This is a genomic window from Streptomyces cinnamoneus (genome assembly GCF_014650495.1).
Classification (GTDB): domain Bacteria; phylum Actinomycetota; class Actinomycetes; order Streptomycetales; family Streptomycetaceae; genus Streptomyces; species Streptomyces cinnamoneus.
Genome location: NZ_BMVB01000024.1, coordinates 55,939 through 106,813 on the forward strand (window position 1 = coordinate 55,939; position 50,875 = coordinate 106,813).

Genomic DNA, 50,875 nt, shown 5'->3' on the forward strand with positions numbered 1-50,875 from the left:
TCCCGAAGAGCTCGACCTGGCAACGGACTGGCTCACCTGGGGCACCTACGGCGACGACGTCTACCCCGCGGTCTTCGGCCGCTCCGCCGACGTCACCGCGCCCAGGACGTGCACCGCACGGCTGAAGGAGTTCATGCCGCTCGACATGGGGCTCACCGAGGCCCCCCGCAATCCCCTGGAGCGCGGCCTGGCCGACCTGTGGGCCCGCACCGCGGCGCCCATGCCCGACGACCACCGCGCAGAGTTCCGCGTTGCCGTCGAGGTCATGCTGGACAGCTGGCTGTGGGAGCTCGCCAACCAGCGGCAGAACCGCATCCCCGAGCCCGTCGACTACATCGAGATGCGCCGCAAGACCTTCGGATCCGACCTCACCATGAGCCTGTCCCGCTTCGGCCACGGCAAGACCCTGCCGCCGGAGATCTACCGCTCGCGCCCGGTCCAGGCCATGGAGAACGCGGCCGCCGACTACGCCTGCCTGATGAACGACGTCTTCTCCTACCAGAAGGAGATCCAGTTCGAGGGCGAGGTGCACAACGCCGTCCTCGTCGTCCAGAACTTCTTCAACTGCGGCCGCCACGAGGCCCTCGCCATCGTCAGCGACCTCATGACGTCCCGGATGCGGGAGTTCCAGCACGTGGCCGACACCCAGCTGCCCGTCCTGTGCAAGGAGTTCGAGCTGGACGCCGCGGGCTGCGCGACGCTCGAAGGCTACGCGCAGGAGCTCAAGGACTGGCTCTCCGCGATCCTCACCTGGCACCGGGAGTGCCACCGGTACGGTGAGGCCGACCTGCTGCGCCACAACGCACCGCCGGCCGCCCCCACGGCAGCGCTGCCATGGGGCACCCCCACGGGCCTGGGCACCTCGGGCACCCGGCTCGCCACGCTGCTCGGCTCGCGCTGACGCCGCGCACCCCGCCACACCCCGCCCGCCGTCCGTGCAACCGGACGGCGGGCTGCGGCGTCCCCGGCAGGACGGACACGATCAAGCACGCCGACAGGAGCCGCACATGACGGGAACAGCCCCCCGCTACCTCTACCTCGCCCGGCACGGCGAGGCGCTGCCGGACCACAGCGGGCTGGCGGAGAACGGCCACCGCCAGGCCGCCCTGCTCGGTGAGCGGCTCCGGGGCGTTCCGCTGGCGGCCGTCCACCACAGCCCGCTGGCCCGCGCGGAGCAGACCGCCCGGATCGTCGCCGACCGGCTCGACGGCGTTCCCCTGCACCTGACGGAGTGCGCCGGGGACTACGTCCCGTACGTGCCCACGGCGGAGGAGCTGCCGCCGGATTCGGCCGACTTCCTGCTCCGCTACGTCGCCCAGTTCTCGGAGGAGGATCCCGCCCGGGGCACGGCGCTGGCCGCGGAGGCGCTGGAGCGCTTCACGGGCCCGGTGCCGGGCGACGAGGCGCGCCACGAGCTGATCGTCACCCACAACTTCCTCATCGGCTGGTTCGTCCGCGCCGCGCTGGACGCCCCTCGGTGGCGGTGGCTGGGCCTGAACCAGTGCAACGCGGCCCTGACCGTCATTCGCTACGCACCGAACCGGCCGTCCTCCGTGCTCGTCTCCAACGACATGCGCCACCTGCCCGAGGAGCTGCGCTGGACGGGCTTCCCGCCCGAGCTGCACGTGTGACGGCGGCCACCTTGGCCTGAATTCGGGTGGCACCTTTCCGGATGCCGCACAAGACTCCGAATGTCCGCCCGGAGAGACGGCGGGCCGAAGCTCAGTGACGTTCACCCTCGCCCGCTCCTCAGCGACGTGCGAGCGGGCACCACTTCGATCCAGAAGGAGTGCGGAAATGTCCAAGAGGCTGGAATCGATGGGCAGCAGGCTCCTGGGCCTGTTCGTGCCCAAGGTCGAAGCGGCGGCGTCCGTGCAGGCGTGCCAGTGCTTCAACTCCTGCTGGCAGTGCGCCCGGAGCGCATGCTGCGTGAACACGTACTGCGGCTCGATCAACTGTTGGAAGAGCTGTCCGAAGTGCTGACGCCGTAGGGAGCCGCCGCGAGGCGGCTTCTGTGCGAAGGCATGCACGAGGGAACACCGGTTTCCGCGGCGCCGGCACCCGAACGCCGCCGCGTACCGGTGTTCCCGGTCGTTCGCCCGCGAACCGCCGTGGAGGAGAACCGGTGACCTACCCAGAGGTCGGGATCCGCTGCCTGATCGGAGGAATGTTCCTGATCTCCGCCGCCACGAAGCTGGCGGGGCCGCGTGCCTTCCGTGCCTTCGCCGACTCCCTCGCGCAGATGCGGCTGTTCCCCGCGCCGCTGGTGCGTCCGCTGGCCGCGCTGGTGGTGACCGGCGAGTGCCTCGTCTGCCTGCTCCTCGCCGTGCCGGCCCCGGCGGCGGCCGCGGGCGGCTTCGTCCTTGCAGCGGTGCTGCTCCTCGCGTTCGCGGGGGCGGTGGCCGTCGTGGCCGGGCGGGGCACCCGGACGCCCTGCCGGTGCTTCGGCACGTCGTCGACGCCGCTCGGGCTGCGGCACGTCGTGCGCAACGTGCTGCTCGCGGCCGTCGCCGGGGCGGGTGCGGCGGTCACGGGGGCGGCGGGCCGGACGCAGCCGGCGGGCCTGGTCCTGGCGGCCCTCGCCGGGCTGCTGCTGGGCGGGCTCGTCGCCGTGCTCGACGACATCCTCGGGCTGTTCCAGTCCCTCGACACCAAAGCCGCGGCCGCAGGTCCGCGCGGCCCGCGCTGAGAAGAGAACGGAGACTGCCGTGACCCTCGTGCTCGTCGCTGCCCTCGTCCTCGTCGGACTCCTGTGCTCACTGGACCTCCTGCTCACCGTCGGCGTCATCAAGCGCCTCCGCGAGCACACCGAGCTGCTGTCCCGCAAGGGTGAGGCGACGCCCTCGCTCGCCACCGGTGAGGAGGTCGGTGCGTTCTCGGCGACGTCGGTGGACGGCGAGGCGGTGACCGACACGATGATCGACACCGAGACGGTGGTCGCGTTCTTCTCCACCACGTGCGGGCCCTGCAAGGAGAAGCTGCCGAAGTTCGTGGAGTACGCGCGCTCCGTCCCGGGCGGCCGCGGCCGCGTGCTGGCCACGGTGATCGGTGAGCCCGGCGAGACGGCCCCCATGGTCGAAGCCCTGCGCCCGGTGGCCCGGGTGACGACCGAGGACGCCTCCGGGGCGATGGGAGAAGCCTTCAAGGTGATGGCCTATCCGGTGGTGCTCAAGGTCAACCGGACCACCGACGGCCGCCTGCTGGTCATGGCCGACCGGGTCGACGTCGATCGGCCCGCCGTCGCCCCCGTATGAGCGGGGGCGTGAACACGGGCGCGGACGACGGCACCGCCACGGCCTCCGCGCCGCGCCGGGCCCTGATCGCCGGACGGCTGGTCGCCCGGGCCGCGCCCGGCACCCTGGCGCTGTACGCGCTGCCCGCCCTCGCCACCGGCGCCCTGCCCGTCGCCACGGCGTGGTCCACGAAGCTGGTCATCGACAGGATCGTCGCCGGTGGCGGCCGGGCGGAGCTGCTGCTGCCCGCCCTGGCGCTGGTGACGGCCGGCCTCGTCGCGGGCGTCACCCCGCACCTGGTGCGGTACCTGCGCACCGAACTGGACCGCAGGGTCGGACTGTACGCACAGGACCGGCTGTTCCGTGCCGTGGACCGATTCGTGGGGCTGGGGCGGTTCGAGAACCCCCGTTTCCTGGACCGGCTGCGGCTGGCCCAGCAGACGGACGTCGCCTCACCGGCCGCCGCCCAGGCCGTCGACGGCCTGCTGGGCATCGCGCGCTCGGCCTTCACGATCGCCGGGTTCGTCGGCTCCCTGTCCCTGATCAGCCCGCTGATGACCGCGCTGGTGCTGGTGGCCGGCGCCCCCGCGCTCGCCGCCGAGATCACGCTCTCGCGGCGGCGGGCGCGCACCGTCTGGGACATCGGGCCGGCCGAGCGGCGGGAGTTCTTCTACCAGGGCCTGCTCACGAGCGTGGAGGCGGCCAAGGAGATCCGGCTGTTCGGCACCGGCGCCTTCCTGCGGGGGCGGATGCTGGCCGACCGGCGCACCGCCATCAGCGCGCGCCGGGCGCTGGACCTGCGCGAGGTCCGGGTGCAGGCGGGGCTGGGGCTGCTGGCGGCGCTCGTCTCCGGCGCAGGCCTGCTCTGGGCGGTCGGCGCCGCCGGCGCCGGCGAGCTCACGCCCGGCGACGTCGCGGTGTTCATCGCCGCCGTGGTCGGGGTGCAGGGGGCCGTCACCACCCTGGCGAACGACGTCGCCGGCGTGCACCAGTCCCTCCTGCTCTTCGACCACTACGTGGCCGTGACCGGCGCGGGGCCCGAACTGCCCACGGCGGACACACCCCTTCCGCTGCCGCGCCTGCGCCGCGGCATCGAGCTGCGCGACGTGTGGTTCCGCTACTCCCCCGACCATCCCTGGGTGTTGCGGGGAGTGGACCTGTTCGTCCCGCACGGCACGTCCGTCGGGCTCGTCGGCCTGAACGGCTCGGGAAAGTCCACGCTCGTCAAACTGCTGTGCCGCTTCTACGACCCCACGCGCGGGGCAATCCTGTGGGACGGCGTGGACATCCGTCACGTCGACGTCGCGGAGCTGCGGCGCAACATCAGTGCGGTGTTCCAGGACTACATGGACTACGACATGACCGTGTCGGAGAACATCGCCCAGGGCGACCTCGACGCCCTCGGCGACCCCGGGCGGATCCGCACCGCGGCACGGCGTGCCGGCGTCGACGACACGCTCGCCGCGCTGCCCCACGGCTACGACACCCTGCTGTCGCGGATCTTCTTCATGGAGTCCGACAAGGACGACCCCGCGACGGGGGTCCTGCTGTCCGGCGGGCAGTGCCAGCGGCTGGCGCTGGCCCGGGCGTTCCTCCGCGACCGGCGGGACCTGATGATCCTCGACGAGCCGTCGGCCGGGCTCGACGCCGCCGCCGAGTACGAGGTCCACAGCTCGCTGCGGCGCTACCGGGCCGGCCGGACGAGCCTGCTCGTCTCCCACCGGCTGGGGGCGCTGCGCGACGTCGACACCCTCGTCGTGCTGTCCGGGGGCCGCGTCGCCGAACAAGGGGACCACGCCGCCCTGATGGCGGCCGAGGGGGTGTACGCCCGGCTGTTCACGTTGCAGGCTTCCGGATACCGGGCCGGGGACGGGCCCGGGGCACCCTCGGCGCTGAAGGATGTGCGATGACCCACGGTCTCTCCCCCGACGCCTCGGCCGCGCGGGCCGAATCGGCCCTCGACCGGGCCCGGCGACGCGCCCACCGCTCCCTGCTGTCGCGGCTGGCGCTGCTGGCCGCGGCGGCGCTGCTGGGCGCAGGCTCGGTCCTCCTCCTGCGCGCGGGCGCCACGGCCGGCGGGACGCTCTGCGCCGCCGCTGCCCTCATCATCGTCTTCGGGGTCCTGCTGGCGGCGGCCGTCGGGCGGCGCCTGGTCGCCGTGACCGTCGACGGCAGGAGCATGGAGCCCGCTTACCGCGACGGCGACCGCGTACTGGTGCGCCGCGGCGCGCTGCCGGGTCCGGGCGAGGTGGTCGTGGTGGAGCGGCCGCCGTACCGGGCGCCGTGGGAGGAGCCGGCGCTGTCCCGGCGTGCGGGGGCCCGGGCGATCTACGAGCGGCAGTGGGTCATCAAGCGGGTGGCCGCGGTGCCGGGCGATCCCGTTCCGCCCGGTGCCGTGGCCGGGGCGGGCGGCGCCGACGGGGAGTGCGTACCGGTGGGCATGGTCGTCCTGCTGGGGGACAATAGGGAGCAGAGCTACGACTCCCGGCACGTGGGGTATTTCCCGGCCGAGCGGGTCCTGGGGTCGGTCCTGCGCACGTTCTGACCGGCCCCTTCCGGCCGGCGGACCCCTTCTCCGGCAGCCGGAGAATGGTGCGCGGCCGGCCGGGTCCTGCGTCACTTCTTGCGTCAAGCGCCTTTCCAGACAGTAAATATGGCGCTTGATCGCATTCTGTGACCGGAGCGTGACCGGTTAGATCATGATCGTCCACGACACCTCGTGTCCGTTCCCCACAAGGGAGAGATCATGAAGCGGATCGGTTCGGCCGTCACCGCGGCAGCCGCTGCCTTCGTCCTTGCCCAGCCGTCCACCGCCACGGCGGCCGAGGCCGCCTCCTGGACGGCCCCCTCCTGCACCCGGGTGACGGGTGACGGAGGAGTCACGTTCACCACCGACGACGGTGCGAGCCTGAGGCCCACCACCGGAACCCTCAAGCCGGTCAGCTACACCCACGGCCTGGTCGCCCTGGACACTCCCAACACGCTGCTCGCGACCCGCAACAGCGAACTGCAGCGCTCGACGGACGCCGGCTGCACGTGGACGCGCGTCGCAACGCTCGACAGCGGCTCCACCCGGCTGACGGCGGCCCCCGGCGGCCGCGCCTTCGCCTGGGAGGTGAACGGCGGCTACCTCGCACGGACCGACGGCAAGAGCGTCACCCCGCTGAAGTCGCCGACCACGAGCATCGTGGGGCTGGGTACGGACCGCACGCGGCCGGGCCACGTGCGGCTGGCCGGCGGCGACGGCCGGCTGTACGACTCCACCGACGCGGGCGCCAGCTGGCGGCAGGTGGGCACCGCGGCGTTCGGCGGCGGCGCCGGCGTCTACGCGGTGGCCTTCGACCCGAAGGACCTCGGCCACGCCGTCGCGGGCGGCATGACGAAGGGCGGGGCGGTGACCACCGACGGCGGCACCACCTGGACGGCGTCCACCGGCCTGTCGGGCACGCCGGGCGGTGCCGCCAACCTCTTCGACGCGGTCTTCTCCCCCGCCTCCTCGTCGGTGGTCTACGCCCTCGGCATCGACCTGGTGCAGGCCGCGCCCGGCTCGTCCGACGAGGGCCGTCACCTGTACCGGTCGGCCGACGGCGGCCGCACCTTCACCAAGGTCGTCGACGACTCCGCGGAGACCAAGCTGACCAACAGCACGCGGCTGGCGCCGAGCCCCGTGGACGCCGACGTGCTGTACTTCGAGTACGGCACGTACTTCCAGAACTACGGCACCGACCTGTTCCGCCTCGACGCGCGGACGGGCAAGGTCTCCACGACGCACAACGCCTACGACGGCATCTCGGCCTTCGCCTTCAACCCCGCCCAGCCGAAGGTGATGTACCTGGGCGTGGAGGAGGTCCAGGTCGACTGACGGGCCGTCGTCAGCCGCGCGGCGAGAGCTCCGCCATCGCCGACCAGCCGGTGCCCGGCACCTCGACGTTGATGATCTGCGGCGTCTCGGCGATGACGTCGGGCATCCAGGCCATGGCGGTCTTGAAGTGCTCGGAGTTCACGTGCACCTCGCCGGCCTCGGCCGACGCGAACGCCTCGACCAGCACGAACTGGTGGGGGTTGTCGACGCTGCGGGACCACTCGTAGAAGACGTTGCCCGGCTCGTCGCGCGTGGCCTGCGTGAAGTCCTGGACGAGGTCGAGCCACTCCTCGCTCCGCTCGGGACGGACGGTGAACTTGACGACGATGAAGATCATGGATGCTCCAGGTGACCGGGGCCGGGGCCGCCGGGCAAAGGACGGTGGGCGGGCGGCGGGACCGCCGCGCCCGTGGACGGGTCCATCGTGCCCCGCACGGCACTCCCCCGCGAACGTGACCGCCGCCGATTCCGGCCCTGCCGGAAAACCGCCCCTTCTCAGGCGGAGAGCGCGGCGGCCCGCTCCCGGAGCTCGGCGAGGGTGAGCCGCAGCAGGGGATGGTCCTCGCTGCCGCGGCGGACCGCCGTGAACACCCGCCGCGTGGGGCCCGGCCCGCGCAGCGGGCGCACGGCCGGGGTGAGGGCCGGCCGGATCCCGTGCAGCGCCGAACGCGGCACGAGGGCGACGCCGGCGCCGACGGCGACCAGGGCGCACACGGCGGAGAAGTCGTCCGACAGGCATTCCACCCGGGGCCGGAAGCGGGCCTGCTCGCACGCGCGCACCACGGCCTCGTGGACGGGGTTGCCGGGCCAGGGGGTGATCCAGACGTCGTCGCGCAGCTCCGCGAGGTCCACCTCGGACGCGTCGGCGAGCCGGTGGCCCGGCGGCAGCACGGCGTCGAAGGGCTCTTCGTACAGCGGGGCGTGCAGCACCCGGCCGTCGCCGGGGGCGAGGGAGTCGCGGTGCTCGACGGCGACGGCGATGTCGACCTCGCCGTCGATGAGCAGGCGCGCGCTCGTGTGCCCCTCGGCGTCCTTGACGCGGACGCTCACCTGGGGGGCGCGCCGCCGCAGGGCGGCGACGGCCGGGGCGACGACCTCGGTGATGGAGGTCGCGAAGGCGGCCACGGCCACCTCGCCGACCAGGCCGGTCGAACAGGCGGCCAGATCCGCCTCGGCCCGCTCCAGCTGGGCGGAGATCTCGGTGGCGTGCCGGGCCAGGACGGTGCCGGCGGCGGTGAGCCGGACGGTGCGGCCGCGCCGTTCGAGCAGGGCGTGGCCGGTCTCGGCCTCCAGGGCGGCCAGCTGCTGGGAGGCGGCCGACGGCGACAGGTAGAGGGCGTGGGCGGCTGCCGTGACGGTGCCGTGGTCGGCGAGGGCGCGCAGCACCCGGAGGCGGCGGGGGTCGATCACCGCTCCAGTGTCCCAGATCGTTAAGCGGAGCTTCACAGGCCATCCCGAGAAATGTCGATGGACTTCACAGCTCCGGAAGCCGCACAGTGATCCCTCATGAGGGCATTGGTAAAGACCACCGCCGGACCCGGTCTCGAACTGACCGAGGTACCGACCCCCGAGGCCGGCGCGGGGCAGGTTCTGATCAAGGTGCTGCGCACCGGCATCTGCGGAACCGATCTGCACATCGACAGCTGGGACGACTGGGCGGCCAGGGTGGTCCGCGCCCCCCTCGTACTGGGCCACGAGTTCGCCGGCGAGGTCGTGGAGACCGGTCCCGGCGTGACCAAGGTCCAGGTCGGCGACGTCGTCAGCGGCGAGGGCCACCTCGTCTGCGGCACCTGCCGCAACTGCATGGCCGGCCGCCGCCACCTGTGCATCCGCACGATCGGCCTCGGCGTCCACACCGACGGCGCCTTCGCCGAGTACGTGGTCCTGCCCGAGTCGAACGTCTGGGTGCACCGCCACGAGATCGACATCGACGTGGCCGCCATATTCGATCCGTTCGGCAACGCCGTGCACACGGCCCTGTCCTTCCCCGTCCTCAACGAGGACGTGCTGATCACCGGCGCCGGCCCGATCGGCATGATGGCCGCAGCCGTCGCCGGGCACGCCGGTGCCCGCTCCACCGTCATCACGGACGTCAGCCCCTACCGGCTCGCGCTGGCCCAGAAGATGGGGGCCACCGTCGCCCTCGACGTCAGCAGCCGTCGCATCGCCGACGTCATGCCGGAGCTGGGCATGACCGAGGGGTTCGACGTGGGCATGGAGATGTCGGGCCGCGCCGACGCCCTCCAGGACATGATCGCCGTCATGTCGCCCGGCGGCCGCATCGCCGCCCTCGGCCTGCCCACCGGTGACGTCGCCATCGACATGGCCACCGTCGTGACCCGCATGCTGACCCTGCGCGGGATCTACGGCCGCGAGATGTACGAGACCTGGTACGCGATGTCCGTCCTGCTGCGCAGCGGCCTCGACATCTCCCCGGTGATAACGCACCGCTTCGGGTTCGAGCAGCACGCCGAGGCGTTCGCCACCGCCCGTTCCGGCCAGTGCGGGAAGGTCGTCATCGACTGGACCCGGCCCACCGCCCCCTGACGCAGACCCACACGACGAGGAGTCACCCGTGTTCGACGGCATGCGCGAGCACCTGCGCACCGAGCTGCAGGACATCCGCGACGCCGGGCTGTACAAGTCCGAGCGCGTGATCACCAGCCCCCAGTCCGCCGCCATCCGCGTGGGCGACGGCGCGTCGGGCGGCCAGGTGGTCAACTTCTGCTCCAACAACTACCTCGACCTCGCCGACCACCCCGAGGTGATCGCGGCCGCCAAGCAGGCGCTGGACGAGTGGGGCTTCGGCATGGCCTCCGTCCGCTTCATCTGCGGCACCCAGGCCCCGCACAAGCAGCTTGAGGACAAGATCTCCCGGTTCCTGGGCACCGAGGACACGATCCTGTACAGCTCGTGCTTCGACGCCAACGGCGGTGTCTTCGAGACGCTGCTCGGCGCCGAGGACGCGGTGATCTCCGACGAGCTCAACCACGCCAGCATCATCGACGGCATCCGTCTGTCGAAGGCGGCCCGCTTCCGCTACCGCAACCGCGACATGGCGGACCTGGAGCGCTGCCTGAAGGAGGCGGCGGGCGCACGCCACAAGCTGATCGTCACCGACGGCGTGTTCTCCATGGACGGCTACATCGCCCCGCTGGACGAGATCTGCGACCTGGCCGAGCGCTACGGCGCCCTCGTCATGGTCGACGACTCGCACGCCGTCGGCTTCGTCGGCCAGGAGGGCCGCGGCACGCCGGAGCTCTTCGGCGTGACCGAGCGCGTGGACATCATCACCGGCACCCTCGGCAAGGCGCTCGGCGGCGCCAGCGGCGGCTACGTCGCCGCCCGCGCCGAGATCGTGGAGATGCTGCGCCAGCGTTCGCGCCCGTACCTCTTCTCCAACTCCCTGGCCCCCTCGATCGTCGGCGCCTCGCTGCGCGTGCTCGACCTGCTGACGGAGTCCGGGGACCGGCGGACGCGGCTGCGCGAGAACACCAAGCTCTTCCGCGCGGAGATGACCGCGGCGGGCTTCGACGTCCTGCCCGGCGAGCACGCGATCAGCCCGGTGATGATCGGTGACGCGGCGCTGGCGGCCCGGATGGCGGCGGCGCTGCTGGAGAAGGGCATCTACGTGATCGCCTTCTCCTACCCCGTGGTGCCCAAGGGCAGGGCGCGCATCCGCGTGCAGCTGTCCGCCGCGCACTCCCGCGAGGACGTCCTGCGCACGGTCGCCGCGTTCCGCGAGGTCCGGGACGCGATGGCGGGCTGACCGGGGCCTGGAGCACGACAGGGCGGCCGGGGCCGCCGCCACCGGCGGGTGCCGGTGCGCGGCGGCCCCGGCCGCGCGTGCGTCAGTGGCCGAGCGCGGCCACGCCCGCCTGCGCGTACTTCTCGTCGAGGTCGCCGCTCGGGGCGCCCGCCACGCCGATGCCGGCGACGGGGGCCTGCCCGGCCTTGACGGGGGCGCCGCCGGGCAGGAAGAGGGTGCCGGGGATGTCCTTGAGGTTGGGGACCTGCTGCAGCCGCTTGACCAGCTCGGAGGTGGGGGCGTTCCAGGAGACGGCGGTGAACGCCTTGCGCTGGGCCGACTCGTAGGACTGGGGGCCGGCGCCGTCGCCGCGCAGCATCACCACGGTGTTGCCGTTGCGGTCGACGACGGAGACGGAGACCTTCTGGCCGTCCTTCTTCGCCGCGGCGAGCGCCGCCTGCGCGGCCTCGGTGGCCGACTCGACCGTCAGGTGGGTGGTCTCGGTGAAGCCCTTGGGGGCAGCGGACGCCGTCGCGGAGACGGCGCCGAAGGTGCCGGCACCGACGACGGCCGCCGCGACGCAGGTCAGGACGCGGGCGCGGACGGTGAACTTCTGCAGGCTCTTCATGGGGACCTCTTCCTCGGCGGGTGGACTGCAAGACGGCGGCGGGCGGGGCGGGCGGGCAGCCCGGCCCTGCGCCGTGCTCCCATCCTCGGAGCGGCACGGCCCCGCGCGGATCGTCGTTCCGGCTGCTCCCGCCGGGCGGTACGGCCGACGCCCGTGTCAACCGATCGGATGATGCGGAGGGGGCCGGGAGGGGTTAGGACGGGAGAGCAGCACCGTTTCGGCAAGGGAACGGCAAGGAAAGCAAGGAGAAGGCGCCCGTGCACACTCCCTCCGTCCCGCAGGACCGGGCCGGGGCCCGTTCCCGCGAGCATGCGGGCGATCCCGACGCGCGATGGTTCGCCGCCGTCCGGCACGCCGCGTTCTTCCTCCTGCTCTGGGCCTCCCTCGTCCGCTTCCTGCTCCGCCACCCCGGGGAGCCCCGCATCCCGTGGGTCGTCGCCCTGAGCGTGGTGCTGGCCGTGCTGTACGTGCTCGGACCGGGCCCGGACGAGCCGGCCGCGGTCCGTGGACGCCTGTGGCTCGGTGCGGTCGTCGCCGTGTGGGTCGTACTGGTGGTGCTGGCGCCGAGCTTCGCCTGGTGCGCGATCCCCCTCGTCTACACGAGCCTGCACGCGCTGCCCGTACGGGCGGCGCTCGTCCTGATCGGCGTGCTGACCGTGTTCGTCGTGGCCGCGCAGATCAGCCTCTTCGGCTTCGACCCGAACCTGGTCGTCGCCCCGCCCACGGTCGCCGCGATGGCGACGGCCGTCTTCGTGCACATGCAGCGGCAGGCGGCCCGGCAGCGGGCGCTGATCGACGATCTGCTGCGCACCCGCCGGGAGTTGGCCGCGACCGAGCGGCGCGAGGGGACGCTCGCCGAGCGGCAGCGGCTGGCGATGGAGATCCACGACACCATCGCCCAGGGGCTGTCCAGCCAGCGGATGCTGTTGCAGGCCGCGGACCGCGTCTGGGACACCGACCCGGCCACGGCACGCGCGCACGTCCGCAGCGCCGCCGACGTCGCCGCCCGCGATCTGGCCGAGGCCCGTCGCTTCGTCCACGACCTGGCGCCGCCGGACCTGGACCGGGGGGTCTCGCTGGCCGAGGCGCTGCGCGCCCTGGCCGAGCGGGAGTCGGGCGCGGAGCTCACCGTGCGCTTCCACCACGAGGGCGGGCCGCTGCCGCTGCCGGGACGGGTGGAGTCGGCGCTGCTGCGCATCGCCCAGGGAGCGCTCGCCAACGTGCGGGAGCACTCCGGGGCGGCCACCGCCGCCGTCACCCTCACCTGCCTCGACGACCACGTCGTCCTCGACATCGCCGACGACGGGCAGGGCTTCGACCCGGCCGCGGGCCGGCCGGACGCCGGGGAGCGCGGGCACGGGCTGCCCGCCATGCGCGCCCGGGTGCTGGGCATCGGCGGCCGTCTGAGCGTGGAGTCCGCGCCCGGCGAAGGCACGGTCGTCTCCGCGTCCGTCCCCCTGCCCGCTTCCCCTTCCCCTTCTTCTTCCTCTCCTTCCTCGGAGCTCCGGTGAATGCCATGGCCCCCGTCCGTCTGCTGCTGTGCGACGACCACACCGTGGTGCGGGCGGGGTTGCGGGCCCTGCTCGCCAGCGAGCCCGGCATCGAGGTCGTCGGGGAGGCCGGAAGCGGCGAGGAGGCGGTCGCGCTGGCCGCCAAGCTCGCCCCGGACGTCGTCCTGATGGACCTCCAGCTGGGGCCGGGCATGGACGGCGTGGAGGCCACGCGCCGCATCACCACCGGGGCCAAAGGGTCCACGCACGTGCTGGTCCTCACCACCTATGACACGGATGCGGACGTGACCCGGGCCATCGAGGCCGGGGCGACCGGCTACCTGCTGAAGGCCGAGCGTCCCGAGGAGCTGTTCTCCGCGGTGCACGCCGCGGCCCAGGGGCGGACGACCCTCTCGCCGCCGGTCGCCGGCCGGGTGATGGCCCGGATGCGCGGCGCCAGCCCGGCGACGGGCACGCTGACCGAACGCGAGCGCGACATCCTGGGCCAGTTGGCGCGGGGCCTGGGCAACCGCGACATCGCCCGGGCGCTGTTCATCAGCGAGGCCACGGTCAAGACGCACCTGGGCCGCATCTACGCCAAGCTCGGCGTGGACACCCGGGCCGGGGCGGTGGCGGTCGCCAAGGAACAGCGACTGCTGCCGTAGGCCACGGTGCCGTGCACCCGGTCGCCGTCGCGCGCCGTGGCCTGCCCTCCCGTCGTCGATCACGTGCTGGCCGAGCGCTCACAACAGCCGTATGCGGAAGGTCATTCCCGCGGAGGACGGGCGTTCGCCGACAGGGCCAGGAGGCGCTTCTGCACCGACTCCAGCGGCCCGTGCGGGAAGCGGCGCAGCCACAGGTGGGAGGCGGCCATGAGGACGAGGCACACCACCGCCCACAGGCCGATCACCCACCAGGGGCCCGCGTCACGGTAGCGGGCCGCCAGCCCCAGGCCGATGCCGTACGCGGCCAGCATGCACAGCACGTTCTGGGCGACGTAGCAGGAGAGTGCGGTGCGCCCGACCGAGGTCAGCCCCGCGGTGAGGGGGCCGGTGCGGCGTACCCGGTCGGTGATCACGCCGATCAGGCCGATGTAGCCGAGCGCCACGACCGGCGCGGCGACGTAGCGGCCGAGCAGGAAGCAGTCGGCGCCGCCCAGTCCCGTCGCGATGTTCAGCGGGAGCCCCACGCCCAGGCCCCAGCCGAGCAGGCGGGCGCGGATGCGGCGGCCGGCGGCGTCCGGCGCGAAGGCTCCCGCGCGGTGGAGCCGCACGCCGAGGAGGAAGAGGAAGACCAGCAGGGCGAAGGAGAGGACCGGTTCCATGCGCAGGGCCACGGCGTTGTGGAGGCGGAAGGCGATCTGGTCGAGGTAGCCGCCGTCGGCGTAGAGGTCGACGACGCGGCGGGCGGGCCCGTCGCCCCCGTCCGGGTCCGAGGCGACCGCCCCCAGCGTGAGCAGGGACATCACCGTCACGTGCAGGCCGGCCGCCGTCCACATCACCCGGTGCCGGACGCGTTCGGAGCGGGTGAGCAACCAGGCCACGAGCAGCGCGGTGACCGCGTAGCCCATGAGGACGTCCCAGGCGAAGACGAGGACGAAGTGCAGCGTGCCCTCCGCCAGGAGGAACAGCGCCCGCCACCGGTACCGGCCGGGCCAGGGCTGTCCCCGCTGGGCGGCGGAGCCGAACTGGATCGCCAGGCCCACGCCGAAGAGCATGGTCAGCATGGCCAGGAACTTCCCGTCGGCCAGCAGCCGGAAGACGCTTTCGACGACCTCCGGGAGGGAAGCGCCCGACAGCAGCCCGTGCAGCGAGGAGCCCGTCGTGCCGTCGAGCACGCCCCATTCCGCCCCGGGCCCGGTGAAGATCCATACGTTGGTCATGAGGGTGCCCAGGACGGCCGCGCCGCGCAGCACGTCGAGGAGCGCCAGCCGCGGCGTGCCGCCGCCGGCACCGCTGACCTGCTCGGACGGCGGGCGGGACGAGGGCGTCGGCGGGGCCCCGGGAAGGGGGGTGGCCGCCCCTGCGGTCTCCGGCACGGTAATCTCCCGGACTCGTGGTGGGCTTGGGTGCGTTCGTTCGTTCGTGTTCCTCCCTCCCATGGTCACCGTGCGCCACGGGGCGGTCCTCGTAGGCGGTGATGAATCCGGACTACATCTTTCGATGCAGGGGCAGCGCGCGGCCGTGAGCGGTAGCGGCGATCCGGCCAATAGCAGTTCCGCACATGTGCCGAGGGAAAATGCCAAAACCCTCACGTCGCACCACTGTTATCGATTAGCTTCCGTCGCACGGGGCATGCCACGGGTGATCATCACTCGTACGTAGTCGCGGCCGCACGCTGATGCCGCGCGGCTGGAGAGGATCGTGTGACCGGTATCGACGGGTGCCTGGCCGAGGCCATGGCCATACCCGGAGCACGGGGCGCCAGCCTGGTGGACTGGACCAGTGGGCTCGCCCTGGGCGTGGCGGGCGAGGGCCCCGGCGGCGACCACGAGACCTCGGCGGCCGACGCCGCCGAGCTCGCCCGCCTCGCCTTCGAGAACGCCGCGTTCACCCGCTCGGCAGCCGGCCCCGGCCCGGTGGAGGACGTCATCGTCACGGCGCGCGGCGGCTACCACCTCATACGTTTCGTGGAGACCGCCTTCGACAGCAGTGTCTTCCTCTACCTGTGGCTGGACCGTGCCGAGGCCAACCTCGCGGTGGCCCTGTTCCGGCTCAAGGCCCTCGCCGGCAGGCTGGTGGTGACGTGAGCGGCGACTCCACCCTGGCCCGGCTCGCCGCCGAACGCGCCACGGGCGCCCTCCACGGCTGCGTCGGCGCGCTCTACCTGGCCGACGGCGCCGTGGTGCACGCCGAGAGTCCCGCGGTGCCCGATGTGGGATGGCGGCTGACGGCCGGAGGACGACTGTCCCCGGAGAGCTGGGACGAGGCCGTGGAGGAGGGCGGTCCCGACTACCGCGCGGGCAGCTTCCTCGTCGAGCACGGCCGGTTGAGCCGGGGCGAGCTCGAACTGTGCCACCTCAGCGCCCTGTTCGACGCCGCCTACTTCGTCCTCTCCCCCCTCGACACCACCCAGCGCGTGCCGGATCGCTTCCTCAAGGAGGCGAAGCACTGGTTCGGCCCGGTCCGCCCGGTATCCGTCCCCCTTCTGCAACGGGAGGTGCGGCGCCGCCGTTGCCTGCTCGAACGGGCCTGGCCCAGGCCGGAGGTGGACGCGGCCCCCGTCGTACCCGTCGCCGGCGCGGGCGGGGCCGGGCGGGGCGGGCCCCTCCCGCCGACGTGCGGGCGGCAGGCCGTGCTGGCCGCGGCCGACGGCGTGCGCACGCCGCTGCAGATCGCCAGGGCGCTGGGCCGCTCGGCCTTCGCCACCCTCCTCGACGTCCGGCGGCTGGCGGCCGCCGGGCTGGTCCGGACCCCGGAGGCGGACCTCCCCGGCACCGCCGTCCGGCCCGCACGCCTGTCACCGCCCGCCCCCACCGCCGCCGCCCCGGAGATCTCCCTGCTCTACCGGATCCGCGACGCTTTGGAGGCCCTGTGACCCTGGAACGCCCCGCGACCGTGACGCACACCGGCCCGCCGCCCCGCCGCCTCCCACCGCTCTCATGATGAGGCGCGCACTGAGACAGCTCACCGGAAGGAGACAGTCGATGACCGCCGCACCCGAGGTGCTCGCGGAGCTCCAGGGGTTACGTGTCCGGGTGCCGCACCTGACCGGTGCGCTGCTGGCGAGCACGGACGGGCTGGTGATCGCGCACCTCGTCGACGACATGGAGCCGGACGGCGTGGCCGCGCTGACCGCCGCGGCGCTGGGCGTGGGCGCGCGACTGGCGAACGCCGTGGGCCACGGCGGCTTCCGCGAGCTGGTCGTCAGCGGTGACCGCGGCTACGTGGCCACGTACGCGGCCGGCTCCTCGTGCGTCCTGACGCTGTTGGCCTCGGCCGACGCCAACGTGGGCCGGCTGAACCTGGAGGCGCGCAGGGCGGGTTCGCGGATCGCCGCCCTGGCGGACGACGCGCTGGAGCGCCCGCGCCGGACCTGACGGCCCGGCCGGGAACCGCACACACCATCGACACCTGGACGTACCGATTTGCCGACATAACGACCACATTCATCACCCGTCACCACCGACTCCTTGTCGACTCATCGTCGACTCGACGAAAGCGAATTCCTCATGGCGAACACCGAACTGGCACTCAAAGACGCGATGAGCTCGATCGACGGGGCCATCGGCGTGGCCCTCGTCGACTACAGCAGCGGCATGGCCCTGGGCACCCTCGGCGGCTCCCAGACCCTGGACCTCAACGTCGCCGCGGCCGGCAACACGGATGTCGTGCGCGCCAAGCTGCGCGCCATGGAGATGCTCAACATCCAGGACAGCATCGAGGACATCCTCATCACCCTCGGCACCCAATACCACCTGATCAGGCTGCTGACGGGCCGTGGTGGCAACGGTCTCTTCCTCTACCTGGTCCTCGACGGCAAGCGGGCCAACCTGGCCATGGCCCGCCATCAGCTCCGGCGCATCGAGGCGGAGCTGGAGGTCTGACGCCGCCGGGGCGCCCGCCGGGGCCCGCGCCGAAGTGGCCCGCACCGCCGACGGCTTGGTTTCCGCTGCCCGAATGGCTGACGGCGTTTCGGGTGGAAAGCCGGTGGACGTCCGCGGTGTTGGCGCTGCACGCCTGGCGCCCTGTCAGGGCGCCGGGGACGCGGGCCGGCACGTCATGTGGCGGAGGGTCAGATGTCTCTCCGATTGCGGGGGCCGGGCACCCGCCGCAAGGTGAGCGGGAAGATCATTCCTCATCTCCGCTCGAAGGAGTAGGACCATGGGTGCCTCCCGAAGAACCAGCCTCCTCGTGTCCGGTGCGGTGTGCGGTGCGCTCGTCCTGGGCGCGGCCGGTTACACCGCCACGGCCGGCACGGCGTCCTCGGCGCCGGGCTCGTCCCGCACCAGCGCTCCGGCGCAGGTTCCACCGCCCTCCGCGCTGCGCAAGGCCGCGGGCCAGGGCATGCGGGCCATCGACGAGAACGTGATCGGCAAGGAGGCGGCCGAGGCCGCCGCCGCGGAGTGCGGGGCGGCGCGGGAAGCGGGCCGGGCACCGAGCGAACGGTGCACCGTGCTGCAGGAGAACCTGGGGACCCTGGGCAAGGCCCGGGCCGGTCTGGAACGGCAGGCGGGATCGGCCCAACCGGACCTCGCCGCGCTCACCGCCTCGACCACCGACGCGGTCGCGGCCACGGCCCGGCTCGCCAGGGAACAGGACCGGGAACACGGGGGCCACGATCGCCACAGGGACGGCGGTGGCCTCCTCGGGGTGGTGGGCGGCCTGGTGGGCGGCCTGGTGGACACCCTGGGCGGCGTGGTCCAGGGCCTGAACGGACTGGTCAACGGCCTGCTCCGGGCCCTGCTGAGCTGACGACGCCGCCGACGCCCGGGCCCCGGGCGCATGTCGGGGCCGGGGCGCACGGCGGGCCCGGCGGCGGACGGCCCGGACGACGGACGGTCCGGGCCGCCGACGCAGCGCGGCGGCCGCCCGGGAGCCGCCGCGCACCGCCCGCCCCATGGAACGGCGCACCGCTCGCCGTGGCGGCACCGCTGGGCCCGGTGCCGCGGCGGGGGCGGGGGCGGGGCGGGCACCACGTGCTGCGCACCGCTGCCGGGCCGGTGCCGGTCACGGAGCGCAGCAACGCACCGCTCGCCGCGCCGGTGCCGGCGGCAACGGCACTGGGCCGAGTGCGCGGTCCGCCGTGCGGGGGCGGTGCGGCTGCCGGAGCGTGGTGCCATGCGGTCGGTCCGTCTCGTCCCCGGCTCGCGCGGCCGGGAACGTCCCGCGCGGGCGCGCCCCGCGGCGGGCGTGCCGGCGTTGCCGTGGCTCGCCGGCGTCGCCGCCGCCTACGCCTTCGCTCAGCTGGTCCTCGTCGTACCGGGCACGGGGCTGGGCTGGGACGAGACGGTGTACGTCAGCCAGGTCGCCCCGCGGGCCCCCGCCGCGTTCTTCAGCGCGCCGCGGGCCCGGGGTGTGACCTTCCTGGCGGCGCCGGTGGTCGCGCTGACGTCCTCCACGGGGGTGCTGCGGGTGTGGCTGGCCGCGCTCTCCGGCTGCGGTCTGTTCGTCTCGCTGTGGGTGTGGCGGCGGCTGCTGCCGGTGCCCGTGCTGGTGGTGGCGGGGGCGCTGTTCTGCGGGCTGTGGGTGACGCTCTTCTACGGGCCGCAGGTCATGCCCAATCTGTGGGTCGCCTTCGGTGCGTTGTGTGCCACGGGCTGCTTCCTGCGGGCCGTGCGCGACGGCGGCGACCGTCGTGCGCGCACGGGGCTGCTCCTGGCCGTCGCCTTCACCGCGCTGATGCGGCCCGGTGACGCGCTCGCCCTGGTGCTGCCGCTCGCGGGGGCGGCGTTGGCGGTGCGGGCGTGGCGGCGGCCGGCCGTCCTGGTGGCCCTCGCGGCAGGGGTAGCCCTCGGCGGCGCGGAGTGGGTCGTCGAGGCGTACCTGCGGTACGGCGGCCTGGCTGCACGTCTGCACCGGGCCGGGGAGATCCAGGGCGGCTGGGGGCTCCGTCTGGCCCTGGGGCACCATGTGCGGGCCCTGCAGGGCCGGACGTTGTGCCGCCCCTGCGACGTCCCGTGGCGTCACCCCCTGACCGCCGCCTGGTGGTTCGCCCTGCCCGTGCTCACCGCGGGCGGACTCGTGGTGGCGGCCCGGCGCCGTCGCCTGCCGGAGATCGCGGTGCCGGTTTCGGTGGCGGTGTGCCTGGCGGTGCCGTACCAGCTGCTCGACTACGCCGCGCCGCGCTTCCTGCTGCCCGCGTACGCGCTGCTGGCGCTGCCCGTGGCCGTCTTCCTGACGGCGGCGGCAACCACCGTCCGGTCCCCGGCCCGCGGGGCGGTGCGGCTGCTGGGGGCGACGGTGCTCGCGCTGGCCCTGCTGGTACACGTGGGGGTGCAGTACAAGGTGCTGGAGAAGGTGGTGTCCCGCAGCGGGGACAGCCGGGACGCCTTCGCCCGCGTCGCCGGGGAGCTGCACCGGCTGGGCGTGCGGCCGCCCTGCATCGTGTCGGGGACGGAGGCCGTGCGGATCGCCTTCCGGGCCGGCTGCGCCTCGCGCCAGACGAGTGGTCATGACGGCAGCATCTCCGCGGCGGAGCTCGTCGCGGCGGCGGGCCGTCACCCGGTGGCGGTGGTGGTGAGCGCGGGCCGGGCCACTCCTGCGTACGCGCGCGGCTGGCACGCCGAGCCCCTGCCCCCGCTGCCGGGCGAACCGGCCGGCCTGCGCGTGCACCTTTCCGTGCCGCCGGCGTCCGGTGACGTGCGCCGTCCGTGAATTCGGGGTTCGGCCGAATGGCTCAGCGACGGGCTTTACGGCTTCTTGGGCTGGATACACTCCGGGAGTTGCCCGGCGTCTGCATATGAGGAGTGCCGTCATGGCCGAGGTGAAACTCAGCGCCGAAAAGCGTACCGACTTCGGCAAGGGGGCGGCCCGCCGCACCCGCCGCGAGAACAAGGTGCCCGCCGTCATCTACGGTCACGGCGCCGACCCGAAGCATGTGGCGCTCGAAGGCCATTCACTGATGATGGCCCTCAAGACGCCGAACGTGCTGATCCGGCTGGACATCGGCGGAAAGAACGAGCTCGTCATCCCCAAAGCGGTGCAGCGCGACCCCCTCAAGGGTTTTCTCGTGCACGTCGATTTCCTCGCCGTGAAGAAGGGCGAGAGGGTCACCGTCGACGTGCCGGTCCTCACCGAAGGGGAACTCGCGGCGGGAGGAAATCTGCTGGACCACATGCTCAATGCGGTTCCGGTCGAGGCCGAGGCCACGCACATCCCCGAGTCGTTCACCGTGTCCATCGAGGGACTGTCGGCCGGGCACACCGTCCGGGCGGGCGACATCGAGCTGCCGCGGGGCTGTTCCCTGGCCGTCGACGAGTCCACGGCCCTGCTGCAGGTCGTCGCGGCGCAGACGGAGCCCGAACCCGAGGCCGAGGAGGAGGCCGAGGCCGAGGCCGCGGCGGAAGAGGGCGCCGCACCGGCAGAGGGTGCCACGGAGGAGGAGAAGCCCGCGGAGGGCGGCGAGGGCTGAGGCCCGCAGCGCCTGCGGTCGTGACAACGCCCCGTCCCGGGTTCCCGGGGCGGGGCGTTCGTCTTCTCTGGTCCGGCGTCCGGCGTGGACCGCCCCCTAGCCCCGGCTGTTGAGGAACCCGATGACGACGGCGCCCCACCAGCAGATCTGGGAGATCAGGGCGGTGGCGCCGCCCCAGATCAGGTGGCGCGGGGCGGCGGGCTGCCCGGCCATCCGCTTGTTGAGCAGCCCCGCCTGCAGGCCGTTGAGGGTCAGCGCGAGGACCAGCACCAGCTTGATGCGGGTGAGGGTGGCGGAGGGGTCGGGGTGGAGCATCATGCCGCTGAGGACGAGGACCGCCAGACCGGCCCAGATGGGCAGGTGGAGGCGTCCGGCACTGCCGACGGCCTCCCGCAGGGTGCAGCGTCCGGTCATCCACAGCAGGCCGTGGTAGTCGGCCACGAGAACGGCGCCGAAGCCGAGCACGAGGCCGACGAGGTGGGCGAAGAGCGCCGCGGTGTGCAGGGAGGCATCCGCCTGGACGTGCACGGAGACCCATACCGACCCGGCCCAGGCCGCACTCGCCGCCACCGCGGCCCCGCCGACCGTCCACCAGGAGTCGAACAGGCCGACCGGCCGGGCGGCCCGTTCGGTGGGTGCCCCGGCGCCGCCCGCCCCCGACAGGAACAGCACGGACACGGTGGGGTCGGACGGCACAGCGGACACGGGGAACTCCAGCACGAACACTTACCCAGCTATGCAGGTAAGCCTTACCTAAATGACTGCGTCATAGTGGGGGACCCGGACGCCCGGACACAACTCCTGCACCCAAGCGTGACCTGCTTGTTGCCCGTCCGAGATCAGACTCTGCTGACGGTTTCGGCGCCGATGCGGCGCCGACGGTTCACCACAGGAGCCGGGCGGCCGTCACCCGGTGCAGGTGGACGAGGATGTCGGTGGAGTCCGCGAGAGCGGTGTCCCGCAACGGCTCGGGGTAGGCGGTGCCGTAGTCGCGGGTCGGCCGGGGCGTCTTCAGCCAGGCGCGGGCCGCGGCCGGTGCGGTGCGCATGTCGAGCACGTAGTCCCGGTGGGGCAGGCGGTCCAGGGTGTGCTCGTTGCTGCCGGGCTCGGCCGGGCCGACCGTGCAGACCTCCACCCGCGACTCGTCCGGGTCCGTCGTCGCGTTGAACGACCCGGCGCCGAAGGTCAGCCGCACGTTGACGTAGTGCTTGCCCAGGCGGTCCTTGAGGAAGGCGCCCTGCATCCGCGGGTAGCGGGCCGGGTCGGTGCTGACGTAGGAGACGTGCGCGTTGTGCGCGGACAACAGCACCTTGTCGCCCGTGTGCTCCTGCCACCAGGCGACGTTGGCGGCCATCTGCTCGTCGCGGTACCGCATGGCCCGCGCCGTGTCGGCGGGGTCACCGAGGTCGTAGGCGTACTGGCCGGCCACCTGCGCGATGTTCCGGGCGTGCTGCACGGCCCGGTCGAAGGCGCGGCGGTCGCCGGCCGGCCGCTGCGCGCGGAGCAGGTCCAGCGCCTGGCGGGCCCGTGCGGCCATGTCCCGGCGCTCGGCGAGCGGCCGCTTGAGGTAGCCGGTCATGTAGTCCCCCACGGCGGTGCCGGGCGCGGGGCGTTGCAGGCGGTAGAGCTCGGTCAGGCGCGGCAGCAGCGCGGGGTGGTGGGCGGTGACGTACCGCGTCACCTCGTCGAAGGGCTGCGGGCCGGCGTAGCCGATGTCGTCACCCACGAAATGGACCTTCTTGGCGTGGTCACGGTTGTAGGTGCGCATCCACTCGATGAGGTCCCGGTACTCACCGGTGTTCCAGAAGCTGTAGTCGCGCTGGAACTCCTCCTTCATGATCTGCTGCAGGTTTCCCGTGCCGTGCAGGACGTAGTCGTCGAGCCGCAGCCCGGTGCTCCACGGTGCCTCCAGGGCGAAGGCGGTGAACCCCTTCTCCTGGACGAGGTAGCGCAGGATGCGGTGCTTGTTCGTGAAGAACTCGTGCGAGCTGTGCGTGGCCTCCCCCAGTCCGACCACCGTGGCGTCGCCGACCATGCGGCCGAACGTTCGCAGGTCCCGCAGGTCGCCGGTGGGCTCGGTGGTGCGCAGCGGGCGGGCGTCGCGCGCGAGGGCCGCCACGGGGTCGCCGGTGCCCGAGTCGGCGGTGGCGGGCTGCGCGAGGCCCCCGGCCGCGGTGGCCGTCGCCGGCAGCAGCGCGAGCAGGAGCAGCAGCGCCGGCGTCCGGCGGCGGTGTCGAGGATGGTGCGCCGTGTGTGCCATGCCGTTCATGGTTGCGGCCGGGGGCCCGCGGCCACCATCCGACGGTCCTCACCGTGGGGGTGGGGGCAGCCCCACCCGCAGGGCACCGGCGTGTTTCACGTGCCCCACCGGGCGCCTGGGTCACAGTGGTACGGGGGACGGCGGCGGAGCACGGCGAGGACGGTGCTGGTGGAGACCCTGGTCACGGAGATCGCGCCGGACATCTACCGGCTGTCCACGTACGTTCCCGACGCCGACTTCATGTTCAATCAGTTCCTGGTCGACGCCGAGGAGCCGCTGCTGTTCCACTGCGGTCTCAGGGCGCTGTTCCCCCTGGTGTCCGAGGCGGCGAGCACGGTGATCCCGCTGGACCGGCTCGGCTGGATCACGTTCGGCCACGTCGAGGCCGACGAGTGCGGGTCCCTGAACTCCTGGGTCGCCGCGGCGCCGCGGGCGCAGGTCGCCCACGGCGCGATGGGGTGCCTGGTGTCGGTGAACGACCTCTGCGACCGGCCGCCGGTCCCGCTGGAGGACGGTCAGGTCATCGACCTGGGCGGCAGACGGGTCCGGCGCCTGGAGACCCCGCACATGCCGCACGGCTGGGACGCCGGCCTGCTCTTCGAGGAGACCACCGGCACCCTCTTCTGCGGCGACCTCTTCACCGCGATCGGCGACGCCCCCGCGCTGACCGAGCAGGAGATCGTGGGCCCCGCGCTCGCGGCGGAGGACGTCTTCGGGGCGACGTGCCTGACGGCGGCCACCGCACCCCTGATGCGGCGCCTGGCGGATCTCGCACCCACCACGATGGGACTCATGCACGGCCCCGCCTACGCGGGCGACTGCAGCACGGCACTGCGCGAGCTGGCCGACGGCTACGCGGAGCGCTTCGCCCGCTCCCAGGACGGCTGAGGGGAACGGGCACGCGATGGCACTGCACCAGGGCAAGGGCGGCCGGACCGACCGGCGCGGCTACGCGGTCAACCCCTTCTTCGGCGAGGCCGACCCCGTTGCCGGCATGGCCGTCGAACCACCGCGCCGACGGCTGCCCGACGGGCCCATGACGCCGCAGACCGCCTACCAGTTCGTCCATGACGAGCTGATGCTCGACGGCAACTCCCGGCTGAACCTCGCCACGTTCGTCACCACCTGGATGGAACCCCAGGCCGGCGTCCTGCTGTCCGAGTGCCGCGACAAGAACATGATCGACAAGGACGAGTACCCGCGCACGGCCGAGCTGGAGCAGCGCTGCGTGACCATGCTCGCCGACCTGTGGCACGCCCCCGACCCCACCGCCGCCGTGGGCTGTTCGACCACCGGATCGAGCGAGGCGTGCATGCTCGCCGGCCTGGCCCTCAAACGGCGCTGGGCGCTCGCGAACACCGACCGCTACCGGACGGGCGGCGCGCGGCCCAACCTGGTGATGGGCGCCAACGTGCAGGTGTGCTGGGAGAAGTTCTGCAACTTCTGGGAGGTGGAGGCACGCCAGGTGCCGCTGGAGGGCGAGCGCTTCCACCTCGACCCGCAGGCCGCCGCCGGCCTGTGCGACGAGAACACGATCGGCGTCGTCGCCGTCCTCGGCTCCACCTTCGACGGGTCCTACGAGCCGGTGGCCGACGTCTGTGCGGCGCTCGACGCCCTGCAAGGGCGTACGGGCCTGGACGTGCCGGTGCACGTGGACGGCGCGTCCGGCGCGATGGTCGCCCCGTTCCTGGACGAGGACCTGGTGTGGGACTTCCGGCTGCCGCGCGTGGCCTCCATCAACACCTCGGGCCACAAGTACGGGCTGGTCTACCCGGGAGTGGGCTGGGCCCTGTGGCGGGACCGGGCGGCGCTCCCCGAGGAGCTGGTCTTCCGCGTCAACTATCTGGGCGGGGACATGCCGACGTTTGCCCTGAACTTCTCCCGGCCGGGGGCGCAGGTGGCCGCGCAGTACTACACGTTCCTGCGGCTGGGCCGCGAGGGCTACCGTGCGGTGCAGCGCAACGCCCGCACCGTGGCGTCCACGCTGGCCGGGCGGATCGGGCAGCTGGGCGACTTCCGGCTGCTGACGCGGGGCGAGGAGTTGCCGGTGTTCGCCTTCACCACGGCCGAAGGCGTCACGAACTTCGACGTGTTCGACGTCTCGCGGCGCCTGCGCGAACGGGGCTGGCTCGTCCCCGCCTACACCTTCCCCCCGAACCGGCAGGACCTGTCGGTGCTGCGCGTGGTGTGCCGCAACGGCTTCACGCTCGACCTCGCGGAGCTCCTCCTCGCCGACCTCGGGGAGCTGCTGCCGGAGCTGCGGTGCCAGGAGCGGCCGTCGGGGCGGCCGGAGACGGTGGCCACGGCGTTCCACCACTGAGGGCGGGGCCAGTCGTGCGGGGCGTCGGTCGTGCGGCACGTCAGTCGTGCGGCACGTCAGTCGTGCGGGACGACCGCCACCGGGCACGGCGCGTGGTGGATCGCGGCCTGCACCACCGCGCCCAGGCGGGGCGTGAGGGCGGGGTGGTGACGGCGGCGGCCGCACACCAGCAGGCCGGCTCCGCGGGCGGCCCGGGCGACGGCGTGCGCCGGGCTCTCCATCCGGACGCTCTCGGCCACCGTGACCTCCGGATATGCCGCACACCACCGTCTGAGCGCCGCGCGCAGCTCCGTTTCCGCCGCCTGCTGGAGGGCGCCGGCGACCTCGGGGTCCACGCCCCACGGTGCATAAGCCTGGACCGGCAAGGGGCTGCCGTGCACGACGCGCAGGGGAACGGCGCGTGCGGCCGCCGCGGCGAAGGCGAAGGCGTACAGCTCCTCGCCGGGACGGTGCAGTCCGGCGGCCAGGACCACGTCGCCCGCGGGGCTCGCACCGGCCCGCACGAGGACCACCGGCCGGGCGGCGCGGCCGGCGACGTGCAGGCCGATGTCACCGAGGAAGAAGCTCTGGAAACGGTCCAGGCCGCGCGAGCCGAGCACCACGACGGCGGAGTCGTCGGCCGCCCGCAGCAGGGCCGTGACCGGTTCCTCGGCGACCAGTTCCTCGACGATGGAGAGGTCCGGGAAGCGCTGGTGGACCTCCGTCTGCGCCGCGTGGACGATGCGCTTCGCCCAGTAGTCCTGGTCCTTCTCGGCCGGAACGCCCTCCGGCTCGGGGATCAGCAGGACCCAGGCGTGCAGGAGGCGCAATGCGACCCCGCGCCGGTCCGCCTCCGCCGCCGCCCAGTGCGCGGCGGCCAGGCTCTCGGGCGAGCCGTCCAGACCTGCGGTGATGGCTGCGGGCTCCATGGCGACCGCCTCCGTCCCTCTGCGGAGCTCTCCCCCTCTCCCAGTGTCGGTCCCTTGCGGGGCGGCCCGTGTGCCGGGGGCCCGCCGGAGCCGGCCATCGGCAATCCGGCTTCGGCGGGCCCCGGCGGGGAGGGACCCGGAGCGGGGGACGGGCGCGGGACGGGTGTCCTGCCGTTCCGGGCTGCCTCCAGCGTGACAGGAGCGTCGCGGGCGGCGGAGGGGCCGGACGGGCCAGGTGCGGGACCGGACGGTCCCCAGGGCCGTTCGGCCCCTGGCGCGGCCGGCACGTGGGGGATCATGATCAAGTAAGCGTGCGGCAGTGTGCGCGGACCGTGAGTAGGACAGGGAGCGGTAGGAGTGGTGGACCAGTCGACGACGTTCTCCCGGGAACGGCCGATCCGGGTGTTCCTGCTGGACGATCACGAGGTCGTCCGGCGGGGCGTGCACGACCTGCTCGACGGCGAGGAGGACATCAGTGTCGTCGGTGAGGCCGGCACCATCGCCCATGCCCTGTCGCGGGGGCCCGCCCTGCGGCCCGACGTGGCGGTGCTGGACGTGCGGCTGCCCGACGGCGACGGCATAGCGGTCTGCCGGGAGCTGCGCTCCCGGATGCCGGGGCTGGCCTGCCTGATGCTGACCTCGTTCGACGACGACGACGCCCTCCTGGACGCGATCATGGCTGGTGCGGCGGGCTATGTGCTCAAGCAGATCCGGGGTTCCGACCTGGTCGCCGCCATCCGCACCGTCGCCTCCGGACAGTCCATGCTCGATCCGGCGACCACCACCCGGCTGATGAACAGCCTGCGCGGCGAGGAGGAGGACGGCGGGCCGCAGGACGAACGTCTGGCCGGGCTGTCCCCGCGCGAACGCGAGATCCTGGCGCTGATCGGGGACGGCCTCACCAACCGTCAGATCGCTCAGCAGCTCTTCCTGTCCGAGAAGACGGTGAAGAACCACATCTCGCGCATGCTCGCGAAGCTCGGTGTCGAGCGGCGCATTCAGGCGGCGGTGCTCGCGACGGAGGTTGCCCGGCCGCCGGCGGGGGCGACTGCGGCCGGGCAGGACCGCCGCGAGCCGTCGGCCCGGGGCGCGGGCCGCCGCGTGGGTGGCTGACGCCACCCTGTGCCGTGCGGCCTGCGGGGCCGGCGGGGCTGACGGGCCGTCTGCACGGGCGGTGGGGGCCGGGTCCGGCACCGCCGGGCCGGTATGACGTGGCTGAGCACCGCTGCGGCGGGAAGGGGTCCCCGGTCCCGCCCTCTCTCCCCTAGGCCGTGTCCGCAAAGTAGCGCCGTACGCCCGAAGGGCGTGGCCCGCGGCGTCTGGCGCGTGCGATCGCAAGGCGGAGGGGCGCCCTCGTACTGGGCGTACTCGGGCGAGCCCGACAACGCAGCGAGCGTGCGTGCCGGACGCCGGGAGCCCACGAAGATCCGCCGGACAGGCCCTGCTACCGCTGGGAGGTGCCCCCGGTTTCCCGGGGCTGCCGCCCCGGCCCCCTGGGGCCCGCAGCCGCCGACGCCGGCCTCCCGGCTGACCGCCCTCCGGCTCACCAGCCCGGTAGCCCGTCTCTGCCGAACCGGCGGACGCAGACCGCCGGCGACGGCCGGGCAACCCGGTCGGCTCCCCCGCCCACCGGCTGACTGACCGGCAGCAGGCCGACCACCGTCCGGCACCGGACGGCCGGGCAGTGCCGGCCGGGACCAGCCCACCCCGCCCATCAGCCGCCCGGCCGGCGGCAGGCCCCGGCCGGCGCAGCCTGCTTCCCCCTCCCTCCAGGGGTGACGGGCCGGTGCAGCCCGCCGGTCGGCCGGCCGGTACCCGCCCGTCGGTCAGGGCCGGCCCGTGGGCAAGGGAATGCGCCACGTCAGGGTCGTGCCGCCGTCGGGGGGTGTGGTCAGGTCCAGGTCGCCGCCGTGGTGGGCCGCGCGTTCGGACAGGTTGCGCAGGCCGCTGCGGTGGCCGGGGCCGGCCGGGGGGAGGCCGGTGCCGTCGTCGGTGACGGTCAGCACCAGGTGGTGGCCGTCGTTGACCACGGCGACGGCGGCCGAGCCGGCGCCGGCGTGCCGGGCCACGTTGGCCAGCGCCTCGCCCACCACGGCCACCACGTCGTCGACGACCGCCCGGGGCACCTGCGTGTCGAGCAGGCCCTCCATGCGCAGGGCCGGGGCGAAGCCGAGGAGCGCGCCGGCCTCGCCGACGGTCTGCACGACCCGGGTGCGCAGCCCGTGCTGCGGGGCGGTCTCCCGCGACCGCAGGCCGAAGATCGTCGACCTGATGATCTTTATGGTCTCGTCCAGGTCGTCGACCGCCCGCCGGACGCGTTCCGCGGCCTCGGGGTGGCCGATGAAGCGGTCGGCGCTCTGCAGTGTCATGCCGGTGGCGAAGAGCCGTTGGATCGCCAGGTCGTGCAGGTCGCGGGCGATGCGGTCGCGGTCCTCCAGGAGCGCGATCTGCTGGGCGTCCGCGCGGCGTTCGGCGAGTTCCATGGCCACGGCCGCCTGGCCGGCGAAGGCGACCAGGGGCAGGACCTCCTCCTGGGTGAACGCCGCCCGGCCGCTGCCGCGCACGAGCAGCAGCACGCCGCGGACCACGTCGCCGGACGTGACGGGCACGGCCACCGCCGGGCCGAGGCCCTCCGAGCGCAGCGGCGACGCCGTGCCGTGCGGGTCCGTGGTGATGTCGGCGCTGCGCACGGGGCCGCCCTCGCGGTAGGCCGCCCCGGTGAGGGTGCCGTCGACGGGCAGCACCGTGCCGCGCAGCCGGGCGGCGTGCTCGCCGACGGCGACCTCGGCCGTGAGCGCGGCCTCGCCGCCCAGCGGCACGGAGACGGTGGCCAGCTCGGCGCCGGTGATCTCCTTGGCCAGCTCGGCGATGAGACCGATGACGTCCGCCGGGGGGCTGCCCGACATCAGGGCGGTCGTCACTTGGGTGCTCGCCCGCAGCCACCGCTCGCGCCGCGTGGACTCCTCGTACAGGCGGGCGTTGTCGATGGCGACGCCCGCGGCGACGGCCAGCGTGGACAGGACCGCCTCGTCCTCGTCCTCGAAGTCCGCGCCGCCGTGCTTCTCGGCCAGGTACAGGTTGCCGAAGACCTGCTCGCGGACGCGGATGGGCACGCCCACGAAGCTGTGCATCGGCGGGTGGCCGGGGGGAAAGCCGTACGACGCCGGGTGCTCGGACAGGCGCGAGAGCCGCAGCGGCTCGGGGTGGCGGATGAGTTCGCCGAGGATGCCGTGGCCGCTGGGGTACGGCCCGATGGCCTCGATCTGTGACTCCGTCACCCCCACGGTGAGGAACTGCGAGAGCGTCCGCCCGTCGGGCCCGATCACGCCGAGCGCGCCGTAGCGGGCGTCCACCAGGGCCACCGCCGCCTCGACGATGCGCCGCAGCACGTGTTCGAGGTCGAGCTCGCGCCCGACCGAGAGCACGGCTTCGAGCAGGCTGTGCACCCGGTCACGGGTGCCGCGCGCGGCGTCGATGCGCGCCTGGAGCTCCTCCAGCAGCTCGTCCAGCCTGAGTTGCGGTAATCGCAAGAAAGTGCCTCCTGACAGGCGCCCGACGGGGACGGACGGGGGGACGGACGGCCTGTCCGCCCGGGCCCCACCGTATCGGCCACCCGGTGCGGCCTGCGGAGGAGCCCCGGTAGGTGCCGCGCTCCGTCCGCGGGTGGCGTGCGGCGCTCTGAGCAGGCGCGGGGCGGGCGGGGCACGCCTGCTGTGCCGGTTGCTCCCCCCGGATGCGGGAATGCTGGGTTCATGACGTGAGTCGGAGGGGGTGGGCGCGGTGGCGGCACGCAGGCGGTGGGGGCGGTTCTGGCTGCTGCTCACCCCGGCGCTGCTGGCCGCGGGAGCGCTGCTCGCCGCCACGGCGAGCGGGGCCCTGGCCACGTCGCTGGCCGCCTCCGGCTCGGCGTTCAAGGTCACCGCGGACCGGGTGGTCGCCGACGGCGTCCGCGCCGTGCCCGCCCTGTACACCGAGCCCGGTGAGGGCGGTGCCCGGCATCCGGTGCTGCGGGCCACGGTCCGCCGGGCGCGGATCGAGGGCCTGTGCGTGAGCCTGGTCGTGCCCACCCCGCTCGGCAAGGTCACCCTGCGGGCCGTGGCCGGCCGTTCGGATCCCGTCGAGGGCACGGGGCTCTCGGTGGACGCGGATTCGGTGCGCGGGAAGGTGGACTTCACCGGTGTCGTGGCCGCGGCCGGCGGCGTGTGGGAGGGCGGGACGGGGGGTTTCCTGGCGGCAACGGACCATGTCGTGGTGCGCGACGGAAAGCTGACCGGGTGGCAGGGCGCGGGGGCGTCGCTGCGGATGAGCGACCCGGACGTGGGGCTGCTGAGGGGAGAGCACGCATGCGCGTGAGACGGTGCTCTGGGAGACGGGCGGCCGCCGGACCCCTGCTGCGGCGGGCGAGAGGCTGGTGCGGAGGGCGCCCGGCGGGCTCGGCTGCGCTCGTCTGCGCGAGCGGCGCAGAGCTGGCCGCGCTGCCCCTGCTGGGTGCGCCCCTGGCCGTCCTGCAGCCCGGGGTGGCGGTCAGCGCCGGGTTCGAGGTGAGCCTGCCGCTGCTGCTGACCGGCGTGGTCCTGCTGCGGTATCCGCAACTGCACGCGGTGGCGGGGGTGGCCGCGGTGGTGCTGGCCCTGCTGGCCCTGCTCACCTGCAACATCGGAGGACTCCTGCTCGGCACCGCCCTCGGGGTGGCCGGGGGCTGCCTGGCGTTCTCCTGGGTGCCGCCCGCGGCACCCGGCCCGCCCCCGGGCTGAGGGCCGCCACCGCTCCCCGGGCCGAGGCCCGACCGCCGCGTGGCGTCCCCGCGTTCCCTCTCGTCCCCGGGAGAGCCATGACCTCCTCCGTCTATGCCAGGGCCGGCATCCACGACCGGCGGCTGCGCGCCGGATACCAGGTCTGCCGGCGCACGTTCCGGCGCAACAACAGCACCTACTACGCGCTCGGACACCTCCTGCCCCGCGCCGTGCGCCCGGCCGTGTGGGCGCTGGCCGCGGCCGCGCGCGTCATGGACGACCTGGCGGACAACGGCCCGGACGGCCCCCGCGAGCGGGCCGCCCGCGTGGCGGCCTGGTCGGCGGCCTACCGCACGGACCTGCACCGCGGCGACAGCCCCGACCCCGTGCGGCGGGCGCTGGTGCACACGGTGCGGACCTGGGGCCTGTCCCCCGGCGACCTGGAGTCGGTCTTCGCCGAGCAGTACCGCGACCCGGGGCGCGGCGCGCCGCACACGTGGCGGGAGTGGATCGACTACAGCCGGTCCGTCAACAGCGTCTACGGCAGTCAGATCCCGGCCCTGCTGTCCCGGCTCGGGCTGTCCCTGGTCGCGCACGCCCGGCACATGGAGGCGTACCACACGTGGCTGCAGGGGGTGCAGCTGACCGACGACCTGGAGGACCTGCACGAGGACCTCGCCCGTGGGCACGTCAGGCTTCCCGTGGAGGCGCTGGAGGAGTTCGGCGTCAGTGCCGACGACCTGCAGGCACGCCACTGGACTCCGGCGGTCGACGCACTGGTGCGTTCCCTGGTCGGCCGGGCCCGTCGCTGGCTCGACCAGCCGGAGCTGCTCCACGGTCCGGTGCCGGGCCTGGCGGTGTTCGTCAAGGCGACGGCCCAGGTGCTGTCGCTGCGGCTGTGCGCCGTCGAGCGGGCGGGTGCCGCGCTCCTGCACCGCAGGCCGCGTCTGCCGTGGGCCGCCCGGCGGCGCATCCTGACCCGCGGCCGTGCCGAGGCGGCGATCATCTGGTGGCTGACGCCCCTCTCGCCCCCGCCGCCCGTTCCCCCGCCCGTCGCGGCGCACCGGGGCGCCGGCCGGCTCCTCGGCTCCCGGACCGCGCCCCTGGCTCCCCCGGTCCCGCCGCGGCCCCATCCCTCCGGTGCCCGGCCGCCGGACTTCGCGCCGGGCGCACTGCCACGGCACGTGGCCATCGTGATGGACGGCAACGGCCGCTGGGCCACCGGGCGCGGGCTGCCCCGCTCAGAGGGGCACCGGGCGGGGGCCGAGGCCCTGCGCGACGTCGTGCACGGCGCCCTGGAGGCCGGGCTGCCGCATCTGACGGTGTACGCGTTCTCCACGGAGAACTGGAGCCGTTCCGCCGCCGAGACCGACGCCCTCATGGGCCTGCTGCGCGAGCACCTCGACGACGAGGACCTGTGGTGTCTGGACGTGCGCTCGCGCTGGGCGGGCGTGCCCGACGGCCTGCCGGAGGACCTGGTGCAGGCGCTCCTGGAGCGCGAGCGGGCGACCGGCGGGCGCACCGGCCTGGTCCTCACCGTGTGCGCCAACTACGGCGGCCGGGCGGAGCTGGCCCAGGCGGCCCGGGCCCTGGCCGGCGCGGCCGTCGCCGGGCACGTCGACCCCGCCCGCGTCACCGAGCAGCAGCTGGCCCGGTACCTGCCGCTGCCCGACCTGCCCGACGTCGACCTGTTCTGGCGCACCGGCGGGGAGCAGCGCACGTCCAACTTCCTGCCGTGGCACAGCATCTACGCCGAGCTGCTCTTCACCCCCGCCTACTGGCCCGACGTCGACCGCCGGGACCTGTGGGAGGCGATGGCCGCCTACGCCCGGCGGCAGCGCCGCTACGGCTCGGCCCCCGCCGCCGGCGCTCAGGTGCCGGGCTTGCGCCCGTAGACGTACACGTCGTCGCCGTTCTTCAGCAGCGACCAGTACGACTTGGCGTCGGCGCGTCGCATGTTCACGCAGCCGTGGGAGCCGGGCGCCGACCAGACGCTGCCGTCGATGGCGTGGAACGCCTGCCCGCCGTCGAAGAACTGGCTGTAGGGCATGCGGACCTTGTAGATCGTCGACCAGTGGTCGATGCTCCGCCAGTAGACGCTCTTGAGTCCGGTGCGCGTCTCGTAGCCGTCGCGACCCGAACGGATGGGGACGGGGCCGAACTTCAGCTTCTTGCCGTCCTGGATCCAGCTCAGCTGGCGGGTGAGGTCGACGCAGGCGATGCGTCCCTTGTTCGTCGGGCAGGCGCCGGACGCGTTGGGGTTGCCACCGGCCTCCCGCTGCTTGGCGACCACCTCCATCACGGACCACGTGACCGGGCCGGCGTAGCCGATGGCGGGGCTTATCCCGTGATCGAGCTGGAAGTCGCGTATCGCCCGGCAGTCGGCGGCCGACTGCCTGCCGTCGACGGGCCGGCCGAGGAAGCGCTCCGCCTTGGCCTGGTAGGGCCCGGTCCCGGCGGTGCACGCGGAGCCCGCGGCCTGCGCGGTCCCACCCAGGGCCACGGTCAGGGGGGCGGCCAGGCCGACCGCGCCCAGGAGGACGCCGAGGCGGCGAACCATCGTCTTTCTCAGGGGACTTGTCATGCTCGTTATGACCAACGGGGCGACCGGTTGGTTGCCCGCGGGCGACCGGCACGTGAACGTTCAGGCCGCCGCGCCGAGCGTGCGGACCTTCGTGCGGGCGTCGAAGCCGGAGCGCGGTGCGCCGCCGGGGCCGTTGGCCGGCGTGCCCACGTACAGCCAGCCCAGGAGTTGCTCCCCCGCGCCCACCCCGATGCAGCGGCGCACCGCGGGCGCGTCGACGGCCCCGCCCGTGCGCCAGATGGCGCCCCAGCCGCGGCTGTGCAGCAGCAGGTGCAGGTTCTGGACCACGGAGACCGTGGCGGCCAGCTGTTCCCACACCGGCACCCTGGGATGGTCGGGGCGGGGGCAGAAGACGATCGAGACCAGCAGCGGGGCGCGCAGGGGCTTGGCGCGGGCCCGCTCGGCGGCGCCGGCTCCCGTCGCGCTCTCCGCGAGGGCCGCGCCCAGGAGTTCGCGCTGGGCGTCCCGGACGATCACCAGCCGCCAGGGTCTGAGCAGGCCGTGGTCGGGGGCGGCCGAGGCCGCCTGGATCAGTTCGAGCAGGGCGGCGTCGTCCGGCGCGGGGGGCGCGAGCCGGGTGGCGCTGCGCCGGGTCAGCACCGCCTCCATGACATCCATGACGACCTCCCTTTTGTCGCGAAGATAGAGGATTGACGGGCCGTGCACATACCGCCGCTCCGATGCGCCGCCCGGGGCGCCCCTCGCGCTTGACCTCAAGTTGACTTGAGTTTCTACGGTGCTCATCGAGACGCAAGCGCACAGTAGGGACTTCGACGATGACGCAGACCACCCTCACGAGAGCGGGCCGCCCGGCCCCCGCCGCCGCCCCCGCCGGGCGGGAGGCGCCCGGCGACGCGCGCCGCTGGTGGGGCCTGGCGGTGCTCGGCCTCTCCCAGCTGATCGTCCTGCTGGACGGCACGGTCGTGAACATCGCCCTGCCGTCGGCCCAGGCCGACCTGGGCATCGGCGACGGGGCGCGGCAGTGGGTCATCACCTCCTACGCGCTCGCCTTCGGCGGGCTGCTGCTCCTGGGCGGCCGGATCGCCGACCTGGTGGGCCGCAAGCGCACCTTCCTCACCGGAGTCGCCGGGTTCGGCCTGGCCTCGGCCGTCGGCGGTGCCGCGGACGGCGCGGGCATGCTCTTCGCCGGCCGTGCCCTGCAGGGCGCCTTCGCGGCGCTGATCGTGCCCGCCGCCATGTCCCTGCTGACGACCACCTTCACCGATCCGCGGGAGCGCGGCAGGGCGTTCGGTGTCTTCGGCGCCATCGCCGGCGCGGGGGCGGCGGCCGGGCTGCTCATCGGCGGGCTCGTCACCCAGTACCTGGACTGGCGCTGGTGCATGTACATCGCCGTGCCCGTCGAGGTGGTCGTCCTGATCGCCGCCGTGCCGCTGCTGTCCGACACCGGCCGGCGGGCCGGAGGCCGCCTGGACGTGCCGGGGGCGGTCCTCGGCACGGCAGGTCTGGCCGCGATCGTCTACGGTCTGGGCGAGGCCGAGTCCCGCGGCTGGGGCGACCCGCTGGTGCTCGGCCTGCCGGCCGGCGGCGTGCTCCTGCTGGCGGCGTTCGTGCTCTGGCAGGCCCGCACGCCCCACCCGCTGCTGCCGCTGCGCATCCTGCGGGACCGGCGGCGCGCGGGGGCTCTGCTGACGGCGGGTCTGGCACCGGTCGCGATGTTCGGTGTGTTCCTCTTCATGACCTACTACCTGCAGGTCGTCCTCGGCTACTCCGCCGTCCGCACCGGCCTGGCCTTCCTTCCCCTGACCCTGGCGATGATCACGGGCTCCACGCAGCTCGCCGCCCGGCTGGTGCCGTTCGTGGCACCGCGCACCATCGTGGTGCCGGGACTGCTGACGGCCGCGACCGGCCTGCTCGTCCTGGCCCAGGCCGGTACCGGCACCCCGTACGCCACGCGGGTGTTGCCCGGGCTGGTGCTGCTGGGCCTGGGCATGGGCTCCACGATGATGACGGTGATGGCCACGGCCACGGCGGGCGTCGACCCGCAGGACGCCGGGGTGACGTCGGCGATGGTGAGCACGGCGCAGCAGGTGGGCGGCGCGGTCGGCACGTCCGTCCTCAACTCGGTGGCGGCGGGGGCCACGCAGGGGTGGCTCGCCGGACACCCGGGGGCCCCGGTGACCGAGGCCACGGTGCACGGCTCCTCGACCGCGCTGTGGTGGGTGGCGGGGCTGCTGGTGCTGACCGCGGTGCCGGCCGGGATCCTGCTGCGCAGCGGCGGCCCGCGGCAGGGGGCCGGCCGGGCGTAGGGCCTGTCCGGCGGGGAAGGGGGGGGCGGCTTCCGTGGTGCACGGGAGCCGCCCTTTCCCCGCCGGCCGTTCACCACAGGATCAGCCCCCACAGCAGGCCGATACCCGCCATCGTCCAGGCCACGTAGTCGCCCACGTGGCCGGAGTGCAGGCGGCGCAGGGGCGACGCCCAGCCGCCCGAGGGGACGAAGCGGTGCACGGCCAGGACGGCCAGCGCCGTCGCCAGGGCGGCGGAGAGCAGGCCGAGGGCCGCGCCGGTCCACGTCCACCACTCCCCCGGATGGCCCCGGTACGGGCCGCCGGGCCCGCCGTCCAGCACCATCGCGGCGTATCCCGCGTGGTCCAGGAAGGCCCCGGCGGCCGCGTCCACCGCGGGGGCCAGTGCCGGGACCGTGCCCACCGCCAGGGAGCCGGCCAGCAGGGTGGCGGCGACCGTGACCATCGGCCGGGGCAGCAGGCGCAGACGGCGGCCCGTCTCCGGTTCCTCCTCGTCGCCGGCCGTCTCCGGCTCCTCCTCGCCGACCTCCCGCTCGCTGTCCCCCGCGCCCAGGAAGACCCGTGCGGCCACCCGCAGCACCGCGCCTCCGGTGACCGCCGAGACGAGCACGAACAGCACCGGCAGCCAGGGGGCCTGCTCCTCCACCAGGGCCTTGCCCAGCCCCGTGCCGAACGGCGGGAGCCCGGCCAGCGCGAGGCCGCCCGCGGCGAAGAGCAGGCCGATGCCCGCCATGTCCCGCCCCCGGCCGTGCAGCTCGTGCTCGTCGACGCTGCCGTGCCGGTCGAGCAGGATGCCGGTGCAGGCGAACAGCGCGGCCTTGGCGCCGGCGTGCCCGAGGACGTAGAGGCAGGTGCCCGCGAGCGCCTCCGGCGTCAGCAGGGCGACGCCGGTGAGGAACAGCCCGGTGTGGGCGACCGTCGAGAAGGCCAGCAGCCGTTTCACGTGCCGCTGCTGCCAGCACATCACCGCCCCCGTCGCCGCGGTCGCCACGCCGAGGACCAGCAGCGCGCGGCGGACGTCGTCCGCGGGGATGCCGCCGGGCCCGCCGAAGACGGTCGCGTGGACGCGCGCGACGCCGTACACGCCCGTCTCCACCATGACGCCCGAGAGCAGCATGCACACGGGCGTGGGGGCCACCGCGTGGGCGTCGGCGAGCCAGAAGTGGAAGGGCACGGCGGCCGCCTTGACCAGCAGTCCGGTCAGGACCAGGACGAACGCGGCGACGACCAGGGCGTCCGGGCCGGGCGCCGCGTCCAGTTCGCGGCCGGTCTGCGCCATGCCCAGCTCGCCCGTCCGCGCGTAGAGCAGGACGATGCCCGTCAGGCAGGCGTATCCGCCGAGGGAGTTGACGAAGCCGAAGGCGAGGGCTCCCTGCACCGGCCGCGCCTCCTCGACGTGGTAGCCGGTCAGGGCGTAGGCGACGACGCCCATGAGCTCGAAGAAGACGAAGGCGTCGAAAAGGTCGCCGGTGAGCGCGAAGCCGCACATCCCCGCCTGGAACAGCAGGATCATGGCGGGGAAGGACCCCGGATGGGCGTGCGGGGGTTGCTCGAAGTAGCGCCAGGAGTAGGCCAGGACGGCCACGATCAGCAGCGAGGTCAGCGCGGCGAGTCCCGCGCCGATGCGGTCGCCGACGAGGACGATGCCCACGCTGTGCCCGCCGTCCGGGCGCCATCCGCCCACCCAGACGACCTCGCTCCCCCCGTGGGCGAGGGCCGCGAGGGCCAGGGCCGCGGAGGTGCCCGCGCCGGCGCAGGCCACCGCCTGGGCCACCGGCCGCGGCACCCGGCGGCCCAGGCCGACCAGCAGCGCGGCGCCCAGCAGCGGCACCGCCACGATCAGCGGGAGCAGCTGTTCCATCGCCGCTCAGCCCTTGAGTTCGGTCAGCTCGTCCGGGTCCACGGTCCCGTGCCGCTTGTCGGTCTGGACGACCAGGGCGAGCAGGAGGGCGGTCACGGTGGCGCCGACCACGACGTCGGTGAGGGCCAGGGCCTGGACGACCGGGTCGACGACGGGCGTGCCGACCGGGATGTCGGAGAAGACGGGCGCGGTGGCGCCGCGGCGGTAGCCGACGGCCAGCAGCAGCACGTACGTGGAGGACTGGGTGACGGCCAGGCAGCCGACGGCGTGCACGAGGTTGCGGCTGGTGGCCATGCCGTACACGCCGATCAGGAAGATCCACACGGCGACGAGGTAGGGCAGGACGGTCACGTCCGCTCCCCCTCCTCCCCGACGATCTCCAGCGCCTGGCCGAGGAAGTGGGCCAGCAGGACGACCACGCCGGAGGCGACCTCCATGCCGACGGCGGCGTTGAGGAGCGGGACGGTGCCGCCGGAGGCCATCGTGTTGAAGGTGCCGTGCGGCAGCGTGTTGGCCAGGTAGGCGGAGCCGGCCAGCAGCCCGGCCGCGCCGAGCAGCACGTACGCCGCCTCGCCGACGCCGTCGGCCAGCTCGTACGGGCCGACGGGCCGGATCCGCTCCAGGGCGCGGTAGTCGACGGCGACGTAGAGCAGGTGCAGGGCGGTGGCGACGACGACGCCGCCCTGGAAGCCGCCGCCCGGGCTGAGCTGGCCGTGCGCGATCACGTACAGGCCGATGAGCAGCGCGACGGGCAGCGCGAGGGTGCCGTAGCGGCGCAGCGGGGGCGGCACGGGCGCGGGCTGCGGGGCGACCCGGTGTTCGTCGCGGGTCTGGCGCAGGAGGACGACGGTGCCGAGGACGGCCGCGAAGAGGATGCTCTCCTCGCCGAGGGTGTCGAGGGCGCGCTGGTCGAAGTTGACGGAGGAGACGGTGTTGGCGGTGCGCTGGAGCAGGGCGGTCCGCACGGCCCGGTCGCCGTAGGGGTGCCGGTCGCCCCCGAAGTGCGGCAGCCGCAGGCAGGCGGCCACGAGCAGGGCGGCCGTGGCCGCCAGCCCGGCGGCCAGCGGCCACCGCCGGATGGGCCCCCTCACTCGTGCCGCTTCCGGCGCCGTACTTTGCGCACCGTCAGCAGGAGCATCAGCGGGGTCACCGCCGAGCCGACGGCGAGCTGGGACAGGCCCACGTCGGGTGCCTGCAGCACGGTGAAGAGCAGGGCGAGGCCGAGGCCGAGCAGGGAGAGCAGGACGGCCTGGCGGGCAGGGTCGCGGCACAGCGCGGCCGCGGTGGCGGCGGCCGCGACGAGGAGCAGGCCGGCGGCGAGGAGGGCGTCGTCGAGGGCGTCACCCACGGCGCAGCGCCCGGGTGGTGACGAGCCCGCCGGCCACCAGCAGGGCGCCGATGACGAGCAGCTTGGCCATGGCACGGCCCGGGCCGGTGGCGACGCACAGGGGCACGACGGTGGCGGGCGCGCCGATCGTCACGGCGGGGGTCAGCAGCCGTGCGCCGGGCGGGTGCTTTTCGATCTCCTCGCCGAGCAGACGGATGTAGACGAGGGTGCCGGCGGGCCCGAGGACGCAGACGACCAGGGCGAGGTCGGTGTAGGAGGGGCGGCCGTAGCCCTGCGCGAGCAGGAGGAGGACCAGGCACAGCAGGAGGGTGGCCATGTTCTGGGCGACGACGCGCCGGCCGGTGGTGCCGCGGGCGGCGCCCCACAGGCTGGGGCCGAGCCCGCCGACGACGAGCGCGCAGGCGGCGGCCAGCCAGCCGTTCACCGGGCCGCCGCCCTGCGGGCGGCCCGGGCGGCGAAGGCCGTCAGGAGCGCGGCGGCCGTGCCGATCTCCAGGTCCAGCGGGTCGGGTGCGCTGATCAGCACGGCCCACAGCGCGGTGAGCGCGGCCCACCAGAGCAGGATCTCCGCCGCCGCGGCCGCCGCACCGCTTCGCACCGCCGCTCCCTCTCCGCACCGCGTGGGTGCTCGCCCGCCGGGTGGGGTCCGGGGGTCCGGTCCGCCATGCCCCGAGTATCGGACATGGCGCCGGGCGGGGCGGGACGCCACCCCGTGCGGCCGCAAACCGGGAGGTTTCATCGGGACGGCCGGGGGTTACCCGTCCCGACGTCACGCACGCCCCGTACGCGCACGATCCAGACGGAGCGACAGGTGGAGAGGAACGCATGAGCGAGCAGGTTTCCGACTACGTCCTGGCCCGGCTGCGGGAGTGGGGTGTGGAGCGGGTCTTCGGGTATCCGGGGGACGGCATCAACGGGCTGCTGGCCGCCTGGGGCCGGGCCGACAACCAGCCGCAGTTCGTCCAGGCACGGCACGAGGAGATGGCGGCGTTCGAGGCCGTGGGGTACGCCAAGTTCAGCGGGCGCCTGGGGGTGTGCGCCGCGACCTCGGGGCCCGGCGCCATCCACCTGCTCAACGGGCTCTACGACGCCAAGCTCGACCACGTGCCGGTGCTGGCGATCGTGGGGCAGACGGCCCGCTCGGCCATGGGCGGCTCGTACCAGCAGGAAGTGGACCTGCACACCCTCTTCAAGGACGTCGCCTCCGACTTCGTGGAGACGGTGACGGTGCCCGAGCAGCTGCCGAACGTGCTCGACCGGGCCATCCGCACCGCCTACGCGCGGCGTGCGCCGACGGCCGTCATCATCCATGCCGACGTGCAGGAGCTGGACTACTCGCCGCCCACCCACGCGTTCAAGATGGTGCCGTCCAGCCTGGACCGCAGCGGCTGGCAGGCGGTGCCCTCGGACGAGTCGCTCGCCCGGGCCGCGGAGCTGCTCAACGCCGGTGAGAAGGTGGCGGTCCTCGTCGGGCAGGGCGCGGCCGGCGCCCGGACCGAGGTCGAGCAGGTCGCCGAGGTCCTCGGCGCGGGCGTGGCCAAGGCGCTGCTGGGGATGGACGTGCTCAGCGACGAGCTGCCGTACGTCACCGGTTCGATCGGCCTGCTGGGCACCCGGCCGTCGTACGAGCTGATGCGGGACTGCGACACCCTGCTGACGATCGGCTCCAACTTCCCCTACTCGCAGTTCCTTCCGGAGTTCGGCAAGGCGCGGGCGGTGCAGATCGAGCTCGATCCGCACATGGCCGGGCTGCGCTACCCGTACGAGGTCAACCTGATCGGTGACGCGCGGGCCACGCTGCTGCGGCTGATCCCGCTGCTGGAGCGCAAGGACCGGCGCGGCTGGCAGAGCGAGGTGATCGCGCACGTGGAGCGCTGGAAGGAGGTGATGCGGCGGCGGGCCGCGGTGAGTGCCGAGCCGGTGAACCCCGAGCACGTGGCGGCGGCGCTGTCGCCGCTGCTGCCGGACGACGCGATCCTCACCTCCGACTCCGGCTCGGTCGCCAACTGGTACGCGCGCCACATCACCATGCGCGGCACCATGCGCGGCTCGCTGTCGGGGACGCTCGCGACGATGGGCTGCGGCGTGCCGTACGCGATCGGTGCGAAGTTCGCGCACCCCAACCGGCCGGTGGTGGCGCTGGTGGGGGACGGGGCGATGCAGATGAACGGCATGGCCGAGCTGATCACGGTCGCCAAGTACCAGCACCAGTGGGAGGACTCGCGGCTGGTGGTCGGCGTGTGGAACAACCGTGACCTGAACCAGGTGACGTGGGAGATGCGCGCCATGGGCGGCGCCCCGCAGTTCCTGCCCTCGCAGGAGCTGCCCGACGTCTCCTACGCGGAGTTCGCCCGGATGCTGGGGCTGACCGGGATCCGGGTGGAGAAGCCGGACGAGGTCGAGGACGCCTGGCGCGAGGCGCTCGCCGGCAAGCGCCCGGCCGTGGTGGAGTTCGTCACCGACCCGGCGGTGCCGCCGATTCCGCCGCACGCGGACTGGGACCAGATCGAGGCCACGGCCGCGGCCGTCCTCAAGGGCGACGCGGATCGCAAGGGCATGCTGCGGCAGGGCATCAAGGCGAAGATGCAGGAGTTCCTGCCCCACCGGAAGAAGTCCGCCTCCCCGGAGGAGGGCGAGCGGTGAGGGGGCGCCGCCCGCCCGGCCGGCGCGGCGGGTTCCGGCGCGCGCGGTACGACGTGCGGCACGGGCGGTTGCAGCGGTCGCTGTCACTGCTGATGGCCGCCGGTTCGGCGGTGACGGCCGCGGAGGTCTTCCTGGAGCACGACCGGGCCGGGTTCGGGAACCGGGTGATGTGGTGGCCGGTGCTGCTGGGCCCGGTGGGGCTGGCGGCCGGTATGGCCGGCTTCGCCGACGAGCGGGCCGCGCGCACCGCGCTGCCGCTCGCCTCGGCGGCGATCGCCGCCAACGGCCTGCAGGGCACGTATCTGCACGTGCGGGGCATCGCCCGGAAGCCCGGGGGCTGGCGCATGGCCCGCTACAACGTCGAGCTGGGCCCACCCCTGTTCGCACCGCTGCTGATGAGCATGGTGGGCGGCATGGGGCTGCTGGCGAGCGGGTTGCGGCGGGAGCGGTGAGGCGGTCGAGGCGATGACGGGCACACGGCTGGGGGACGACGCCGGGGCGGCGGGCCGGGCGCCGACGTGGGACACCGCGACGGCCGGGGTGGTGCTGGCCCGGCTGGGGCCGCGCCGTCAGCCGTCGCTGCGCTTCTTCACCCCGGCGGAGGAGGCGGCGGCCGAGGCGCTGCTCGACCTCGTCCTGGCACGGTCCGCCGAGGACCCGCCGGTGCCCGTGCTGTCGGTCATCGACGCCCGGCTGGCCACCGGTGAGGGTGACGGCTGGCGCTACGCGGACGTCCCCGAGGACCCCGAGGCGTGGCGGCGCTCGCTGGCCGCCCTGGACGAGGAGGCACGCCTGCGGCACGACGGTCGGGTCTTCGCCGAGCTCGGCCACGGCGACCGGGACCGGCTGCTGCGGCACGTGCTGCAGCTGGGCGGCCGTGACTGGTATGGGATGCCCGCGGCGCACGTGTGGTCGCTGTGGACGCGCTACGCCTGCGAGGCGTACTACGCCCACCCCTCCGCCTGGGACGAGATCGGCTTCGGCGGTCCCGCCTACCCCCGCGGCTACCTGCGGCTGGGCCGGGGGCGCCGCGAGACGTGGGAGGCCCCCCGGTGAGCACGACCGGCGACGCGGGCACGGGCGCGGGCACGGGTGCGGGCACGGGCACGGGTGCGGGCACGACGTGCGGGGGGTGGCCGTGAGCGGTGCGTGGTGGCGGACGCTGCGGGAGTCGGCCCGCCCGCAGGGCGACGTGCGGCGTCGCAACGCCTCGGCCTGGCTGCCGCACGTGACGCGGATGCGCGAGCGGATGCAGTCCTTCGACGACGCCGACGAGGTGGACATGGCGGTGGTGGGCTGTGGCGCGGGCGGCGCGACGTTCGCCCAGCGGCTCGCGCACGCCGGCTGGCGCGTGGTGTGCCTGGAGGCGGGCCCGTTCTGGGACCCGGAGAAGGACTGGGTCAGCGACGAATGGGGGTCGCACCACCTGTACTGGAACGAGCCCCGGGTCGTCGGGGGCACCCACCCGGTGCCGCTCGGCTCGAACAACTCCGGTCGCGGCGTGGGCGGTTCCATGGTGCACTTCGCGGGGTTCGCCCCGCGCCTGCACCCCTCCGACTTCCGTACGCACACCCTCGACGGCGTGGGCGTGGACTGGCCCCTGGCGTACGGGCAGCTGCGGCCGTTCTACGAGCGGCTGGAGCGCGAGCTGCCGGTGGCCGGCCAGTTCTGGCCGTGGGGCGACCCGCACCCGCACCCCCATCCGCCGCACCCGGTCAGCGGCAACGGCGAGGTGATGCTCGCCGGCTGCGCGGCGCTCGGCATCGAGGCGCGCGTGGGCCCGGTCGCCATCGCCAACGGCCGCTTCGGCGACCGCCCGCACTGCATCTACCGCGGCTTCTGCCTCCAGGGCTGCAAGGTGAACGCCAAGGCGTCACCGCTGATCACGCACGTGCCCGACGCGATCGCGCACGGCGCGGAGATCCGTGCCGACGCGATGGTCACCCGGGTGGAGACCGACCGTGCGGGCCGCCGGGTGACGGGCGTGCGGTACGTGCGCGGCGGGCGCGAGCGCTTCCAGCGGGCGGCGGCGGTCGCCGTCGCGGGCTACTCCATCGAGACGCCGCGGCTGCTGCTGAACTCCGCCACCTCCCGCTTCCCGCAGGGCCTGTGCAACGACCACGACCTGGTGGGCCGGTACGTCATGGTGCAGGGCGCGCCGCAGACCGCGGGCCGTTTCCCCGACGAGATCCGCATGTACAAGGGCCCGCCGCCCGAGGTGAGCAGCGAGGCGTTCTACGAGACGGATCCGTCGAAGCCCTACCGGCGCGGCTTCTCCGTCCAGACGGTCTCGCCGCTGCCCATCATGTGGGCCGAGCACGTGGCCGCGCAGGGCCACTGGGGCACGGACCTGCGGCAGCGGATGGCCGATTACGTGCACTGGGCGACGCTGGGTGCCCTGTGCGAGTTCCTGCCGCAGGCCGGAAACCGCGTCACGCTGGCGGAGGAGAAGGACCGGCACGGACTGCCCGTCGCCCGCTTCGACCACGGCCACTGCGCCAACGACGACCTCTTGATGGAGGCGGCGCGCGAGGTGATGGAGGAGATCCTCAAGGCCGCGGGTGCCACCGAGCTGATGACGGTGGAGCGGTACGCGCACCTGGTGGGCGGCTGCCGGATGGGCCGCACGCCTGCGGAGGGCGTGGTGGACGGCGACCTGCGGACGTTCGCGATCCCCAACCTCTTCGTCACCGACGGCAGTGTGCTGCCGACCCAGGGCAGCGCCAACCCGGCGCTGACCATCATGGCCCTCGCCGACAGGGCCGCCACCCGACTGATCGCGCAGCGCCCCGGGAGGACGTCATGACCTGCGACCGGCCGGTCGAGGCGCTGGAGGTCTCGGCCTACACCATTCCCACCGACGCCCCGGAGGCCGACGGGACGCTCTCCTGGGACTCCACCACCGTCGTCGTGGTGGAGGCCCGCGGCGGCGGGGAGACGGGGCTGGGCTGGACGTACGGGCCGGCCGACACGGGCACGGCCGTCACCGGCCTGCTCTCCGGCCACGTCCTCGGGCGCGACGCGATGGACGTGGCGGGCGCGAACGAGGCGATGGGCCGCGCGGTGCGCAACGCCGGCCGGCCGGGGCTGGTGGCCGGTGCGCTCTCGGCCGTGGACATCGCCCTGTGGGACCTCAAGGCCCGGTTGCTGCAGGTGCCGCTGGTCCGCCTGATCGGGGCGGTCGCCGAGACCGTGCCGCTGTACGGCTCCGGTGGCTTCACGACGTACCACGACACGCATCTGGCGGCGCAGCTCACCAGCTGGGTGCACGGGCACGGCATCGAACGCGTCAAGATCAAGATCGGGGAGTCCTGGGGCCGGGCCGTACCCCGCGACCTCGCCCGGGTGCGCCACACCCGGCAGACCATCGGCCCGGACACCGCCCTGTACGTGGACGCCAACGGCGCCTACACGCGCAAGCAGGCGGTGCGCGTCGGGCAGGCGCTGGCCGACATGGGCGTCGGCTGGTTCGAGGAGCCCGTCTCCTCCGACGACCTGGAGGGGCTGCGGCTGGTCCGTGACCTGTGCGCCTGTGACATCGCCGCCGGCGAGTACGGCTACGACCTGCCCTACTTCGCGCGGATGGCGCCCGTCGTCGACTGCCTGCAGGCGGACGCCACCCGCTGCGGAGGGATCACCGGATGGCTGCGGGCCGCCGCCGTCGCCCAGGCCCACGGGCTGGAGATCTCGGGGCACTGCGCACCGCACGTGCACGCGCACGTCGCGGCGTGCGTGCCGAACCTGCGGCACATCGAGTGGTTCCACGACCATGCGCGCATCGAGGGGGCCTACTTCACCGGGGCCCTCGACCCGTCGGGCGGCACGGTCCGGCCGGGTGCGGGCGGCGAGCCGGGCCACGGGATGGGGTTCCGGCACGAGGAGGCGATCGCCCACCGCGTGCTGTGAACCGCTGCCCCGATGCCCGTCATCCCTGCGCGAGGAGCTCCGCATGAACGACGTCCAGGACGCCACCACCCGCTACCTGATGTACGGGCTGCTGCCCGGTTGGTTCGTGCCCGGGATCGCCGACTGGGCGTTGCACCGGCGCACCCGTATCGAGGACACGTCGGGGACGAAGGAGTCGGCGATCCACGCCCTGATGATGACCGAGGTGGGCGTGCCGTTGGCGCTGACGCTGCTGTGCGAGGTCAATCCGCTGCTGATGACCGTGCAGCTGGGGGCGACGGCGGCGCACGAGGCCACCGCCCTGTGGGACGTGCGGACGGCGGTGCGCAGCGACCGCGAGGTCACGCCGGTCGAGCAGCACGTCCACAGCTTCCTGGAGACCCTGCCGTTCGCCGCCCTGGCCTCGCTGATGTGCCTGCACCCCGGCCAGGTGCGCTCCCTGCTGCGCGGCGGCCGGGGCGACCCCCGCGCGTGGCGCCTGGTGCCGCGCCGTCGTCCGCTGCCGCGCGGCTATCTGGCCGGCATCGGGCTGGGGGTGGCGGCGTGCGTGGCGCTGCCGTACGCCGAGGAGTTCGTGCGCTGCGTGCGCGGGTCCCGGCGGCGCAGGAAGAACCGCACAGAACGAGAGTTCGTGGAAAGGAAGTCATCATGAAGGTCGCATTCCTCGTGGCGCCCCAGGGCGTGGAGCAGATCGAGCTGACCACTCCCTGGAAGGCGGTCGAAGAGGCCGGCGGCACGCCGCAGCTGGTGTCGACGAAGCCCGGGAAGGTGCAGGCGTTCCACCATCTCGACAAGGGCGACACGTTCCCCGTCGACAAGGTGGTGGACGAGGTGGGGGTGGCGGAGTACGACGCGCTGGTGCTGCCGGGTGGCGTGGCCAACCCCGACTTCCTGCGCATGGACGAGCGGGCCGTGGCCTTCGCACGGGACTTCTTCGGCGCGGGCAAGCCCGTCGCGGCGATCTGTCACGCGCCGTGGACGCTGGTGGAGGCCGACGTGGTGCGCGGCCGCACCCTCACGTCGTGGCCGAGCCTGCGCACCGACATCCAGAACGCGGGCGGCTCGTGGGTGGACGAGCAGGTCAAGGTGTGCACGAGCGGCCCGAACACGCTGATCACCAGCCGTAAGCCGGACGATCTGAAGGCGTTCTGCGAGGCGTTCACGGAGGAGTTCCGTGCGGCACGGGGCGGGGGTGGCTGACGCGGGCGTGCCGGCTGGGTGAGAAGCCGCTGCCGGGCGTCCGCGCGGGGCGGCGGCTGACGGGCGGCGGTCGGCCGCCCGGGCGGAGGTGGTGTGGGGTGGACATCGGGCACATGAGGAAACGTTCACTGGGCCTCGTGGGGTAGCCGGCGCGTTGGCCCCCGTCGTAGGCCGGGGCGGGAGATGCCGCTACGAAGGCCAGCCGAGGAAGCGAGCTGCGGGCGCCGGTGCCCGGCGCCGGCACATCAGCGGATGAACCGCGCAGTCGGAGCAGAGCACTACCTCGCACAGTTGGGGAAGCCGCGGCAATCGGGCACACCGATGCTGCAAGCGGGTACGGCACGGCGTCGGGCAGACCCCAGCCGTCGTCGGGCTGCCAATGTGCCCAGCCGGTGTCCCACCACGCCTCGCCGCGCTCCAGGGCTGCCGCCAGGGAGCGCGACTCCTCCCTTACCCGTTCCGCCTCCCCTTCGGCGAAGCCGCCACTCGCTGCCCGCGCCTCGAAGTGCTCGACGTCCTTCCAGCGGTAGGGACTGCCGTCGCCGGGGACCCACATGTCCAGTTCCAGGTCCAGGGTGCCGATCCCATGCGTCGTTCTGCGGAACGGCCGCTGAAAGTTCGCACCATACATTTACCTAATAAGGAGCTACGCGGTTGCTAGGACGTGTCCGACGGGTCGCGTGACTGGGCAGTGCTGATGTCGTTCTGGCCAGTGTGGGGCGAGGTGATCTGTCGGATCGGGAGTGGGCTCGACTTGAGCCGCACTTGCCGAAGAACACCGGTCGGGGCAGGCGGTGGAAGGACCACCGGCGGGGCATCAACGGGATCTTGTTTCGGCCTACGGACCGGTGTCCCGTGGCGGAACCTCCCCAGGAGCGCGGTCACTAAATCCCGCTCGTGGTCGGTGAGTTCATGCCGACGACGCACTCAGTCATCATGGATCACTCAGGCGCCCCTTTGAAGACGGGCCATAGTGCCCCACCGGGTGCGGTAACGGGGCTGGTAACCGAAGCTACCGGCCCCGCACACATCCACTCAGTTGTCGACGATCACAAAATACGCCTCACCATTGATGATGCGGGCTGAACGGGTCGCTTGGGCCAGCTCGTTGCCCGCCGCCTCGTTGTCCTTCTCGGTGACATGGGAGCGCACGCACGCCGCCGTATCGGGGTCGCCCCGCATGACCCTCACATTCGCCACATCCCACACGCCGCCAACCTCCTTGGGCAGGATGTCCACACACAGGTTGTTGGGCTTGCCGCCCTCAAAGGACCGGGCAAAGGGGAACTCGTCACAGGAGTCTCCCGGTACCAAAAGAGGGTCCGCCGGGAACGGGTACGGGAGGTTCGTGCACGTCCTACGGCGCTTGGCCTTCGTCCAGGACTCATCGGAATTAGGGTCGCGGTGCAGGGGGTTCACCTTGGTACCGGTGACAGCGGACTTGAGTTTCTTCTGCGCCCACTCGTAGCTGACGGCGGCGGCCCTGTACTGCGACTTGTGGAACGTCACGTTGGCCATGTGCGTATCGTCGGCGCAGCCGGGCCCGTTACCGACCTTGTTGTCACAGCGAAGCCAGGGGCCCTGCCAGTCCAGCGAGGTTCTGCCGGGCGTTCCGGGCGCGAGGATCGTCCCTGTCATGTGGTAGAGGGGCTGGGATCGTGTCTCGCCGTCCTTGACGACCGTGGTTCTGTACGTGATCGACGTGAGGAGCTCCCTGCCCACCGCCGGAAGGACCGCTTGCCCGCCGCCAAAAGCCGCGCCGCCCGTGCACGGGCCGGTGCAGTCGGCCCTCAGGCCAATCGTCATCTTGGGCATGTCGGGTGTTTTCTGAGTGATGGCCGCAAGGACCTTCTCCTCCCACTCGGTTTTGCCGACCCTGGCCGAGGTGACGACGACGCCCTCGGCGTGCTCGCTCACCTTCCCGTCAGCACCACGAAGTTCGTAGCCGATCGGGTGCTGTACGCAGTACATACTGCGGGAGGTGTTGACCTCCTTTTTGTTTTCCATGCACAGATCGAGCGGATCGGCCGGGTCGACGTCGGGGTCACGGGCCGCGACGCGGGCCGTAGCCGGTCCGTGGGCGCCGGCCAGGCGGCGCATGGCGGCCAGGTCGCGGGCGGTGGCCGGGCCGCCCGTCCTGAAGCAGAACCAAGCGGCGCCCTGGCGCCGGAGTGCGGAGCCAGGGGCGGTGGCCGCGCAGGTGCCGTGGCCTTGGGGGGCCGCCCGGCCGGCCGACGGCGGTGCGGCGGCGGCCGGTGAGGCGCCCAGGGTGAGAAGGGCTGCGGTGAGGGCGAGCGCGGCTATGGCCGCCAGCAGTCGTCTGGCGCGTTTCAAAGGTGGTCCTCCCTTTTCCGGTGGCATGTGAATCCACTCGGGATCGAACCGGCGTAGTGCCCGTCTGCGTCAGGCAGAAATGGGTCTTCCATGATCGTTCCTCGGCCCGTTCGGGCCTCACACTGCCGCCCGTCTTCGAAGCGTCACTTCCGCGGTCGGCGGGACGCGCGGGCAGGGCGGCCGTCGCTGGGCCGCCCAATGCGGCAGCGGCGGCCAGGCGTCGCCCCTGACAGGGCACGGCGCCATCGGTTCGGTCTTCGGCCCCGTCCTCAGTGGTGACGATGTAAACCTGGTAAGGGCATGTTCGCTTTCTCCTTGTTTTCCGATTAGTTGTGTTCCGTGCCCGTGCTGGATGCGGTCGGGGGTCATGCGGAAGCTGCCAGGTCGGTCGTCGGGATCGGCGCATCTCCTTCCGGCTCAGCGCCGGACATCGTCTGGCTCGATTCGCTGGATTCTCTTCTGTCGCGCCGATGCCTCTCTGCCCCCCCATCGTTCATAGGGCCGTTCACGCTGGCGCGCAAACATTCAAGGCGCCACAGCCGTCCCAGGTCCTCGATTTTCAGAATGCGCAAGTTGGCCGAATACCGTGACGGCTTGGTGGCAGTCGGCCGCGCCGACAGACGATGAAATCCGTTCTGGCAGTCGCCGGCCGTCGAGGCGACCGTCGAAATCACGACCGAAACAGCCCATTTGTGCGGCGGCGATGGCGGATCTTAGCAACGCAGATGAAATCCTGATGAACCCCGGGAAGGTCAAGACTGTCCAAGGTCCATTGAAGGGCGTGAGTTCCGCCTCGGACCGGCTGATTCCGTCATCGTCACTGCATCGCTGCCGACGCTAAATTCGCCTCAATCGACCACCGCTCCCCACCACATAACTGGCAGGGTTCCGGCCCGGGCCGACATGGCGCCCGGCCGAAGAAAGGGCATGATGAGCCACTTGAGAACTCCCGGCCGCAGGGCCAGAGGGCTGATCGCCCTCACCGTAACCGCTGCATCGACGCTCGCCGCCATAACTGCCGTGGCCGGCCCCGCCGCCGCCCAGGGCGCCACCCCCGCCGCCGACGCCAGCGCCGTTCAGGCCGGGCAGTCCTGCACGACGTCCGACCTGGGCAAGCGCCACCCGTTCATCAAGTCGACCGAAGTCGCCCCGACGATCACCCACTTCAAGGGCTGGTACGTCACCGCCGGCTCGACCGGAAGCCACTCCGTCTCCACCAACACCCAAACGTCCATCTCCGTCTCGGTGGGCCTCAACGGCAACATCCAGGGCAGCTTCGGCAGCGAGGCCCTCGGCATGGTCGGAGCGAGCCTGGGCCTGAACGTCCAGGTCAACTACTCCTCCACGTCCAGCGTGTCCGACACGGTGAACTGGAACTTCAACCAGCCCGGCTACTACGGCGTGTACAAGGGCACCAAGAAGGTCACCGGTACGTACGGCAGCCTCAACTGCAACCGCGTCCAACAGGGCGACGGCAGCTG

At 73.4% G+C, this 50,875-nt stretch carries 52 protein-coding genes and 2 pseudogenes (1 of these 54 cut by a window edge); 35 read left to right on the forward strand and 19 right to left on the reverse strand.

All coding sequences use genetic code 11. From position 1 onward, the window contains the following. The 8 genes from IE182_RS26170 to IE182_RS26205 all read left to right on the forward strand — a co-directional run. A protein-coding gene (locus IE182_RS26170; protein ID WP_190112399.1) for a terpene synthase family protein crosses the window boundary here: on the forward strand, nucleotides 1-901 show its final stretch. It extends 1,346 nt beyond the left edge of the window; the window shows 901 of its 2,247 coding nt (coding positions 1,347-2,247); its start codon lies off the left edge, out of view; it ends in the stop codon at nucleotides 899-901. A gap of 106 nt (nucleotides 902-1,007) precedes the next feature. Next, complete coding sequence (locus IE182_RS26175) at nucleotides 1,008-1,631, forward strand: histidine phosphatase family protein (protein WP_190112400.1); 624 nt, start codon at nucleotides 1,008-1,010, stop codon at nucleotides 1,629-1,631. A gap of 166 nt (nucleotides 1,632-1,797) precedes the next feature. After that, on the forward strand, nucleotides 1,798-1,983 hold the full coding sequence (locus IE182_RS26180; protein ID WP_190112401.1) for a hypothetical protein: 186 nt from the start codon (nucleotides 1,798-1,800) through the stop codon (nucleotides 1,981-1,983). Nucleotides 1,984-2,125: 142 nt separating this feature from the next. Next, a complete protein-coding gene (locus IE182_RS26185; protein ID WP_190112402.1) occupies nucleotides 2,126-2,689 on the forward strand; it encodes a MauE/DoxX family redox-associated membrane protein in 564 nt (187 codons plus the stop codon). A 19-nt stretch (nucleotides 2,690-2,708) separates the two neighbouring features. Continuing rightward, the gene (locus IE182_RS26190) at nucleotides 2,709-3,254 is read left to right on the forward strand and encodes a thioredoxin domain-containing protein (RefSeq protein WP_229845105.1); all 546 of its coding nucleotides are present in this window, start codon (nucleotides 2,709-2,711) and stop codon (nucleotides 3,252-3,254) included. Then, on the forward strand, nucleotides 3,251-5,143 hold the full coding sequence (locus IE182_RS26195) for an ABC transporter ATP-binding protein (protein ID WP_190112403.1): 1,893 nt from the start codon (nucleotides 3,251-3,253) through the stop codon (nucleotides 5,141-5,143). Before IE182_RS26190 ends, IE182_RS26195 begins: the two co-directional genes overlap by 4 nt. Continuing rightward, nucleotides 5,140-5,778, forward strand: coding sequence for a S26 family signal peptidase (locus IE182_RS26200; protein ID WP_190112404.1), 639 nt, complete (start codon nucleotides 5,140-5,142; stop codon nucleotides 5,776-5,778). Before IE182_RS26195 ends, IE182_RS26200 begins: the two co-directional genes overlap by 4 nt. Nucleotides 5,779-5,979: 201 nt before the next feature. After that, entirely contained in the window at nucleotides 5,980-7,095 is a 1,116-nt protein-coding gene (locus tag IE182_RS26205; RefSeq protein WP_190112405.1) for a WD40/YVTN/BNR-like repeat-containing protein, read from the forward strand. Nucleotides 7,096-7,105: 10 nt separating this feature from the next. On the opposite strand, the gene IE182_RS26210 is transcribed toward IE182_RS26205, so the two are convergent. Beyond that, nucleotides 7,106-7,432 (reverse strand): putative quinol monooxygenase, encoded by a 327-nt coding sequence (locus IE182_RS26210; protein WP_190112406.1) that lies wholly within the window; start codon nucleotides 7,430-7,432, stop codon nucleotides 7,106-7,108. 158 nt (nucleotides 7,433-7,590) lie between these two features. Next, nucleotides 7,591-8,505 carry a LysR family transcriptional regulator gene (locus IE182_RS26215; RefSeq protein WP_190112407.1) on the reverse strand — a complete coding sequence of 305 codons (915 nt, stop codon included), beginning with the start codon at nucleotides 8,503-8,505 and terminating at the stop codon, nucleotides 7,591-7,593. A 96-nt stretch (nucleotides 8,506-8,601) separates the two neighbouring features. Between IE182_RS26215 and tdh the strand changes: the two genes are divergently transcribed. Continuing rightward, nucleotides 8,602-9,642 carry an L-threonine 3-dehydrogenase gene (gene tdh, locus IE182_RS26220; RefSeq protein WP_190112408.1) on the forward strand — a complete coding sequence of 347 codons (1,041 nt, stop codon included), beginning with the start codon at nucleotides 8,602-8,604 and terminating at the stop codon, nucleotides 9,640-9,642. A 28-nt stretch (nucleotides 9,643-9,670) separates the two neighbouring features. Then, nucleotides 9,671-10,864 (forward strand): glycine C-acetyltransferase, encoded by a 1,194-nt coding sequence (locus IE182_RS26225; protein ID WP_190112409.1) that lies wholly within the window; start codon nucleotides 9,671-9,673, stop codon nucleotides 10,862-10,864. A gap of 82 nt (nucleotides 10,865-10,946) precedes the next feature. Here the strand turns inward: IE182_RS26225 and IE182_RS26230 are convergent, their stop codons facing one another. After that, complete coding sequence (locus IE182_RS26230; RefSeq protein ID WP_190112452.1) at nucleotides 10,947-11,462, reverse strand: GlcG/HbpS family heme-binding protein; 516 nt, start codon at nucleotides 11,460-11,462, stop codon at nucleotides 10,947-10,949. 266 nt (nucleotides 11,463-11,728) lie between these two features. Between IE182_RS26230 and IE182_RS26235 the strand changes: the two genes are divergently transcribed. Both IE182_RS26235 and IE182_RS26240 read left to right on the forward strand, forming a co-directional pair. Then, entirely contained in the window at nucleotides 11,729-12,982 is a 1,254-nt protein-coding gene (locus IE182_RS26235; protein WP_190112410.1) for a sensor histidine kinase, read from the forward strand. Between the two features lie 5 nt (nucleotides 12,983-12,987). Next, nucleotides 12,988-13,626 (forward strand): response regulator, encoded by a 639-nt coding sequence (locus IE182_RS26240; protein WP_190112411.1) that lies wholly within the window; start codon nucleotides 12,988-12,990, stop codon nucleotides 13,624-13,626. A gap of 101 nt (nucleotides 13,627-13,727) precedes the next feature. Here the strand turns inward: IE182_RS26240 and IE182_RS26245 are convergent, their stop codons facing one another. Further along, nucleotides 13,728-14,891, reverse strand: a complete 1,164-nt coding sequence (locus IE182_RS26245) for a DUF418 domain-containing protein (protein WP_229845121.1) — start codon at nucleotides 14,889-14,891, stop codon at nucleotides 13,728-13,730. A 435-nt stretch (nucleotides 14,892-15,326) separates the two neighbouring features. Between IE182_RS26245 and IE182_RS26250 the strand changes: the two genes are divergently transcribed. From IE182_RS26250 to IE182_RS26280, 7 genes are all read left to right on the forward strand, one after another. Further along, a complete protein-coding gene (locus IE182_RS26250) occupies nucleotides 15,327-15,710 on the forward strand; it encodes a roadblock/LC7 domain-containing protein (RefSeq protein ID WP_190112413.1) in 384 nt (127 codons plus the stop codon). Continuing rightward, nucleotides 15,707-16,498: a transcriptional regulator gene (locus IE182_RS26255; RefSeq protein ID WP_190112414.1), complete on the forward strand. Its 792-nt coding sequence runs from the start codon at nucleotides 15,707-15,709 to the stop codon at nucleotides 16,496-16,498. Before IE182_RS26250 ends, IE182_RS26255 begins: the two co-directional genes overlap by 4 nt. A gap of 67 nt (nucleotides 16,499-16,565) precedes the next feature. After that, nucleotides 16,566-17,000, forward strand: coding sequence for a roadblock/LC7 domain-containing protein (locus IE182_RS26260; RefSeq protein ID WP_190112415.1), 435 nt, complete (start codon nucleotides 16,566-16,568; stop codon nucleotides 16,998-17,000). A 132-nt stretch (nucleotides 17,001-17,132) separates the two neighbouring features. Continuing rightward, nucleotides 17,133-17,507 carry a hypothetical protein gene (locus IE182_RS26265; protein ID WP_190112416.1) on the forward strand — a complete coding sequence of 125 codons (375 nt, stop codon included), beginning with the start codon at nucleotides 17,133-17,135 and terminating at the stop codon, nucleotides 17,505-17,507. Between the two features lie 277 nt (nucleotides 17,508-17,784). Then, on the forward strand, nucleotides 17,785-18,375 hold the full coding sequence (locus IE182_RS26270) for a hypothetical protein (protein ID WP_190112417.1): 591 nt from the start codon (nucleotides 17,785-17,787) through the stop codon (nucleotides 18,373-18,375). A gap of 366 nt (nucleotides 18,376-18,741) precedes the next feature. Next, the gene (locus IE182_RS26275; RefSeq protein WP_229845110.1) at nucleotides 18,742-20,277 is read left to right on the forward strand and encodes a hypothetical protein; all 1,536 of its coding nucleotides are present in this window, start codon (nucleotides 18,742-18,744) and stop codon (nucleotides 20,275-20,277) included. Nucleotides 20,278-20,377: 100 nt separating this feature from the next. Next, complete coding sequence (locus IE182_RS26280; RefSeq protein ID WP_190112418.1) at nucleotides 20,378-21,034, forward strand: 50S ribosomal protein L25/general stress protein Ctc; 657 nt, start codon at nucleotides 20,378-20,380, stop codon at nucleotides 21,032-21,034. 96 nt (nucleotides 21,035-21,130) lie between these two features. On the opposite strand, the gene IE182_RS26285 is transcribed toward IE182_RS26280, so the two are convergent. Further along, the gene (locus tag IE182_RS26285) at nucleotides 21,131-21,739 is read right to left on the reverse strand and encodes a hypothetical protein (RefSeq protein ID WP_229845112.1); all 609 of its coding nucleotides are present in this window, start codon (nucleotides 21,737-21,739) and stop codon (nucleotides 21,131-21,133) included. 178 nt (nucleotides 21,740-21,917) lie between these two features. Continuing rightward, complete coding sequence (locus tag IE182_RS26290) at nucleotides 21,918-23,294, reverse strand: erythromycin esterase family protein (RefSeq protein WP_190112419.1); 1,377 nt, start codon at nucleotides 23,292-23,294, stop codon at nucleotides 21,918-21,920. A 168-nt stretch (nucleotides 23,295-23,462) separates the two neighbouring features. Here IE182_RS26290 and IE182_RS26295 point away from each other — a divergent pair, with 168 nt between their 5' ends. After that, complete coding sequence (locus tag IE182_RS26295) at nucleotides 23,463-24,182, forward strand: oxygen-binding di-iron domain-containing protein (RefSeq protein WP_190112420.1); 720 nt, start codon at nucleotides 23,463-23,465, stop codon at nucleotides 24,180-24,182. 16 nt (nucleotides 24,183-24,198) lie between these two features. Further along, nucleotides 24,199-25,614, forward strand: coding sequence for a glutamate decarboxylase (gene gad / locus IE182_RS26300; RefSeq protein ID WP_190112421.1), 1,416 nt, complete (start codon nucleotides 24,199-24,201; stop codon nucleotides 25,612-25,614). A gap of 56 nt (nucleotides 25,615-25,670) precedes the next feature. Here gad and IE182_RS26305 read toward each other — a convergent pair whose 3' ends face one another. Next, nucleotides 25,671-26,522 carry a universal stress protein gene (locus IE182_RS26305; protein ID WP_190112422.1) on the reverse strand — a complete coding sequence of 284 codons (852 nt, stop codon included), beginning with the start codon at nucleotides 26,520-26,522 and terminating at the stop codon, nucleotides 25,671-25,673. 360 nt (nucleotides 26,523-26,882) lie between these two features. On the opposite strand from IE182_RS26305, the gene IE182_RS26310 reads away from it, so the two are divergent. Beyond that, nucleotides 26,883-27,635, forward strand: coding sequence for a response regulator (locus IE182_RS26310; RefSeq protein ID WP_190112455.1), 753 nt, complete (start codon nucleotides 26,883-26,885; stop codon nucleotides 27,633-27,635). A gap of 713 nt (nucleotides 27,636-28,348) precedes the next feature. Here IE182_RS26310 and IE182_RS26315 read toward each other — a convergent pair. After that, nucleotides 28,349-30,052 carry a sensor histidine kinase gene (locus IE182_RS26315; RefSeq protein ID WP_229845114.1) on the reverse strand — a complete coding sequence of 568 codons (1,704 nt, stop codon included), beginning with the start codon at nucleotides 30,050-30,052 and terminating at the stop codon, nucleotides 28,349-28,351. Between the two features lie 250 nt (nucleotides 30,053-30,302). Between IE182_RS26315 and IE182_RS26320 the strand changes: the two genes are divergently transcribed. The 3 genes from IE182_RS26320 (at nucleotide 30,303) to uppS (ending at nucleotide 33,150) form a co-directional block, all read left to right on the forward strand. Next, nucleotides 30,303-30,875 (forward strand): DUF6230 family protein, encoded by a 573-nt coding sequence (locus IE182_RS26320; protein ID WP_190112423.1) that lies wholly within the window; start codon nucleotides 30,303-30,305, stop codon nucleotides 30,873-30,875. After that, the gene (locus IE182_RS26325; RefSeq protein ID WP_190112424.1) at nucleotides 30,866-31,276 is read left to right on the forward strand and encodes a DUF6114 domain-containing protein; all 411 of its coding nucleotides are present in this window, start codon (nucleotides 30,866-30,868) and stop codon (nucleotides 31,274-31,276) included. The genes IE182_RS26320 and IE182_RS26325 overlap by 10 nt, the downstream gene beginning before the upstream one ends. 77 nt (nucleotides 31,277-31,353) lie before the next feature. Beyond that, nucleotides 31,354-33,150, forward strand: coding sequence for a polyprenyl diphosphate synthase (gene uppS, locus IE182_RS26330; protein WP_190112425.1), 1,797 nt, complete (start codon nucleotides 31,354-31,356; stop codon nucleotides 33,148-33,150). Here uppS and IE182_RS26335 read toward each other — a convergent pair. Together IE182_RS26335 and IE182_RS26340 are read right to left on the reverse strand one after the other, a co-directional pair. Beyond that, nucleotides 33,126-33,839, reverse strand: coding sequence for a L,D-transpeptidase family protein (locus tag IE182_RS26335; RefSeq protein WP_190112426.1), 714 nt, complete (start codon nucleotides 33,837-33,839; stop codon nucleotides 33,126-33,128). The genes uppS and IE182_RS26335 overlap by 25 nt on opposite strands. A gap of 60 nt (nucleotides 33,840-33,899) precedes the next feature. Further along, nucleotides 33,900-34,457, reverse strand: coding sequence for a nitroreductase family protein (locus IE182_RS26340; protein WP_190112427.1), 558 nt, complete (start codon nucleotides 34,455-34,457; stop codon nucleotides 33,900-33,902). A gap of 158 nt (nucleotides 34,458-34,615) precedes the next feature. Here IE182_RS26340 and IE182_RS26345 point away from each other — a divergent pair, with 158 nt between their 5' ends. Beyond that, nucleotides 34,616-36,106, forward strand: a complete 1,491-nt coding sequence (locus tag IE182_RS26345) for a DHA2 family efflux MFS transporter permease subunit (protein WP_190112428.1) — start codon at nucleotides 34,616-34,618, stop codon at nucleotides 36,104-36,106. Between the two features lie 70 nt (nucleotides 36,107-36,176). On the opposite strand, the gene IE182_RS26350 is transcribed toward IE182_RS26345, so the two are convergent. The 6 genes from IE182_RS26350 to IE182_RS26375 are packed head-to-tail and all read right to left on the reverse strand — an operon-like array spanning nucleotide 36,177 to nucleotide 39,909. Continuing rightward, nucleotides 36,177-37,964 (reverse strand): complex I subunit 5 family protein, encoded by a 1,788-nt coding sequence (locus tag IE182_RS26350; protein WP_190112429.1) that lies wholly within the window; start codon nucleotides 37,962-37,964, stop codon nucleotides 36,177-36,179. A 6-nt stretch (nucleotides 37,965-37,970) separates the two neighbouring features. Next, the gene (locus IE182_RS26355) at nucleotides 37,971-38,315 is read right to left on the reverse strand and encodes a sodium:proton antiporter (RefSeq protein ID WP_190112430.1); all 345 of its coding nucleotides are present in this window, start codon (nucleotides 38,313-38,315) and stop codon (nucleotides 37,971-37,973) included. After that, a complete protein-coding gene (locus IE182_RS26360; RefSeq protein ID WP_190112431.1) occupies nucleotides 38,312-39,055 on the reverse strand; it encodes an MnhB domain-containing protein in 744 nt (247 codons plus the stop codon). Before IE182_RS26360 ends, IE182_RS26355 begins: the two co-directional genes overlap by 4 nt. Then, nucleotides 39,052-39,312 carry a DUF4040 domain-containing protein gene (locus tag IE182_RS26365; RefSeq protein ID WP_190112432.1) on the reverse strand — a complete coding sequence of 87 codons (261 nt, stop codon included), beginning with the start codon at nucleotides 39,310-39,312 and terminating at the stop codon, nucleotides 39,052-39,054. The genes IE182_RS26360 and IE182_RS26365 overlap by 4 nt, the downstream gene beginning before the upstream one ends. After that, nucleotides 39,305-39,736, reverse strand: coding sequence for a monovalent cation/H+ antiporter complex subunit F (locus IE182_RS26370; RefSeq protein ID WP_190112433.1), 432 nt, complete (start codon nucleotides 39,734-39,736; stop codon nucleotides 39,305-39,307). The genes IE182_RS26365 and IE182_RS26370 overlap by 8 nt, the downstream gene beginning before the upstream one ends. Then, nucleotides 39,733-39,909, reverse strand: a complete 177-nt coding sequence (locus IE182_RS26375) for a hypothetical protein (RefSeq protein ID WP_190112434.1) — start codon at nucleotides 39,907-39,909, stop codon at nucleotides 39,733-39,735. The genes IE182_RS26370 and IE182_RS26375 overlap by 4 nt, the downstream gene beginning before the upstream one ends. Nucleotides 39,910-40,136: 227 nt before the next feature. On the opposite strand from IE182_RS26375, the gene IE182_RS26380 reads away from it, so the two are divergent. The 7 genes from IE182_RS26380 to IE182_RS26410 all read left to right on the forward strand — a co-directional run bounded on the left by IE182_RS26380 (nucleotide 40,137) and on the right by IE182_RS26410 (nucleotide 47,060). Beyond that, the gene (locus tag IE182_RS26380; RefSeq protein ID WP_190112435.1) at nucleotides 40,137-41,954 is read left to right on the forward strand and encodes a thiamine pyrophosphate-requiring protein; all 1,818 of its coding nucleotides are present in this window, start codon (nucleotides 40,137-40,139) and stop codon (nucleotides 41,952-41,954) included. Next, nucleotides 41,951-42,406, forward strand: coding sequence for a hypothetical protein (locus IE182_RS26385; RefSeq protein ID WP_190112436.1), 456 nt, complete (start codon nucleotides 41,951-41,953; stop codon nucleotides 42,404-42,406). The genes IE182_RS26380 and IE182_RS26385 overlap by 4 nt, the downstream gene beginning before the upstream one ends. A gap of 13 nt (nucleotides 42,407-42,419) precedes the next feature. Next, the gene (locus IE182_RS26390) at nucleotides 42,420-43,010 is read left to right on the forward strand and encodes a gluconate 2-dehydrogenase subunit 3 family protein (RefSeq protein ID WP_190112437.1); all 591 of its coding nucleotides are present in this window, start codon (nucleotides 42,420-42,422) and stop codon (nucleotides 43,008-43,010) included. A gap of 82 nt (nucleotides 43,011-43,092) precedes the next feature. Continuing rightward, a complete protein-coding gene (locus IE182_RS26395; RefSeq protein WP_229845115.1) occupies nucleotides 43,093-44,760 on the forward strand; it encodes a GMC family oxidoreductase in 1,668 nt (555 codons plus the stop codon). Next, nucleotides 44,757-45,860, forward strand: coding sequence for an enolase C-terminal domain-like protein (locus IE182_RS26400; protein WP_190112438.1), 1,104 nt, complete (start codon nucleotides 44,757-44,759; stop codon nucleotides 45,858-45,860). Before IE182_RS26395 ends, IE182_RS26400 begins: the two co-directional genes overlap by 4 nt. A 43-nt stretch (nucleotides 45,861-45,903) precedes the next feature. Continuing rightward, complete coding sequence (locus tag IE182_RS26405) at nucleotides 45,904-46,512, forward strand: diguanylate cyclase (protein WP_190112439.1); 609 nt, start codon at nucleotides 45,904-45,906, stop codon at nucleotides 46,510-46,512. After that, nucleotides 46,509-47,060 carry a type 1 glutamine amidotransferase domain-containing protein gene (locus tag IE182_RS26410; protein ID WP_190112440.1) on the forward strand — a complete coding sequence of 184 codons (552 nt, stop codon included), beginning with the start codon at nucleotides 46,509-46,511 and terminating at the stop codon, nucleotides 47,058-47,060. Before IE182_RS26405 ends, IE182_RS26410 begins: the two co-directional genes overlap by 4 nt. Here the strand turns inward: IE182_RS26410 and IE182_RS32945 are convergent. After that, nucleotides 47,020-47,691 carry a DUF402 domain-containing protein gene (locus IE182_RS32945; protein WP_506417125.1) on the reverse strand — a complete coding sequence of 224 codons (672 nt, stop codon included), beginning with the start codon at nucleotides 47,689-47,691 and terminating at the stop codon, nucleotides 47,020-47,022. The two genes, IE182_RS26410 and IE182_RS32945, sit on opposite strands and share 41 nt — an antisense overlap. Before the next feature lie 83 nt (nucleotides 47,692-47,774). On the opposite strand from IE182_RS32945, the pseudogene IE182_RS26415 reads away from it, so the two are divergent. Further along, nucleotides 47,775-47,931, forward strand: a pseudogene (locus tag IE182_RS26415) (transposase); the annotation flags it as partial. Between the two features lie 164 nt (nucleotides 47,932-48,095). Here IE182_RS26415 and IE182_RS26420 read toward each other — a convergent pair. After that, nucleotides 48,096-49,394, reverse strand: coding sequence for a NucA/NucB deoxyribonuclease domain-containing protein (locus IE182_RS26420; protein WP_190112441.1), 1,299 nt, complete (start codon nucleotides 49,392-49,394; stop codon nucleotides 48,096-48,098). Nucleotides 49,395-49,759: 365 nt separating this feature from the next. After that, nucleotides 49,760-50,068 carry a hypothetical protein gene (locus IE182_RS26425; protein ID WP_190112442.1) on the reverse strand — a complete coding sequence of 103 codons (309 nt, stop codon included), beginning with the start codon at nucleotides 50,066-50,068 and terminating at the stop codon, nucleotides 49,760-49,762. A gap of 256 nt (nucleotides 50,069-50,324) precedes the next feature. On the opposite strand from IE182_RS26425, the pseudogene IE182_RS26430 reads away from it, so the two are divergent. Continuing rightward, nucleotides 50,325-50,875 (forward strand): annotated as a pseudogene (locus IE182_RS26430) (hypothetical protein); the annotation flags it as partial.

What these genes read in the sequence shown, in the direction of transcription:
- IE182_RS26205 (WP_190112405.1), top strand. Translation starts at nt 5,980, where the DNA reads ATGAAGCGGATCGGTTCGGCCGTCACCGCGGCAGCCGCTGCCTTCGTC.
- IE182_RS26280 (WP_190112418.1), top strand. Translation starts at nt 20,378, where the DNA reads ATGGCCGAGGTGAAACTCAGCGCCGAAAAGCGTACCGACTTCGGCAAG.
- IE182_RS26335 (WP_190112426.1), bottom strand. Translation starts at nt 33,839, where the DNA reads ATGACAAGTCCCCTGAGAAAGACGATGGTTCGCCGCCTCGGCGTCCTC.
- IE182_RS26175 (WP_190112400.1), top strand. Translation starts at nt 1,008, where the DNA reads ATGACGGGAACAGCCCCCCGCTACCTCTACCTCGCCCGGCACGGCGAG.
- IE182_RS26290 (WP_190112419.1), bottom strand. Translation starts at nt 23,294, where the DNA reads ATGGCACACACGGCGCACCATCCTCGACACCGCCGCCGGACGCCGGCG.
- IE182_RS26195 (WP_190112403.1), top strand. Translation starts at nt 3,251, where the DNA reads ATGAGCGGGGGCGTGAACACGGGCGCGGACGACGGCACCGCCACGGCC.
- IE182_RS26180 (WP_190112401.1), top strand. Translation starts at nt 1,798, where the DNA reads ATGTCCAAGAGGCTGGAATCGATGGGCAGCAGGCTCCTGGGCCTGTTC.
- IE182_RS26200 (WP_190112404.1), top strand. Translation starts at nt 5,140, where the DNA reads ATGACCCACGGTCTCTCCCCCGACGCCTCGGCCGCGCGGGCCGAATCG.
- IE182_RS26275 (WP_229845110.1), top strand. Translation starts at nt 18,742, where the DNA reads ATGCGGTCGGTCCGTCTCGTCCCCGGCTCGCGCGGCCGGGAACGTCCC.
- IE182_RS26400 (WP_190112438.1), top strand. Translation starts at nt 44,757, where the DNA reads ATGACCTGCGACCGGCCGGTCGAGGCGCTGGAGGTCTCGGCCTACACC.
- IE182_RS32945 (WP_506417125.1), bottom strand. Translation starts at nt 47,691, where the DNA reads ATGTATGGTGCGAACTTTCAGCGGCCGTTCCGCAGAACGACGCATGGG.
- gad (WP_190112421.1), top strand. Translation starts at nt 24,199, where the DNA reads ATGGCACTGCACCAGGGCAAGGGCGGCCGGACCGACCGGCGCGGCTAC.
- IE182_RS26405 (WP_190112439.1), top strand. Translation starts at nt 45,904, where the DNA reads ATGAACGACGTCCAGGACGCCACCACCCGCTACCTGATGTACGGGCTG.
- IE182_RS26265 (WP_190112416.1), top strand. Translation starts at nt 17,133, where the DNA reads ATGGCGAACACCGAACTGGCACTCAAAGACGCGATGAGCTCGATCGAC.
- IE182_RS26340 (WP_190112427.1), bottom strand. Translation starts at nt 34,457, where the DNA reads ATGGATGTCATGGAGGCGGTGCTGACCCGGCGCAGCGCCACCCGGCTC.
- IE182_RS26410 (WP_190112440.1), top strand. Translation starts at nt 46,509, where the DNA reads ATGAAGGTCGCATTCCTCGTGGCGCCCCAGGGCGTGGAGCAGATCGAG.
- IE182_RS26240 (WP_190112411.1), top strand. Translation starts at nt 12,988, where the DNA reads ATGGCCCCCGTCCGTCTGCTGCTGTGCGACGACCACACCGTGGTGCGG.
- IE182_RS26390 (WP_190112437.1), top strand. Translation starts at nt 42,420, where the DNA reads ATGACGGGCACACGGCTGGGGGACGACGCCGGGGCGGCGGGCCGGGCG.
- IE182_RS26305 (WP_190112422.1), bottom strand. Translation starts at nt 26,522, where the DNA reads ATGGAGCCCGCAGCCATCACCGCAGGTCTGGACGGCTCGCCCGAGAGC.
- IE182_RS26325 (WP_190112424.1), top strand. Translation starts at nt 30,866, where the DNA reads ATGCGCGTGAGACGGTGCTCTGGGAGACGGGCGGCCGCCGGACCCCTG.
- tdh (WP_190112408.1), top strand. Translation starts at nt 8,602, where the DNA reads ATGAGGGCATTGGTAAAGACCACCGCCGGACCCGGTCTCGAACTGACC.
- IE182_RS26260 (WP_190112415.1), top strand. Translation starts at nt 16,566, where the DNA reads ATGAGGCGCGCACTGAGACAGCTCACCGGAAGGAGACAGTCGATGACC.
- IE182_RS26350 (WP_190112429.1), bottom strand. Translation starts at nt 37,964, where the DNA reads ATGGAACAGCTGCTCCCGCTGATCGTGGCGGTGCCGCTGCTGGGCGCC.
- IE182_RS26345 (WP_190112428.1), top strand. Translation starts at nt 34,616, where the DNA reads ATGACGCAGACCACCCTCACGAGAGCGGGCCGCCCGGCCCCCGCCGCC.
- IE182_RS26270 (WP_190112417.1), top strand. Translation starts at nt 17,785, where the DNA reads ATGGGTGCCTCCCGAAGAACCAGCCTCCTCGTGTCCGGTGCGGTGTGC.
- uppS (WP_190112425.1), top strand. Translation starts at nt 31,354, where the DNA reads ATGACCTCCTCCGTCTATGCCAGGGCCGGCATCCACGACCGGCGGCTG.
- IE182_RS26380 (WP_190112435.1), top strand. Translation starts at nt 40,137, where the DNA reads ATGAGCGAGCAGGTTTCCGACTACGTCCTGGCCCGGCTGCGGGAGTGG.
- IE182_RS26210 (WP_190112406.1), bottom strand. Translation starts at nt 7,432, where the DNA reads ATGATCTTCATCGTCGTCAAGTTCACCGTCCGTCCCGAGCGGAGCGAG.